Here is a 56,691-nt window from a genome sequence, read left to right on the forward strand (position 1 = left end):
AGATTCAATTATTTACTTCATTAAAAAAAACCAACCTGAACTCATCCAGCGCAGGTCGGCAAACTGGTTAAACTAGAGTAAGACCACACCAAATACAGCCCCAGCAATCAAGACATGTAAAGGATGAACCTTTTTAATTAAAGATAATAAAGTCGCAATGACTACCATAATAATGAGTAACGTATTTATTGCCGCTGCCTCAGAAATAATCCAAGCACTAGCAAGTACAGTTCCCACAGTGACAGGTTGTAAAGCAAGCTGTAAAACACGTCTCCATTTTTTATCTTTAAATTTTGACCAGCCTCTCATCACGAATACAGTAATAAGAGATGAAGGTAAAAATTTAGCGGTAGACGTTACAAGTAGACCTGACAACCCTGCTACATGCCATCCCACCAACGGTACAATCATCATGTTCGGACCGGGTGCAGCTTGGGCCATGGCGAACAATGCACTGAATTCTTGTGCCGTCATCCAGTGATGAATATCAACTACTTGGCGTTGCATCTCAGGCAAAATCGTATTTCCACCACCAAATGCAATAAGAGACAATTGAGTAAAAATGATCGCTAAAGTAAGTAGAACTGCACCCATTACACACGTCTCCAAATGATTGCCGAGTAAAATGCCAACAAAATCAGCATAGTCACTAGTAAAGAGATTTTTAGAAAAGCAATACTGATAATTGCAGCAACCACTACGCAAATCGCTAATGGATTACGTAACAATGGCTTAAGCATTTTTAAACCTGTTGCAACTAGTAGCCCAGCCGCAGCAGCAGCTAAACCTTCAAAAAGATGCTTAACCATTAAATTATCTTGGAACTGCTCATAAACATAATGTAAAAGTACAACAATTATCGTAGGTGCAAGGATCAGACCAATGAGTGAGCTCACTGCCCCACGAACACCGCGAAACTCCATGCCAATCGCAACCGATAAATTAATAATATTGCCGCCTGGTAAAAATTGACACAGACCAAGTAACTCAGTGAATTTTTCAGGGCTTAACCACTGTCTCTGCTCTACAATAACTTTACGGGCTAAAGGCAGCACGCCACCGAACCCAATTAAACCTAATGTTAAAAAACCTAAAAATAACTCTGTGCTGGTCGGGACACTCTCCTTCTGCACAGCAATCTCAACATGGTTCATTTTCGTTACTTTTCACTTTATCTGACCAAGATAGAATGATACTTTTGTGATATATCTACAAATGCTTTTATTTTCATTAACCATACCATAAAGGTATTCCTATGCTCGATTTACATAAGCTCCATGCCTTTGTTGTGGTAGTTGAAGAAAGGAATATTACACATGCTGCAAACCGATTGTTTATTCAACAGCCGCCTCTAACGCGTTTACTTAAAAAACTCGAAGAAGAACTTGGTACACAATTACTTATTCGCCAGCCTCGAGGAATTGAACCAACTGAGGCTGGTTTAGCCTTATTTAAAGAAGCACAACTTTTATTAGAACATGCCAGACATATTCCGAAATTAGTCCAAGATGTTAGCCAAGGTAAAACTGGTCAACTCAATATTGGTTTTACAAGTTCTGCGGGCTTGCATCCGCTCATTTCATTAGTATTGCGCTCATATCGAGAAATATATCCCAAGGTACAAACCAAACTTGAAGAAGCAGGCAGTCAAAAACAATTAGATCGTTTAATCTCTGAGAAACTTGATATTGCTTTTTTAAGAGCACCGATCAGCCGTGACATCGGGTTAAAACATCTTCATATATTAGATGAGCCAATGATGGTGGCATTGCCTATAGGCCATCCACTTACACAAAAAGAAAAAATTAGCTCAAATGACTTATCAAATGAAAATTTTGTTTTATACCGTCGTTCTTCAGGACAAGGTTTATATGACAATATTTTATATAGTTGCTACCAAGCAGGTTTTAGTCCACGCATTATTCAGGAAGCACCTCGGCCAACTGCAACATTAAATTTAGTTGCTGCTGGAATTGGTATAACGATTGTGCCAGCCTCAATGCATAACTTTTGGGAACATGAAATTGTGTATCGTGATTTTGATGATTCAATAAAAATGAATGCGCCTATTTACTTGATTACACGAGAAAATGAGAGCTCTGCCAAAGTTTCAAATTTTATTGAACTATTACAAAAACTTTTGCCCACAATGGCCTGAGTGTAAAAGCTAAGCAATAAAAAGTGCCCCGAGTGGAGCACTTTTTTATGAAACTGTTTATTTTTGATTTACTCGTTTTGATAGCTCTTCTGCCGACTCTTTGCGCTCAGAGTAGCGATCTGTCAGGTACTGTTTTTGCCCACGTGTTAATAAGGTGAACTTATACAATTCTTCCATAACATCAACGATTCGGTCATAGTAAGAGGATGGTTTCATACTGCCATCTTCTTCAAACTCTAAAAAAGCTTTAGCAACCGAAGACTGATTTGGGATGGTAATCATGCGCATCCAACGCCCTAAAATACGCATTTGATTGACCGCATTAAAAGACTGCGAACCACCACTAACTTGCATGACTGCTAAGGTTTTACCTTGAGTTGCACGGATTGCTCCGGCTGCCAAAGGAATCCAGTCAATCTGGGCTTTTAAAATTGAACTCATTGCACCATGACGTTCAGGTGAGCACCAGACCATACCTTCTGCCCAAGCCAAAAGCGCATGTAATTCTTGAACTTTCGGATGATCAGTTCCTGCATCCTCAGGTAAAGGTAAACCTTTAGGATGAAAGATTTTGACTTCAGCACCTAGGTATTCAAGGATTCGACCAGCAGTCAGCACAGCAAAACGACTATAAGAACGTTCACGATTAGAACCATATAGCAATAAAATGCGAGGTGGATGCTCAAGCTGCTGTGCTTGCACTTGCTCAAATGTAGGCTTATCAAGAAGATCTAATACTACATTTGATAAATCATTATTAAGACTGTTCATCTGAGAAATACTTTTTCTTTAACCAAAGAGAAACGGTAACGAGTGAAATTAAAACGGGAACTTCAACCAATGGTCCAATCACTGTGGTAAATGCCACAGGTGATGCCAAACCAAATGTTGCAATGGCAACCGCTAAAGCTAACTCAAAATTGTTACCAGCCGCAGTAAACGAAATAGCAGTGGTACGTGGATAGTTATTCCCCATACGTTTACTCATAAAGAAGCTAATGAAGAACATCACCACAAAGTAAATCGTCAATGGAATTGCAATACGTAATACATCTAAAGGTAAGCTCACTACATCACCACCTTTTAGGCTAAACATCGCCACGATGGTAAAAAGTAAAGCAATTAAACTAATCGGACTAATTTTTGGTAAAAATTTAGTTTGATACCATTCCAAACCTTTCGACTTGACTAAAATCAAACGCGTCAAGAATCCCATCAAAAATGGAATACCCAAGTACACTAAAACCGCATGTGTAATAGTCCAGAAATTCACATCAATGACTTGCCCTGCCACTCCAAAATAAGGCGGCAAAAAGGTTAAGAATAACCATGCATAGGTACTGAAAAATAAGATTTGGAAAATACTGTTAAATGCAACCAACGCTGCAACATATTGGTTATCACCACAAGCAAGACCATTCCAAACCAAAACCATTGCAATACAACGTGCCAAACCAATTAAAATAAGACCAGTCATATACTCTGGATAACTATGCAGAAAAACAATCGCAAGTGCGAACATTAAAACTGGAGCTATCAACCAGTTTTGAACCAATGACAAAGTTAAAGTTTTCTTATCTTTAAATACTTCTGGTAACGTAGCGTAGTCAACCTTTGCTAAAGGTGGATACATCATCAAAATTAAGCCGATTGCGATTGGGATATTAACGTTATCCACACTCATCTGGTTCAAAGAAACCGAGGCCTGAGGAAAGAAAACTCCAATAGCCAAGCCTAAGGCCATGGCTATAAAAATCCATAGCGTCAGATTTCGGTCTAAAAAGGAAAGCTTTTGCTTAGTCATGTCTGCTCTCTTACTCAATATGAGAGATTTCATTAATCTCAGCAATTAAATGTGAACGGTTTAGATTCGCAACATCAAGTGCAAACAATGCATCTAAACGACGATTAATATGAGCTACGGTCTCTTGGAATGCTTTAAGCTTTTCTTCTTTCGGCAAATCTAAGTGAGATGGGTCACTTAACCCCCAGTGTGCTTTGATCGCACCACCTAAATATAATGGGCATGCTTCTTGTGCAGCGGAGTCACAGACTGTAATAACAACATCCGGTTGATATTGTTCACAGTCATCAATAGTTTTACTCCATAATCCATCTGTGGAAAGGCCTAAATTTTCAAGTGTTTCAATCGTTAATGGATGTACTTGTCCTGATGGTTTACTACCAGCGCTATAAGCTTTCCAACCTGCTGGTGCACGGCTGTTAAATAAAACTTCTGACAAAATGCTACGGCAACTGTTTCCAGTGCATAAAAATAAAAATTTCATGGCCTCACTCACAATAGGTAGAAATAGAAGAAAACTGTGAAGATTGGTGTTTCATCGAATCTTCATCTTGCACGCCTATAATTTTTAAAACGTCGACAGCCCACTCAGGTAAATTGGGATTCAAACTGTAATAAACCCATTGTCCCTGTCGTGCATCAAGTAAGATGCCATGTGTGCGCAGCAATGCTAAATGTCTTGAAATTTTCGGCTGGCTTAAATCAAGCTGTTCGGTCAAATCACAAACACAAATTTTTTGTTGATTTAACACAAGTTTTAGAATGTTTAGTCGTGTTGAATCGGATAGACACTTAAAAAAATCAACTTGGTTGACCATGTCAGCTCCTCATTTAATATCTGTTATTGCAAATATACGCATATCCATATATAAATGCAATATCTCAACTTATTGTGAATTCGTCATGACAAATCCTGTGAAGATTTACCATAACCCTGCTTGCGGAACCTCACGTAATACATTAGCGCTTATCCATCATGCAGGCCTTGAACCTATCGTTATTGAATATTTACAAACGCCTCCAACGAAAGCTGAACTGGTACAACTCATTCAGGATTCAAACTTAACTGTACGTGAAGCAATTCGTAAAAATTTTGATCCATACAAAGATTTAGAGTTGGAACAAGGTCACTGGACTGATGAACAGTTAATTGATTTTATGGTGGAGTATCCAATTTTAATTAATCGTCCTTTCGTGGTTACACCAAAAGGAACACGACTTTGCCGCCCTTCTGAAATTGTTCTTGATATTTTAGATGTAGAAAACTTAGGCTATTTCGCAAAAGAAGATGGCGAAGTGATCATTGATGAGCAAGGTCATCGTATAAAGTAATTAAAGATACTTATTAATATAAAAAGCTAAATGGCATAACACCATTTAGCTTTTTTTGAATTAAACAGGTAAAAAATAAGACTTAATGAAAGGAAGAAGTTGCTCTCCTATCACCATGCCCAATAAACCGACTAATGCAACAAGAGGTGGAGCTGGTGACTTAACATTTAGAACATAATATAAGACACCAACAAGCAACCCTACAGCCAAAGATAACAAGTACATTTTCATCGTACATACCTTAGAGAATTAAGCCATTTAATGAAGCAGGTTCCCATACTGTTTTATTTAAAATGCAAAACACGAGCACCCAAGTGCGCCCCAGAAAGATTTTTTGTCCTTATCATTTACAGGAACATCAAGCATCCATGCATGGCTATGCCCATGCATACCACAGCTGCTAGCACATGCACACAAAGCACTTTGTGACTGTAATGATTGATTAGAAGGTGCATTACGATTTTCAGATAACCGCCACTGACCTCCGAAGCGCTTTACTGGTGACCATGTTGGTGAAGCTGGTGGTAACGGCGGATCGTCGTGCTTAAACTCTGCCCCTGCATAGACCACTTTGCCACCTAAGACAGTAAGTACAGACTCAATCCACTGAATATCTTCCGCTTCCACTTTAAAGTAGTCATCAGACAATACCACCAGATCAGCAAGTTCCCCTGCTGTTAATGAGCCTTTGACATCTTTTTCACCAGAGAACCAAGCCGAACCTTTAGTCCAGAGTTTGAGTGCTGTCTGACGGTCTAATAGATTTTTTTCATCATAGAGTGGTAAACCACCGACTGTTTTACCAGTACTTAGCCAATACAAACACACCCAAGGATTGTAAGAGGCAACACGAGTCGCATCTGTCCCAGCACCCACAGGAACACCAAGTTCTAACATTTTCTTAACTGGTGGCGTTGCCTGAGCAGCCTCGGCACCATAGCGTTTTACGAAAATCTCACCTTGGTATGCCATACGGTGTTGAATGGCGATACCACCACCCAACGCACCTATACGTTCAATATTACGCTCAGATACAGTTTCGGCATGGTCAATAATAAATCGAGTTGCAAAAGGCTGTTTTGAATTTACTTTCTCAAATACATTGAGCAAACGATTAATACTTTCATCATAGGTTGCATGAATACGGAATGGCCATTTCTTTTCAGCCAAGTGCTCTACAATAGCTTCTAGTTCACCTTCCATTTTTTCTGGTAAATCTGGACGTGGTTCATAGAAATCTTCAAAGTCACCCGCTGACCAAGTCAGGTTCTCACCTGCTCCATTCATTCTAAACAGCTCATCACCATCACCCGGAAATGTCATTTCAGTCCAACGGCGATAGTCATCAAGCTCTTGGCCTGCCTTTTGAGCAAATAGGTTGTAAGCGATTCGCACCGTCATTTGATTTTGATCGTGCAATTGCTTAATCACATCATAATCTTCAGGATAGTTTTGACCGCCACCGCCCGCATCAATTGCTGAAGTAATACCCAACCGATTCAATTCACGCATGAAATGTCGAGTTGAATTGACTTGATCTTCAACTGGCAATTTCGGTGCTTTCCCTAAGGTCGAATACAAAATCATAGCCGATGGCGTAGCGAGCAAAAGACCTGTTGGCTCACCTTTTTCATTTCGTACAATCTTGCCGCCAGGTGGGTCAGGTGTATCTTTGTTAAAGCCTAATACATCAAGTGCAGCTCGGTTCAACAAAGCACTGGCATATAGATGTAAGACGAATACAGGAGTATCTGGTGCAGCTTTATTAATTTCTTCTAAAGTCGGTAAACGCTTTTCGGCAAACTGGAATTCCGTCCAACCGCCTACTACGCGAACCCATTGTGGGGCTGGAGTATTATCGGCTTGTTCTTTGAGTAAGCGTAATGCATCGGCAACGGATGGCACACCCTCCCAGCGCAACTCCATATTGTAATTTAGGCCACCCCGAATAATATGCAGATGACTGTCATTTAGACCCGGTATAACGCGACGGCCATTTAAGTCTACAACTTTGCTCGTCGCTGTTGCCAGCTTCATGATCTCTTCATTTGTACCCGTGCGTACGACTTTACCCTCTGCAATCGCAATTGCTTGTACTTCTGGATTTTTTGGATCTAAAGTTGTGATTTTACCGTTTTTGAGTATGAGATTTATTTCGGTCATTCTGAACTCCATTCTTGTGAATTATCGTTCTAAAAATAAAGGCATATCTGTATTAATATCACTTAAATATTGAATACTAGACATGCCTTTACCTAAATCAGTAGTGTTTTATTTTGCAGGAACTGGTGCAAGTACTTCGTGTTTTGATGTTGTACGTTCAGGTGCCTTATGTACCATCGTATAAGCATAATCAACACCCATACCATAAGCACCAGAGTGTTCGCGTACAATCGCCATAACTGCATCATACGTATCACGGTGTGCCCAATCACGCTGCCATTCAAGTAATACTTGTTGCCAAGTTACTGGAACAACACCCGCTTGAATCATACGTTGCATGGCATAGTCATGTGCCTCTTTCGATGTACCACCTGAAGCATCTGCAACCATATAAATTTCATAATCCCCGTCAAGCATCGCACCAAAAGCAAAGGTGTTATTACACACTTCAGTCCACAAACCTGAAACAATCACTTTTTTACGATTATTTTTTGCAAGCGAATCACGTACTTTTTGGTCATCCCATGAATTCATTGAAGTACGTTCTAGTAATGGAGTATCTGGAAATACGTCTAAAAGTTCTGGATAGGTATGACCAGAGAAGCTTTCAGTCTCAACCGTCGTAATGGTGACAGGAATATTGAATGTTTTAGCTGCTTTTGCTAATCCTACAGTATTATTCTTTAATACTTGGCGATCTATTGATTGTACCCCAAAAGCCATTTGCGGCTGATGATCAATAAAAATAACCTGACAATTGGTTGGTGATAGTTGTTCTAAAAGTGATTTATTCATGGGTAAACTCCATTATTCCTTATGAGTAATGCATTAAAATTGCTTACTGGTTATTATGAAAACAGATAAAAATGTAAAAGCATAGACAGTAAATCAGCACGAATCTGTATTGTGTACGAATACAATCAAAACAATGATTGCTTTTTAATTTTTATAGTTTAATCATTGATATATATTTTTTTACCTTTCGCTTATCCATGGATCGATTAGACTGTATTTCCACTTTTGTAAGTGTCGTAGAACACGGGAATTTTAGTAGCGCAGCTAGAGCACTTGATATCTCTCGTGACTTGGTTGCAAAACGTGTTTGCTACCTCGAAAATGACCTCAAAACCACACTGTTAACCCGAACTACAAGACAGATGAACCTCACCTCTTGTGGGGAAAAGTTTTATCAACATAGCAAAGTCATTTTAAGTGAGTTCGAATGGGCTGCCTATGAAATTAGCTACAATCAGCAGTACCCAGAAGGCGAACTCAAGCTCAATACACCAATGTCTTTTAGCAACATTTTTCTTCAACATATTATTTCAGATTTTATTGAGAAATATCCCAGCATAAAAATTGATTTATTCATGACTGATCAGCTGTTAGATATGAATAATAATAAATTTGATTTAACAATCCGTGTAGATGGCTCTCCTCCAAATTTGGCAAATAGTAAAATATTAAATACCTATCAACGATATTTATATGCAACCCCTGAGTATTTTAATCAGCATGGATTACCAAATTCATTAGAAGAACTTAAAGAACACAAGTTTCTAATTTACTATCAAGATAGCCGACATAAAAAATTGATTTTCCAAAAAGATCAGAAGGAAGTGTCTTTCAATTGCTTCCCTGTAATGACCTGCAATAATGGTGAATTATTATTAGATATGTGTCTAAAAGATCATGGTATTGTCTTTCTTCCGGAGTTTATTGCAGAGCCTTACTACAAAGAAGGTAAATTACAGAAATGTTTGGAAGACTACACTAGTCAGCCGCTTCACTTATATGTCACATGGCCAAACCGTAAGATTTTATCGAAGAAAGTAAAACTATTTATTGATTTTCTAACACGTCAAATCGTTCCTATAAAATAAGTGGTCTGGGCCTTTTCCATTGGAATTGGCCCATGGTTTTCAGTTAGTTTGAATGGTTTCGATCTTCTTATTTTTAAATAAATTTAATAAATTTTGTTCTGGTGACGCTGTGTTGTCTTCTTGAATAAATGTGGTCGCGTAGTTTTCTAAATGCTCTTCCATCAATTGAGTTGCTCGTTTTTCATCACCCTGCTCAATTGCATCTAAAATTGCACGGTGTTCATCTGCAGAACAATTATTATGTTTTGGAATTTCATATAACCCAATTAATAACGAAGTTCTCGCAATAAGTGTCTGCAAATAATTAGTCATGATCGTATTCTGATTTGCTTCAATCAATTTCAAATGAAATTGTCCTGATAGCTTAATCCACTCAGCCCAATTACCAGCTAATCGCTCTTGCGACTCTTGATCGACTAAGGCTCGAAGCTCACTAAAATCTAAGTAATGAGACTTTTGAGCTAACTTTTTTACAGTGACAATTTCAAGCATGCTGCGTGCTTCAAAGACTTCTTTTGTTTCATGAGCACTATGTTTTGCGATGAGTGCCCCACGATTGGGCTGAATTTCGATGACCTTATCATGGGCAAGTTTTACGAAAACACGTCTTAACACTCCCCTCGTTACACCGAATGCCTCACATAGGGGTGCTTCAACCAAACGCGCCCCAGGTGTAAGTTGCCTATTTAAAATGGCATCAACAATAGCGTTATATATATGGTCATCAATTTCATCATTGCTCATTTCTACGGCTTTTTTTAGTGCATTCGATGGCATTGATTTCTCCATTTTTATTAACGCCTCCTCTTTTTAAAACTTTATCTAATAACTGTAGTGTAAGTTTAACTTAACCTTTTGGGAATATTACTCTCATTTCCGCAGCATCTATGTGCTACTGAACAATTCAAAAATAAACCTTAAAATATCAGCTTATATAACTAAATTTATGTACTTTTTATAAAAATTAATCTCTTCTCATTTTATAAAGCTGCCTCTTTATATCCAAATTCCGTACCAGTTTAAACAATCTCATCAATGCTACCCCCCGAATTTGGCACAACTTTTGCTCAATAGAATTGTGCACAATACAAATATCATATTGTGCACAATTTTAATTTCATTCTTTTAGCCAGAATTTCAAGCTGCTGAAGAACGTGCCAGCCCAACATAAGGGAAGTGAGTGTTCAAGATGAATAATACCGAAGCAATAATTAAACCTTCTTATGATGCAAAACTGACAAATCAAGACTTAGCTCCTTTAAAAAAACAAACATGGGGCGCTTATAATATTTTTGCCTTTTGGATGTCTGATGTTCATAGTGTCGGCGGCTATGTCATGGCTGGGAGCCTTTTTGCACTTGGGCTAAATAGCTGGCAGGTACTTTTATCTTTACTCATCGGCATTGCCATAGTTCAGTTTTTTACAAATCTGATCGCCAAGTCTAGCCAACAAACAGGCACGCCCTATCCTGTTATTTGCCGCGCAACCTTCGGTGTGCTTGGTGCAAACATACCTGCCGTTATTCGTGGTCTTATCGCTGTTGCATGGTATGGCATTCAAACCTATTTGGCCTCAAGTGCTTTCTTATTAGTCATTTTAAAGTTCTTTCCAGAATGGTCTGTCTATGCCGATGTTTCAAATTACGGCTTTCTTGGACTTTCCTATTTAGGATGGGTTGGCTTCATGCTGCTTTGGTTACTGCAAGCGATAGTTTTCTGGTCTGGGATGGACAGTATTCGTAAGTTTATTGACTGGGCGGGTCCGGCTGTCTACGTTGTAATGTTTGCGATGGCAGTCTGGCTCATCTGGAAAGCTGGATGGCAGAATATTGATTTAAACCTAAGTGGTGTTCAATACGATGGTTTTGCTGTTGTACCAGTCATGATTGGTGCTATTGCTATCGTTGTCTCATATTTTTCAGGTCCAATGCTGAATTTTGGCGACTTCTCTCGTTATGGTAAAAGCTTTAACGCGATTAAAATGGGCAACTTTCTTGGACTACCAATTAATTTCTTAGGCTTTTCTTTACTTACTGTAGTTTGTATTGCAGCAACGCTTCCAGTGTATGGCAAGCTCATTACAGACCCTGTCGAGATGGTTGGAAAACTTGATAATACATTTGTGGTGATTTTAGGCAGCTTGACCTTAATGATTGCCACCATCGGGATTAATATTGTCGCTAACTTTGTTTCACCTGCCTTTGATTTTTCTAATGTTTCACCGAGCAAAATTAGTTGGCGCATGGGTGGAATGATTGCAGCAGTAGGTTCAATTTTCATTACCCCATGGAATTTATTTAATAACCCTCAAGTGATCCATTACACCATTGATATTTTAGGCGCATTTATCGGTCCACTTTTTGGTGTATTGCTCGCCGATTTTTACCTCGTTAAAAAACAAAAAATCGAAGTGGATGATCTATATACCTTAGATACTAAAGGTTTGTATTGGTACAAAAATGGTTATAACCACTCTGCCTTTTATGCCTTAATTCCTGCTTCATTAATTCCTATTCTCTGCGTACTTTTACCACAACTGTCGGGGCTTGCTAATTTCACATGGTTTATTGGGATGGGATTCGGTTTTGTCATTTACCGATTTCTTAACCAACCACTTGCCCATGCTAAATCGGCAATGACTAAGGCAAAAGCACAATGAAAATTAAAATTATTAATCCCAATACTACTCAAAGCATGACTGAAAAAATTGCTGCATCAGCAAATATAGTTGCGAGTTCTGGTACTCAAATTATTGCTGTGAGTCCTCAAATGGGCCCTGCAACAATTGAAAGTTATTATGATGAAGTATTAAGTGCTGTAGGTGTGCTGGAGGAAATTCGCCAAGGTGAACAGCAAAATGTAGATGCCTATATCATTGCCTGTTTTGGTGATCCTGCGCTTTATGCCGCCCGTGAAATCACTTCGGCACCTGTGATTGGGATTGCCGAAGCAGCTATGCGAACTGCAAGTTATGTCAGTACCGGTTTTAGTGTGGTGACAACCTTACAACGCACAGTGAATATGAGCTGGCATCTGGCTCATCGCTATGGGGCTACGCCATTTTGCAAAAATGTTCGAGCTTGTGACATTGCAGTTGAAGAGTTGGAGCTTCCTGACTCAGATGCTTATCGAACCATACGAGATGAATGCAAAAAAGCACTCGCTGAAGATAAAAGCGATGCGATTGTTTTAGGATGTGCAGGTATGAGTGATTTGTGTCTAAAGCTACAAAACGAGTTAGGCGTAATCGTTATTGACGGCGTTGCTGCAGCCGTTAAACAAGCTGAAATGCTAGTTCAATTAAATTTAAAAACCAGCAAAGTCGGTGATTGGGCCTCACCTCCTGTAAAGAACTACACAGGTATATTGTCGGGTTTTGGAACACAATAGAGATAACTTACTGTTTCAATTCCAACTCAAAATGCTACGTTGGAATTGAAACAAAGAATAATTAAAGGAATTAAGCCTCTGCTAACTCTGGCTGTTGTTCTTCTTTATAAAATGGCACATCGCCATTAATAGTTGCACGGTGCATGATGCGATGGGCATCGCCATAATCAAATAATGCTTTATGTTGTGTGCAACGGTTATCCCAAATCGCGACGTCACCGTCTTGCCATTTCCAGCGTAAATGAAACTGCTCTTGGGTCGCATGTTCAAACAAGAAATTAAGTAATTGCTCACTTTCTTGTTCAGGTAACTCATTAATTTGTGTGGTAAATCCCTCACTTACAAACAACAAAGGCTCGCCTGTGACCGGATGGGTACGCACCACTGGATGAACCACTGGAGGATTACGCTTAAAGGTTTGCAACAGCTTTTCGCGCTCTTCTTCGTTATGGGCAAAACGTTCAAGTGGAAAAGACTTACGAATATCGTGGGTTGTAGTTAAGCCACGTAGTTTTTGCTGTAACTCAAGCGGAAGCCCTTTAAAAGCTGCTGTGTTGCTCGACCATAATGTATCGCCGCCTACAGGTGGAATTTTAATGGCTTGCAATACACAGCCCAATGGTGGAGTTTTACTAAAAGTCACGTCTGTGTGCCAAAGTTCATTGTCACGTAAGTCTTGTTTCCAACTATCAAGCACCATGACTTCCGGCACATCCTCAATAGAAGGATAAATCGGATGCACGTGTAAGGTGCCAAAACTACGGGCCAAGTCTGCTTGTGCTTGCGGTGCTAATTGTTGCTTTCGAAAAAAAATGACCTGATGATCAAGCAAAGCCTGCTGGATTTGTTGCGTTGTCTGTTCATTTAACGCATTCAAATCGATATCGTGAATAATTGCGCCAATGGTAGGCTTGATCACTTCAATATTTAAGTTTGCTACTACTTTATTCATCTTCTTTACTACAACTGCTGACCATACCAAGGAGAAAACTGTTTTTGTAACCAACGTAAAAACAGCTCAAAACTAACTGCGACAATCGCAATCACAATAATGCCCAGAATCACCGTATCGGTAATTAAGAACTGTGCTGCCGATTGCACCATAAAACCAATACCGCGGTCCGCTGCAACCAACTCTGCTGCAACTAATGTGGACCAACCAACCCCAAGACCAATACGAATACCGGTAATAATATGAGGTAAAGCTGTTGGCAAAATGACATGCCAAAAGACTTGTGACTGACTTGCCCCTAGCGACAATGCAGCACGTTCACGATTCAACTGATGGCTTAACACGCCATGCGCACTACTAATAATGACAGGCGCCAAAATCGAGAAGAAAATCAAAAGTACTTTTGTGGTTTCGCCAATACCGAACCAAATTACGAGTAAGGGTAAATAAGCTAACGGCGGAATTGGACGTAATAATTCAACTAAAGGATCTAGAACAGCACGAACCCATTTGTTCAGACCCATCCATAAGCCTAGCGGAACGCCAATCACCACGGCAGCAATCAAAGCTAAAAACACACGCGAGATACTAGCGGCCAAGTGTTGCCACAAAGTCGCCTTCATAAAGCCTTCTTGGCTGACCGATATAAATTTTTGCCAGACTGCCTGTGGGCTAGGTAAAAACAGTTCAGGTACGACATGCAACGCAGTAATGAGGAACCAGAGTGCAACCACACTTCCCACACTAATTATGCTAACTGCCAAAGTGCGATGCTTTTCAAAAAATGACGATAGAAATGAAGCATTTTCTGTTTGTACATCTGGCTTAAGTTTTAGCTCTGCTTTGTCATATTCATAGACGTTATCTTTAGTATTCATGTAGGTAACGCCTCCTTACCGTTTTGTTTTTGTGTCCTTAAACTTTCAAACAGCTGTTCTCTGAGCTGAATAAATTGAGGGTCCGACTTAATCGAACGAATAGACTCGCCCTGACGATATCGTTTAGCAAAATCGAGATGTAGAGTTTCTACAATTTTGCCCGGATGCGCTGTCATCAGTACTAACTGATTGCTGAGCAATAATGCTTCTTCAATGTCATGAGTAATCAAAAAGAAGCTTTTATTTTGTTGAATCCATAAATCGAGCACTAACTGCTGCATGTTTTCACGCGTAAAAGCATCTAATGCGGCAAAAGGTTCATCTAATAAAATAAACGGCGCGTGACTGATCAAAGCTCTGGCAATACCAACACGTTGTTTCATACCACCGGAAAGTTCCCAGATATTGGCTTTTTCAACGTGACTTAAACCCACAATTTTTAAAATTGCACTCACTTGTTTCTCAATCTCTGCACGCTTTAAAACTTTTAACTGCAAAGCGAAGCCAACATTATCTGCAACATTCAACCAAGGAAGGAGTGCATGATCCTGAAACACGACAGCGCGGGTTACATCTGGACCAGTTACGACCTCATGATTTACAAGCACATCACCAGAACTTGGCTTTTGAAATCCTGCCAAGATATTGAGCAAAGTTGTTTTGCCGCAACCTGACTCACCTAAAATCACGGTTAAAGAACCTTCTTCAATGGTTAGGTTAATGTCTTGTAAAACTGGCTTTTGCTGTTTAGGAAAAGTCAGATGAATATGTTTGGCTTCTAATACACTCATGACAACTCCTTAAGGCTGCAAAAATGAAGAATTCACATTGCCTTTATAATCGGCTTTAAGTTGATCGACCTTGCCCTGACCTTTTAAGAACTTCGCTGTATCAAAAATATTTTGCGCAAATTCACCTTCTAACGTTTGTTTTTGCTGAGCATGGTCAAGGTAAATATTTCCACTTAATAAAAGCGGGATATCTTTTGAATCAGAACCTGTGAGCTGCGCAATTTTTTGCACGTTATCGGCATCTTTAACGTAAGCGGCTGGGTCTTGGTTATATTTTTCGAGTTGCTCAAGTGTGGTTTGGACAAAAGCTTTTAGAAAGTCAGGATTTTTCTCTGCAAAATCTTTACGTACAACCCATAAGTCATAAGTTGGGGCACCCCACTCACCGACTTGTTTCGAGTCAGTTAAAACCGTACCAGATGCTTTGGCTTTACTTAAAGCAGGTTCCCAAACATAGGCAGCATCAATATCACCACGTTCCCATGCAGCTGAAATTTCAGGTGGACGCAAGTTAATAATTTTTACTTTGTCTTCTGGAATGTTCCAATGTTTAAGTGCAGACAAAAGGCTGTAATGGGTTGTTGAAACAAACGGTACAGCAATGGTTTTGCCAATTAAATCTTGAGGGCTTTTTATGCCTGATTTATTACTTACCACTAATGCTTCAGACCCACCAAGTTTTGAAGTAATTAAGAATACTTCAATCGGTAAATCACGGCTTGCGGCAGCAGCAAGTGGACTTGATCCAATATTGCCAAGTACCACATCACCTGAAGCAAGTGCATTTACAACATCTGAACCCGCATCAAATTTTTTCCATTGAATGGTACGTTGACTATGTTTTTCATAGTCTCCATTCGCCTGTGCAACTTTGCTTGGGTCAACTCCGGTTTGATAAGCAATCACGACAGGTTTGTTGTCACGAACTGAAGCACCCGTATTATTATCTTTCTTATTTTGCCATACGATAAATGCAACAATTGCTACAACCACAATTGCCGTGATAATCAACGGTTTGGTTTTTGTGCTCATAATTTCATGATCTTTCAATAATATAAGCCCATGGTATGCAGCCGGCTTTATAATGAAAAATAAAAAAATATGAGTTGCTTATCTAATTTTTATAAATAACTTTTCCTTATAAGTTTTTATCTTTTGGTAAAAAGCAAATTCCAAGTAAACTTACAGATTAAAATAAAAATTAAAATACTTATATATCAATAATTAAAAACCATATTCACAAATCATATGATTAGGCAAGCCTGACAGACGGCCTCTAAGTATTTTATCCTCTCATATTTGATCATTTTTATTTTTGCTTATTGCATCCAGAGTTTTGCATCTAATTAATTTTCTTTCTTTTATATAAGGTTTAGATTTTATTATCTTTTTATCTTAAAACCTCTGCAAATATTGAGATTTGGGCAAATCTTTTTCTGGTTTATACATGACGCAAATTTAATTTTTATTTTTAAGAGGAGAAAAATTCTTTTGTTTAAACATTCTCAAATTTTGAAAAAAACATTAATTACAACGTCTTTGATTACATTCAGCCTTTCAAGTCATGCAGCACTTACCTTTGGCAATGCTGAAGAAGGTGAACTTAAAGTAAGTGGTACTGTTCGGGCTAAATATGTTTATGATTTTGACTCTGAACCCACTACCAGTAAGTTTTCCTTTAATGACGCCGTATTATGGCTGGACTATAACTCTCCAAAATGGATTGGTCGTTTAGATTATCGGGTTTATGAATATTATGGGCGTTTAGGCGATGCCAATTGGCTTACCGATGCATGGATGGGTTATAAAATTAATGACAACAGTAAAATTATTGCTGGCTTAAACCCCGTTCCTTTTGGCTTGGGTCGCTTTTGGGGAAATACTTATTATTTAGGCATTGCCAATAGTGCCGGTTGGGAAGATGTACACAACCTTGGGGTGAAATATGATTTCAATGATGGAATCAATGAAGCACAACTCGCCTTTTATCCTACCGATGGTGGCACCTATAGAGGTAAAAGCAAAGACTCGAGTCGATTTAGTATCAACCCAGTCAATGCGGATGACTCTGTACCACAAGGCACCAATACTAAAGAAAAGAACTCCATTGTTGTTCGCGGTGCTCATACCTTTAAAAATGTCTTAGGCCAAGAAAATTTCTCTACTCAACTGGGTGCCTCTGCATGGTATTCCACTATTGAAAATAAACGTTCAGGGCAAGATGGCGATCGCCAAGTCTATTCAGTTTTTAGCAATACCAATTATAACCAATGGAATTTACAGCTTTTGGCTGGTTATCAGGACATTGATAATGCCGACACCCAATATAAAGATCATCTGACTTTGGGTGGTTTCGATTATTCATTTAACTCTGCAACCAAAGGTCAGATTTACTCAGCAGAACTCAGCTATTTATTTCCTCAGCAGTTTGGCCCAATTACCTCTGTTCGCCCGTATTTAAACTACAGCTCTTATCGAAAAGAACAAGATGGCTTTAAAGATTCAACCCGTTTTATTCCCGGCATTGCCTTTAACTATCAAAAATTGACAGTACAAGCCGAGTTACTAATGGGTAAACACGATCCATACCTAGGAGACAGTGAAGGACTTGCGGCTGGTGGAACCAATAATAAATGGAATAAAAAAGCATTTGTGATTTTTGCTTATTACTTCTAACTCCAAAAATAAAGGCCAACAGATGTTGGCCTTTATTTTATTTAGAGATTTATTTTTACTCTAGTCGATTACAGGTGAATTATTGTGAGGAAGTTCTGTTTTATCTTCATCGATAACATTGACATCTTCGTATGCTGCTCACGGATTAAAGCCCCTTTTTTAATACTGGCAAAAGTCGGTCTGAAATTTTTTGCCAATTCATCATAACGTTCTGAAGGCCCTTCACCCCACATGCGAGAAATAATTGAGGCCTGACTAAGTGCTGCATGCGTTAGGAACCGAGATGATGCTCAAAATTTAAATTTGTCATGTAAGTAAAACCAATATTGCTTGGCTTTTACCATAAAATATTTATTTCATATGAAAACGATTATTTTTTTATAACTGTATTCATTCTTTATATAACGCGAAACAAAAGCCTGAAAGCGCTAAGCAATCTCTTTCTTGTTAAGACTATGCTGACTTTGCAATAAGGTTTGCATATATTCTGAATAGACAGATAACTTTTCAAAAATATGTTCTGAATAAAACATGTCGTCAATTAAATGCGTCATTTGAGGCTTCGTGAAAGTGTCACAGAGTGCTACCAATTCAGCATTCATTTGAGCAAATTTCGCGCATAATTTGACATAAGTTTCATCTTTATTTTTGAATAATAATTTCCGCATTTCTAAGCTATTTAAATTTTTCAAGTCATCATCTTTTGTCGTTTTAATCCAATAAATTTTGACCTTTAAAAATTGCTCCAGTGCTTCTAAATGCTCTATATCTATGTCTAAACTCGTAATTAAAAACACTGTAGAGAGATCACTTCGGCATAGTGCCTTGATGAGGCTTAAATAGATAAATTCAACTTCATTAAGCTCCGCCAGCTCCAAATCGATATAAATTTTTAAGCTGTCTAAAACATCATCTACTTTGAATAAGGCTTTTTTTTCAGCTTGGTAATATTTATTCAGAATAGAAAGCACAGGCTCAGTTGCAGGCGTTGTATAAATAGCAGCCTTGTTTAGGCTAGCAAAAATAAATGGTGAAAATAGATAAGCCAGACTACTTTGCTGTGGCTCAATATGAGATTGGATTAAATATACAGTTTCAGATTTAGAAAAGTCCCTGAGTACTTTCGCTCTTAATAAAGTAGCTTCAAAATTAACGTAAGTCTGCTCTAACTGAGCCAATATAGATACAGGAATAGGCTGATTTTTAATAATTTTATGCAGGACATTGAGTTGAGAAGTAATAAACATTTTTTAACATCCAAGCTATTTTAGAAGAGCTACACTTAAATCAGGTCTTTAATAACCTACGTAACAACCAGACCTCACGCAAAACAACAAAGGAATAAAAGAGAAGAAACTATTCTGCGCTTATTACCCAAAGTCGCATTCAGTTTGTTTTGGAGAGTGATTTTGGCCATTCGTAAATCTTGTTCATTTATTTTGGACTTTTGAAGAATGGATACATAGCTACAGATAATTGAAAAAAAACTATAGCACACCTCATGACTGCTCCAGACTGTTATAGTTTTATAAAAAATTTCTGTATCTACATATACAAAAAGATTAAGTGCATGATTAAGGAAACTTCTTAAGGTAGGTAGTTTTCATGAGACGATCTATTGCATATCGCCAGATATTTCATCAATGTTTCAATGCAACATGCATTTTTACAAATGCAACATCAAGCATAAACTTTGTTAACAGATTGAGAACAATCAATCAGTCTATTCTCTTGGAATATCAAGCAATTATATTGCTTAACCCTGTTGGCATTTTACTTGCTAAGAACATTTATCACAGAAGTAAGTTTAATCGCCAAAATACTTTGTTGCCTGAAAATAAGTATTTAACTCATTTAACCATCATCAGCTAGTTCACAGGGGGAAAGTTTATGAGCCTCGGTCTAACCGCTCTAGAATTAGCGCGAATACAATTTGCTTTTACAGTATCCTTCCATATTATTTTTCCGGCCACTTCCATCGGTCTTGCCTGCTTTTTAGCAGTGTTAGAGTGGAAATGGTTAAGAACCCAAGACCCGATTTATAAAGATCTATTTAAATACTGGATTAAGATCTTTGCCGTTGCCTTTGGTATGGGTGTGGTCTCGGGCGTAGTCATGAGTTACCAGTTCGGTACGAACTGGAGTGAATTTTCACGTGTCGCCGGAAGTATTACTGGTCCTTTACTTACCTATGAAGTCTTGAGTGCCTTCTTCTTAGAAGCAGGTTTCTTAGGCATTATGCTGTTTGGTTGGGGACGTGTTGGTCCTCGAGCCCATTTCTTTGCAACACTTATGGTTGCCATCGGAACATGTATTTCCATGTTCTGGATTTTATCTTCGAATAGCTGGATGCAGACTCCTCAAGGCTTTGCTATCGAAAATGACATTATTGTGCCAAAAGACTGGTTTGCAATTGTCTTTAACCCATCCTTCCCTTACCGCTTTGCCCACATGGGTGCAGCAGCTTTCTTAGTTTCATCATTATTGGTCGTCGGAACATCTGCATGGCATTTAGTAAAAGGCCGTCGCGATGAGTTGGTGAAAAAATCGTTCTCGATGGGTCTCTGGATGGTACTTGTGACTTCATGTTTACAAGTGGTAATTGGCGATAACCACGGTTTAAACACCCGTGAACATCAACCTGCCAAACTTGCAGCAATGGAAGGACACTGGGAAACCAATCACAATGAGCCAATGCCATTATTGCTATTTGCAATTCCCGATATGAAAGAAGAACGTAACCACTTCGAAGTGGGTGTTCCTTATTTGGGTAGTTTAATTTTAACGCATAGCTTAGATGGCCAAGTGACAGGCTTAAAAGATTTCGCACCTGAAGACCGTCCAAATTCAACCATCGTTTTCTGGAGCTTCCGTGTGATGGTGGGTCTTGGTGTACTCATGGTCACTCTGTCTTTAATTGCGCTTTGGTTACGTAAGCGTGGAAAACTCTATGAAACTTCGTGGTTCCATAAATTTGCATTGGTGATGGGACCATCTGGTTATGTCGCTATGCTTGCAGGTTGGGTAACTACCGAAGTAGGCCGTCAACCGTGGGTTGTATACGGCATTATGCGCACAAAAGACGGGCTTTCACATACCGTTTCCGCAGATCAAGTTGGACTTAGTCTCATTATTTTTGTGGTGGTCTATACCATCGTTTTTGGTAGCGGTATCTACTACACCTTAAAACTGATTAATAAAGGCCCTGTATTTATCGATACACCAAATGTTGAAACTGGTGGCGTTGGACACTTTAAAACACCAATGCGTCCACTCAGTGCGGTCGATGAAAACATTGACGATAATCAAAAATCTGGGGAGAAACATCATGATTGATCTTTCTTTAATATGGGTCGGTATTATTGGTTTAGGTGTTTTAATTTACGTGGTCATGGACGGTTTTGACTTAGGAATCGGAATTATGTTCCCTTTCATTAAGAACAGCCAAGAACGTGATGTCATGATGAATACCGTCGCTCCTGTTTGGGATGGTAACGAAACTTGGATGGTTCTCGGTGGTGCTGGTCTATACGCAGCATTCCCACTGGTCTATTCAACAGTTTTATCCGCACTATATTTACCGATCATTTTTATGGTGATCGCCCTGATTTTCCGTGGCGTGGCGTTTGAATTCCGCTTTAAAGCTCATCGCACCAAACACCTTTGGGACTTAGCTTTTATTTGGGGTTCAGTTTTAACGAGCTTCCTTCAAGGGATTATTTTAGGTGCCTATATCCAAGGGATTAAAACCGAAAATGGTATTTATGCTGGTGGTCCATTTGACTGGTTATCTCCATTTACGATCTTTACAGGTATTGGTGTAGTTGCGATGTATGCAACTTTGGGCTGTGGCTGGCTTATCTTAAAAACTGAAAAAGGTTTGCAGCAACGTATGTATGAGCTTATGCCAAAGCTAATTATTGCACTGCTCATTATTTTTGGTGGCGTGAGTTTATATACGCCGTTGACTCATCCTGAAATTGCAGATCGCTGGTTCTCGTTACCAAATCTGTTCTATTTTAGTCCTGTACCGATTTTGGTCTTGTTATTTGTTGGCCTGATTTTATCGGCATGTAAAAAGCAAGATCACGACCTTAAACCATTTGCATATACATTGGCCCTCGTTTTCCTTGCATTTACTGGTTTTGTAATTAGTTTATGGCCTTATATTATTCCGCCATCAGTCACCATCTGGCAGGCTGCAGCACCTCATTCAAGCCAAATGTTTGCTCTGGTTGGCGCACTTATCTTGATTCCAATCATTATTGCTTACACCATTGTCTCTTACTGGGTATTTAGAGACAAAGTCCGTGTAGGTGATGAAGGCTATCATTAAGTATGGAGGGTTTTATGAAAAAGTCATCCGTTAAACTCAATCAAACCCAATGGTTTATTTTGCTATGGCTCGGTGGTTTTTTAGCCTTAGCTGTGATTGCGGGATTGTTTAAAGTTATCTTGATTTATGCAGCCCCTTACTTAAAGTAAATCTATTGTTCTAAACAAATGCCGTTTGTAGATTCTGCAAACGGCATTTATTATTGATTAAGTGCTTCTTTCATTTTGTTATTTCGTGCAGCTCATACATGTATAAATCAGAACAACTCGCTCATAGCATTCGCCAACTCATTGAGAGCGGCACTTTAAATGCACATGAAAAATTACCGTCATTGAGAGATCAGGTACAACGTTCTGGTTTTAGTTTAATGACCGTCATGAATGCTTATCAGGAGCTTGAATCACAAGGTCTGATCTATTCAAAAGAAAAATCTGGCTACTTTGTTGCCGAGCAAATTGCACTAAAGCCACTCGAACAATATTCAATTGTTTCACTAAACTCTAAAATTGAAATTAATTCCTTAGTTTTTAAATATCTTAAGTCAATTCAACATGAGTCTGTCGTACCTTTTGGCTCAGCTTTTCCAGACAGTCAGCTTTTAACAGCACCTAAACTTATTCAAATTATGGGGCAACTTGCGCGCAAAAGACAAAGCTATGACCAGACCACAAGCTTGCCTCCTGGTAATTTAGCGTTAAGAAAACTGATTGCTCAGCGTTACTGTATGCAAGGTATACAGACCGATCGAGATGACATTGTCATTACATCTGGAGGTTTAGATGCACTAAACCTTTCGCTACAAGCGGTTGCTCAACCCGGCGATTATATTTTATTACAGCAAACCGTGTTTTATGGGGCATGGCAAGCCGCTGAGCGTTTAGGACTTAAAGTGATTACCATTCCTGAACATCCTCAACATGGTTTTGACCTAGAGGCTTTCGAACAGGTTATTCAAACATATCCAATCAGGGTGTGTTGGCTGATGCTGAATGCCCATAACCCGATTGGCTTTACAGTCAGTGATGACATTAAATATAAAATTGCCAAATTGCTTCACGAACACCAAATTTATTTGATTGAAGATGATGTGTATGAAGAGCTTTATTATGGTGGTCAAAAACCACTTTCAATGAAGTATTTTGATCAACAAAATCTGGTACTGCACTGTTCGTCTTTTTCTAAAACATTAGGTGCAGGTTTTCGGGTCGGTTGGGTCTATGCGGGTAAATTTTCAGACCATATTCAACACTTACAGCTCATGAGTACTATTTCAGTGAATGCACTCATTCAAAATGCATTGGTTGAGTTTTTGTCTCATCATCATTATGAAAAGCACTTGCGTACCCTTAGACTTTCCCTCGAGCGTTATAAAAAGCAGTTTTATCATTATTTGAAGCAACATTTACCTAACTCTTGTGAAGTGTATTACTACCCAAGTGGTTATTTTCTATGGGTCAAACTACCCAGTACCCTAGACAGTATGCAAGTTTATGAAGCGTTGATTCAGCAAGACATTGGCGTTGCACCAAGTCCTCTGTTTAGTGTTTTACCCGCACAGCAGCATTATTTGAGAATTAACTGTTCTTTTGAATGGAACACTAAAATTCAAAGCGCATTAGATCAGGTTATCAAAACCATTCAACAAAGAGTTGAAGCAAGTCTCTAAAGAAATACTTCGACCTAAGCACAATTTTATAGACTTTATTTTGTGGTAACTTTATAGCTCAAATCTATTGGTTTTAGGGAAGCAGGTTCAAAGGATTAATATGGAAATTGATGAAGAACTCACCCTTAAAAAAATACAGATTTTTTTAGCTTTTATGCGCTGTGGGAATTTGTCTAAAACAGCCACAGAAATGCAGTTGAGCAATGTCAGTGTTCATAAAGCCTTACATTCTTTAGAAAGTGCTTTACGTTGCCCTCTTTTTAAAAATGAAGGCCGTAACCTCATTCCTTTAAAAAGTGCTTATGTCTTTGAAGAACGGGCACAGAAAATCGTACAAGACATTTTTATTACCGTAAATAAAACCAGAGAAGCAGCAGGTTTTGCAGCCAAGGTTTTACATCTAGGTTCTCTTTATTCTTTGACTGTAAATACAATTCCAAATGTGATTAGCGGTCTTAAGCTCCGACGTAGTGAGCTTGATATTCAACTATTGCTGAGTTCAAATCAGGATTTGGTGAAAAAGCTGAAAGCCACGGAGCTTGATGCCATTATCGTGGCTTTAAATGAAACCACTCAAGATGATGACTTTGAAATTTTGCCAATGTTTTCAGATGACATTTTTTTGGCCGTTAATAAAGATTCAAAATATGCCGATTTTAAAGACATTGATTTAAGCCTTTTAAAAGAAGAAACTTTTTTAACTTTAACTAAGGGTTTTGCCACTCATAACGACAGCGACATCATTTTTAAAAAAGCTGGTTTTTCACCTAAAGTTGCTTTACAGGTCAATGATATTTTTACCCTCATTAGTATGGTCAGCTCAGGTGTCGGTTTCGCACTATTACCCGGTCGTATTTCTGCAGTTTATGAAAGTTCAGTAAAACTTATTCCACTAAAACAGCAATATCATATGCAACAAGAAATTGGTTTGGTCTTTCTAAAAAGTAAAGAACGCGACCCAAACTTACTTGCTCTGATTGCTGAATGTCGTATGTTTGCGACTAATTTCAAAAGATAAATATCGGCAACTTATTAAAGAATAATGAGTTGCCGTTGTGCGATTTTCAAAAATTTATCCAAAAATTGCATTAACCGTTAGGAAAAAGACAGAAGGGCCAAGTAAACAGCCAAGTCCTGTGTAGAAGGTTGCAACCAACGCGCCATAAGGTACAAGTCGTACATCAGTGCCAGCTAGGCCTGCTGCTGTGCCACTGGTTGTTCCAGCCAAACCACCAAAGACCATTGCAGAGCGCGGACTTTTTAAATACATAAATTTCGCAAGCAATGGCGTCCCTACCATAAAGAAAACTGACTTGATTAAACCAATTGCAATAGAAAGAGCGATTACATCAGAGCTCGCGCCAATTGCGGTTCCTGTAATCGGACCTACAATATAAGTCATTGCGCCTGCACCGATCGTTGTCATCGAAATTGGATCTCGATACCCCATGCTCCATGCGACCAGAACCCCAATTGCAAAAGGCACAACACAACCAAGCATTAATGCAATTAGACCAATTTTGCCTGCTTTCTTCACTTCTTTCACATCAACTTCAAATGCAGTTGAAGCAATAGCTAAATCACGAATCATGGCTCCGCCCAACAGCGCAAAACCAGAAAAAATAGCGATGTCAGAAACGCCTTTGGTTCCTTGCGTATAAACCCCTGCAAAGTAAGCAACAACCAAACCTAAAGTAATCGCGATTGCAGAGCTTTGTAGTTTTCCCTTCGTCAAATATTTTGAGAGTAAATGGGAAACAAACATCATTAAACCCGTTACGGCAAGAGCAGTGACTAATGCATTTTTTGATAACACAGCAATTATAGCGTCCATCATTTAAATCCTTTTTGATTGAACTTTTTGTAGTTTATGTTGCTTAGGCTATTTTTTCCTTAGATTCTATTGTCCATTCATAGGTTTCATAGTCACCACTAATTCTATTTAAATAACGGATGACTAAAACCGTGCCAATTAACGATGCAATAGAGACAATCAGCCCTAACATGCCACCCGATAAAGCTGCAACGACATTTTGACCTGCCGACATCGCAACAACGATCGGAATATACATACCTGACCAATACAAGACGCCAAATTGTGTGACTTGAGGTAAATAACCTTTTTTTGCCAATAGTTCTTTAGATAAGATCAACAGAATCATTGAAATAGCAACGCCACCGACATTCGCTTTAACACCTAATACCATGCCTAAGGTGTTGCCAAGATAGTCGCCTAATAAATGGCAGATCGCTAATATTGCTGTTCCATATATAATCATTGTAAATCCCTCATATCCTTGGGTTATTACTGAATTTTTAATTTATATTGTAATTACAAAGAAGCGTTATTTTCATTTTGCATTGCTAATTGAATGCTGTCTAAACGTGTTCCCTGAAATGACAATACAGTTCCTTCTTTAAATATTCGACGTGCAAGTGTAGTAAGCACCGTTCCCGGTAAAGCTTCAATCTGCAACCTCACACCTCGCTCCCATGCAGCTTGGATGGTACTTTCCCAATCTACAGTTCGGCTCATATTAAAAGCCAAGTCATCACCAATCTGTTCTGGCCTGCTAAGCGTACGAGCCGTTGTACCACTTAAATAACGTATTTTAGGCTGCTTTAAAGTCACTCCCTCCATAGACGCTGCAAGTTGCTTTGCTTGCTGACTTAATAATTCACAGTGCGATGGCACCGATACATCTAATTTTTTTGCCACGACTCCTTGTTGCTTTGCCAAAAAAGCAACTTGGTTCATGGTTTCAAAATTTCCTGAAATAACAATTTGATTATGTGCATTAATATTTGCGACAAACACCTCTGGCGTTATTTCATAAATCTGTTTGACCCATGTTTCAACAGCTGCACGGTCTGTACCAATCAGAGCTGTCATGCCATATCCAGTGGGGTAAGCGTTTTGCATGAGTTCACCTCGATAGGCAACTAAACGAACGGCATCCTCAAAGGCTAAAACTCCTGCTACAACCGCAGCCGACCATGCACCAATTGATAAACCTGCTACATAATCTGGTGTTAAGTTTTCCGCTGTTAATAAGGCTGAACTCATCACACCTGAAACCAGCAAACAAAGCTGTACTGCACGTGTCGACTGCAATGCAGCCGGACTATCTAGCATCAAGACATCTTCTTTGAGTGCATCCGATGCACGCTCAAGGTATTCTTTAACTAGAGCGGTTTGAGGTAAGTCGTGCAACATATTGCTTCGTTGCACACCTTGCCCCGGATATACCCAAATTGAAGCCATGATATCTATTCCCTAATTCCATGGGTTTTCTAATAAAACAGCACCATCAGGACGTTTCAATAGAACTTTTCCACTGTTCCCAGCCCATTCTTTTAATGCCAAACCACCTTGTGGTAGTTGCAGTTGTATATCCACATTAAGCGCTGCTTGCTGAAAATTTTCGAGTAATTCAATTGCCAGCTTTTTGGCAAAAGGTTGTTCAGCTCGAATCAATAAATCTATGTCACTTTGTTGGGTTACTGTTTTAATGCCAGTTGCTAGCTCAAACCCGAAACTTCCTGTATATCCCCAACATCCTGAAAAATTTTTCATAATGCTAGAAATGCTCTGTAAACGTTCTGCCAAGTGTTTAAAGTGACTTGGATTAACTTCAGCCAATGCTTCGGGTTTAAGCTGTCTGCTAATTAAAGATCTTGGTATTTGCGCTGCATATCGTTGATAGCGAAATTGTCCTCTTATACCCACAGCCACCTGATCTTCAGGAGTAGTTTCCCGTCGAACCACAACAGGATCACCTCGTTGCAACACCTCTTTCACCCAATGCGGAGCATCAGCGGCTAAGCAATCGACCGTCATGCCCCACAGTAAATCATGGGCTTCGAGCTTAAGTTTCATGACCATTGCTCGCGCAATAACTCACGGACCTTTTTAGACATTTGACGGTTTTGGCCATGCAGTCTTTGTTCCAATCCCCTAGATTGATCGGCATTAATTTCTTTAAACGCTTGTGCAATTGCCTGTTTTGCTAATGAAAGATCATCAATTGTCGGTTGTTCAGGGTTTTCGACAGATAACAGTTCAGATAACAGACCAAGCGTGGCATAACTTTCAATGTCATAGGCCATTGGAGGAATGCTTGAGGCCAATTGCTCTAACTCATCAACCGAGCGCAAGGTAACGCGTGCGGCAGATTCTTTACCCATTGCATGCACCATAACACCTGAGTCTTTTAAAGCAATAATACGATTGGCTTGATATCCATGCGCCAAGAAAGCACCCGACATCGACTTACCAACCAACAAGCTAATAATAGGATGGCCTGCTAATCTGGCTCTAGCATAGCTATCTACTGCACCCGCTAAAGCTTGATGAATGCCTAATAATTCTTCACGTCGTCCATAGGCCTGACTTGGAACATCAACCAGACATAAAATACCGCGTTTAGTTTCAGCCTGTGCATCGACTTGGATCACATCATCGACTGCTTTTGCCAAACTCCAGCCTTCTAATAATCCAACTTCTCCTTGTTTTGCCCGCGGGAACAGATTATTACTGTCTTGCACAACTGCAATCACACGCACCGCTTGCTGCTCAAGCTGACCATCAGCCACCCAAATCGAAGCTGGAAAACCTTCAACTGTCTTAAAGCCTTGCGTTAGTGCTTTAAACCAATGTGCACCACGAGTAGATGCTTTTAATGTATCAACGGCGATATTCATGCTTGCTCTCCTTGATACAAAGCTTGAACTTGTGCTGGGGTAATCTGCTCAGCAGTATCAACTTGTTGCAGCTTTTCTAAATAGAATGTGTAATTTGAACTACGATGCTGATGAGGTACGCCTTGAGTTAAATAATCGATAACTTGCTGGCGAATTTTCTGACGATCATCGTCTACAAAAGCATCTGCCAAACCACTAGTGAAGCGCTGATTACCACCCGTAATACTCCATATAAATGGACGATCTTTGGCGTTATATTCTTGTACACCAGCTTCTTGTTCTATCACTTGTGGGCCATTTAGACCTAAACGTCCTTCTTGTGTCATTACAATATAGCTACATAAACCAGCCGCAATTGACATACCGCCGAAGCACCCTACACTGCCTGCAACCACTGCAATCACGGGTTGATACTGGCGTAAGTTCACAATTGCAGCCTGAATTTCAGCAATGGCTGCCAAACCCAGATTTGCTTCTTGTAAGCGAACGCCACCAGTTTCTAGTAATAAGATTGCAGCCGTTGGAATACCTTTCAGATTGTCTTCAACTGCAAGTTCTAAGGCACCCGCAATTTTAGCTCCGCCTACCTCGCCTAAACTTCCGCCTTGAAATAAGCCTTCAATAGAAATTAGAACCACTGGATCTTCTTGAATAGATCCTTTTGCAACCACTACACCATCATCGGCTTGCGGGACAATATTTTGCTGAACCAACCAAGGCGACATAACACGGGCAAATGGGTCGAGTAACTCTCGAAAAGTCCCCTCATCTAACAATGCTTTGGCACGTTCTCTTGCGCTGAGTTCAATAAAATCTTGTTTATTTAACAAACTCTGAATATCAGTCATGAGCAATTTCCTCCAATGCTTGTTCTAGACGTAAGCGAACGACACCGGGAGTTGCACCAAAGTCATGAATATCAATATTGACCGCTGGCGGTATTTGCGCAGTAAAAATCCGTTCAAAAAGATTGTGCCAACGCGCCGCACTGCCGTCTACCGAAGTCACCACTTGAATAGAAGCTTTGCCTGTTTCACCGGGTTCCATCAAAATTTCTAAATCGCCCGAGCCAACACATCCTACTAATGCTTTTTTTACAGGTGGCTTTGTGGCCACAAATTCAAAATGAAGTGTTTCCATCATCAAAATCCCTCTTTATTTTTTCCAGATGACTGTTCAGCACGATCTATAAACAAGGTTGCTGCCAACAAATCTGCGGCACCACCAGCTGAAGCTTTCATCCGAAGCAGATCAATCTCTAAAAGATGCAAAGCACGTCGACCTTCCAAGCTTGAGCTACCGCCCAAATCAAGTACTTGCTGAGCACCTTGTTGCATACGCTTTAAACCCGATTTTCCCGAGCGATAAAGCACACAGGTATCGGTCAGGTCAGTCATCATGGCAAGTAAGGCATCTAAACGCGCGAACTCTTCCTTCATGGGTTTACTACGGCTTTGATAAAGTTGCTTTAAACCAAAATTCACAATAGTTGGGAAGCCTTGTTGAGCCTGTTCTTTGGCACCTAAGATGCCTAATTTTTTCTGTACTTGCTGACCATGACTTAAGGCCTGCTCTGGAATAAAACGATCTTCAAGCTGAGCAATCTGGCCTGCTAACTGGCATAGCCCAACAGCCGATAAGTACTGTTGATTCGTGCGTGCCAATGCTGCTGCAGTAACCATTAAACCCAAGGCCCAAATTGCACCGCGGTGTGTGTTGACGCCATCTGTCGCCAACATCATGGTGTTTTCACCTTGGCGACCAATTTCACCAATGTCTTCGCGTAAGGCCAAACAAACCTCACCATGATGTATGGCTGCTTGAGCCATTTCTTCAAACATAGGCCCTAAACTTTTCGCAGAGCGCTCCATTAATTCCAAAGTCAGGTCATCGTGTGCACCACTGCCACGGCGATCTACCAAGGCTGGTTTAGGCGTCAAATTCACTTCATCAATTAACGCTTCGACCGCTAAACTTGCCAAAAGCTGACTATCGCTGAGCGTTTGATATTGAACTTGTGCCATCATTACCAACTCCTGAATTTTGCAGGGGGTTGATATAAACCATCTGACCATGTCACCAAGTCGGCAATATTTTTTGCAGCTAAAAGCTCACGTGTTGCATCGGTGCGGCGAATACCTAAATCTTCAGGGAATACCACCAAGCCTTCGCTTCTTAAACGTGCTGTTGTTTTAGGGTCCTGAGTTAAACCAATACTGGTTACGCCTGCCACCGCAGCAATCATGGCTTGACGTTCTTCTTGGCTGCTTGCTTTATATAGATAAGCAATGCCTTCTTCAGTCAGTAGATGAGTGACATCATCGCCATAAATCATGATTGGTGCTAAAGGTAAACCAGCCGTTTTAGCAACATCAATCGCATCAAGGCGATCTACAAAAGTTGGCTTGCCACCCTCTTGGAAGGTTTCCACCATTTGCACCACCAGCTTTTTACCACGTGCCAAATAGGTTTCTGTTTCATTGGCACCTTGCAAGCGCATATCTAGCCATGCTGGCGTATCGTGACGACGGCCACGCGGATCATGCCCCATGTTTGGTGCACCACCGAAACCAGCCAAACGACCTTTGGTAACAGTCGAAGAATGCCCCATGCCATCAACTTGCAAAGTTGCACCAATAAATAGATCAACAGCGTATTGACCTGCAAGCTGACACATCATGCGGTTGGAACGTAAAGCGCCATCACGACCTGTAAAGAAAACGTCGGGACGAGCAGCAACATATTTTTCCATACCTAGTTCGGTACCAAAACAATGGACGCTTTCAACCCAACCTGTTTCAATCGCTGGAATTAAGGTTGGATGCGGATTCAGAGTCCAATTTCGGCAGATTTTTCCTTTTAAACCTAAAGACTCTCCATAGGTCGGTAAAATCAGTTCAATTGCCGCAGTGTTAAAACCAATACCATGGTTTAACGATTGCACATTATGCTTTTCATAAATTCCGCGAATTGCCATCATGGCCATAAGCACATGCACTGGCTTGATGTGTTTCGGGTCACGAGTAAATAACGGTTCGATATAAAATGGCTGATCTGCCACCACCACATAATCAACCCAAGAAGCAGGAATATCGACACGTGGTAAATCTGAAACGTCATCGACCAGTTCATTGACCTGAACAATCACAATACCGTCACTAAAAGCCGCCGGTTCAATAAGTGCTGGAGAATCTTCGGTGCTAGGGCCTGTATAGATATTGCCTTGGCGGTCCGCCATAAAACCCGCCGAGAGCACCACATTTGGAATGAGGTCGACCACCAAACGTGAATACAACTCGATATAGGTATGAATGGCACCAATCTCTAGTAAACCATCTTCAATTAACTGACTAATACGTAAACTTTGTGGGCCAGCAAAAGAAAAATCGAGCTTACGCGCAATCCCTTTTTCAAACAGATCAAGATGTTCCGAACGCCCGACACTTGGCATAATCATATGCAAATCGTGCAAAATATCTGGATTGGTTTGAGCCAAAGAGCGCGATAAGAAATCTGCTTGTTTTTGGTTATTCCCTTCGAGTACAACCTTGTCACCCGGTGTAATTAAGGTTTCTAAAACTTTAATAATGTCCTGAGTTGGAATGACCACACCATCGGTATATTGGTTTGCCATCTCTAGTTTTAGTTGTTTGGCATGACGCCGCTTTGTCCATAACCGTTCTTTATTCTGAACTGATCCTTCCATGTGCTTACCTATAGATCGCAGTTTTGTTCTGAATCTATAAAAACGCTTTATGGACTTTTGATCAATCAACCTAGATCAGCAGTTATTAACTTCAGGTTAATGATTATCACAGCTTCTCTCTTCTGGCTAAGCCAAAAAAGAGAAAAACAGCTTGCTTAAAATTCCTTTTAACGTGGTTTATTCAACATCCATTCCAGATTTTGGCGAACCGCAGGCCACTCATGTTTTAAAATGCTATAAACATGGGTATCCCTCAAAATATCGTCTTTCACAATTTGATGGCTTCTCAGCACGCCATCGAGCTTTGCACCCAAACGTACGATCGCGGCTTGACTTTGAACATTTAAAGAAGATGTGCGTAACTCAACAGCAATACAGTTTAAAGTCTCAAATGCATGAGCCAACAATAGCTTTTTAGACTCAGTATTTACAGGTGTACGCTGTGCAGACTTTCGGTACCACGTCGAACCAATTTCTACACGGCGATGTGCTTCTTCAATATGCATTAAAGTTGTCATACCCAACGCCCGACCTGTTTTTCGATCTTCAATATAAAATGGCAACATAGAACTAGAACTTTGTAAACCGAGACGTCTTTCAATTTCAGCAGCCATTTGTTCAGGTCTTGGCACACGGGTATACCAAAGATTATAGAGTTCCCCATCACAAACAGCCTCTGCCAGTGATTCAGCTTGAGTTAAGTCTAAGGGCTTTAAAATAACGTGCTCACCTACCAACTCAACAGGTGTAGTAAAAGACATCTTTGTCTCCTCAATTGATATTAAAGTTTTATATTTTCAAAATTATTTATTTAACTCAGCCACACTATACATAGCGTCCGCTATAGTTTGATGACCAGATTTTGATAGGCCATCTGCCGCGCCTAAAATGTCTCGGCGTTCTTTGTTTTGCCCAAGTTTTGATTTTCCTTGCAGCTTGGTAATTTCAATTTCTATTCCCACAATCGCCTTTAACATCGGTTCAAGATAGTCTTTTGGTGCATCAGACATTTTCCATGGTTCAGGTTGAGATGCCTCATGAGTACGGGTTAAACGAGCCACCACGCCACGGACAAATCGCTCATCATCTCGAATCGTCACTTTGCCATATGCATGCACAACCCTATAATTCCATGTCGGTACTTGTCTGTGCTGTTCATGTTTGGATGGGTACCAGTTTGGTGAAATATAAGCATCGCCTGCTTGGAACACGACCAACACCTCATCTCCATTTTTAATGTCCTGCCAGACAGGATTAACTCTAGACACATGCGCATGTAGCACACCCAAGTTCTCTTCATTTACCAGCAATTCAAATGGAAGATGATTTGCATCTAAGCCATTACTTCCATGAGTAAAAAGCACACCAAATGGATATTCGGTAATAAGAGAATGTAATACATCCAAACGGTTTTCTGCATAATCATCGGGGATATACATGGCTCAAAACCTCACTGTAAATATCAGGGTTATTTATATTTTGTGTTGTAAATTTTCTGGTTTCTGTGGTTTATTAAAAAGAACCACTTTGTATTTTTTTAAGTAGACCAGAATTATGGCCAGAATGGCAAAAGTTGTTGAACTTCCGTCTATTGCAAAGATTGATAAAAGCCAAGGAAAGATAAGTGCTCAACTGACTCAAGCTTTACGCGAAGCTGTACAAAGTGGTGATTTACAACCCGGCGATCCGTTGCCTTCTTCACGCGAACTGGCTCAAACACTTGGGGTCGCACGAGGAACTATTATTGAAGCTTATGATCAGCTTTTAGCTGAAGGTGTGTTTGACTCTCAACCACGAACTGGCACTTATGTGTCTCATGCTTTGGTTAAAACATCTGTAATACAACATTCTTCAAAAGAAAATAAACCTAACTCGATCTCTTTGACCAAATCGGCACGTTCTTATGCCAAAGTGCTTGATGAATTTAAGCCACTTCCCCATGTTCCTTTTGCGGTATCTGTCCCCGTTGGACGTACTCAACCAAGTGATATTTGGCGTAAATTTGGTAATAAATATAGATCACGGGGAGCAGGTGTTCCTTCAGGATATGGTGAACCTCAAGGGGTATTATCACTAAGAATTGCTATAGCCGACTATGTACGACGGTCACGTTCTGTCCACTGCGAACCTGAACAAATTGTAATTACTCCCGGTATTCAGCAATCACTTTATATTTGCAGCCAGATTTTATTTGAAGCAAAAGATGAAGTTTGGATTGAAGATCCAGCTTATCGGGGGACAACGGCCATTTTTGAGCATACTGTACAAAACATTCGTATGGTACGTGTTCCTGTTGATGAAGAAGGCATTCAGGTTGAAACCGGAATTAGACTTTCGAAAAATGCACGTGCTGCTTTTGTGACACCGTCTCACCAATATCCACTTGGCATGCCGATGAGTCTTGCAAGACGTACAGCTTTATTATCTTGGGCAAAACAGCAAAATGCTTGGATCATTGAAGATGACTATGACAGTGAACTTCGCTATAACGGACAGCCCTTCCCATCTTTGCAAGGCATGGCACCCGACCAAGTCATTTATCTTGGCACTTTCAGTAAAGTCCTATTTCCATCACTTAGACTTGGTTATGCAGTATTGCCTAAAGAGTTGGTAGCATCTTTTTGTGGACTCAGAGTATTAATTGATCGACACCCACCTGCTGCCGACCAGCACGTTTTGGCAGCTTTTATTCAAGAGGGTTATTTGGAACGACATATTCGACGCACTCGAAATGTCTATGCAGAAGTCCGAGAATACATTATTGGCTTGATTGAAAAATACATACCTCAAGAACTGGCTTGGTTACAGCCGGGCGATCAAGGCATGCATATGGTGTTATGGCTTGCTCAGCATATTAATGATATTGACGTTGCAAGCTCGGCAGTCGATGCAGGCATTGCCATTAAAGCAATTTCACCGACATTTTCACAAGAACAACAACGTCCGGGTTTAATTGTTGGCTTAGGTGATTTTGAACCGGAGCTGATGAGACAAGCCATCAAAAAACTATCAAGAATTATTCAACAACATGACAAGCCGAATTAGAAAAAGCCTACAATAACAACCATAAATGAATCGCAAATGGCCCAATCAGTACCATTAAAATACCTGCAATGACCATGGTTAAACTGGCAATTACACCTTCTTCGCTATTGCGTTGCTGTGCTCTAACTGTACCAAAACCGTGGGCTGCATTTCCGAAGGCTGCCCCATTGGCCACATTAGAACGAATTTTAGTAATCGCTAAAATTGCATCACCACAAATCATACCGACCAAACCCGTAATGACAGTAAATAAAGAAACCAATGCTGCCGAACCGTGAATATCTTCCGCTAAAATCATGGCAAATGGTGTGGAAATAGAACGTGCCATCAAACTATTGGTCACTTCAGGGCTAAAGTGGAACCACTGCGCCATCTCATAGGCTGACATCACACCTACGCTCATGCCCACAATAATTGCAATCGAAAGGACGCCAAGGTTTTTACGAATCGTTTCCCGATAACGATAAATCGGTACAGCGAAAGCAACTGTTGCAGGCCCTAATAAATTAACAATCCACTGCGTATCTTCTGCATAAGTTTGATAGGAAATTCCAAAAATCGTCATCAAAATAATGGTGAGTACAGGTACACTAATCGCGGGTGATAACCAAAGTTTTGGATTTTTCTGATAGATTCGCTTTGCCACAACATAGGCTACCAAAGTCCAGATCAGACAAAGAATTGACCAGATATTCATGTCATTTTCTCTTAGATATGCTTATGTTGAAGACGTTTTCGAGCCTGTAAATAAGCCTTTAAACGATTGTAGTAGTGAATCGTCAGGCACGTACTGAGCATGACCGAAATAGTCCCAACCGCAATGCTCAACACAATTTGCCAGCCTTCGGTCATAAACAAGGTTTTATACTGAACTACAGCAACGACTACGGGTACGAAAAACAGTAACAGCTCACCTAAAACAACGGTTGCTCCCATTGCTACCTGTTCCATTTTGATAATTTTAAAGAATAGGCATAAAAGCAATAAAAACATACCTAAAATACCTGCTGAGACAGGTACGCCGAGTTTTTGATGTAACAGATATCCGAACCACCAAAATCCAGCTAATATCAAAATTTGTTTAAATAAAATTAAAAGTGAAGGTAGTGTGGGTGTGCCAGAAGCAGATTCAGTACTCATTTTGTGAAATTAAATGGTTAACTACACTATTATACTATCTTGGTTAAATCTGCTAAATATGAATTATTCATGCTAATATTATTCTAAAATGGAATAATTTATTCTTTATTATGCTTTCACTAAAATCACTACAGTGCTTCGTTACGCTGGTCAAAACTAAAAGCTTTACCCGTACTGCTGAAGAGTTGTATCTGACTCAACCGACTATTAGTAAAATATTACAGCAGCTTGAAGAACAGCTTCAGGTACAGCTGTTGGTTAAACCTGATCATGGACGAAAAAGACAAATTGAACTAACTGAAATTGGAGAACGCATTTATCAACATGCGATCGAGCTTCTTCAGGCAGAACAGAACATCTTTCTTGAAATTGAAAACTACCAACAATTAAAAACAGGAACTTTAAAACTTGGCGTTCCGCCTTTAGGTTCGCAGCTTCTAACAACTGCCCTGTTTGATTATCATCAGCAATTACCAGATATTGAATTGGCTTTTATGGAAGTGGGTTCACGTGGTATTGAACAAGCCTTACTCAATAACGAGTTAGACGTTGGCGTTTTATTGCAGCCATTTGATACGCAAATTTTCAATAGTATTGAGCTATGTAACTACCCTTTAATGGTTCTTTTACGTCGGGATGCGACTTGGGCAACACGCAAAAAAATAAATCTAGAAGAGCTACAACACCAATCGTTTTTAATGTTTCCTGAAAATTTCTCTTTAAACAGTATTATTCTCGATGCCTGTAAGCAGCATGGTTTTTACCCAACCATTGCTTGCCGTACCAGCCAATGGCACCTTTTGGCAGATATGGTGTTACAACGCATGGGAATTGCTCTCTTGCCACAATATTATACCGACATGCTTGACCCTAGTTTATTTGCAGCGGTACCGCTTGAAAAACCAAATATTCAGTGGCACTTAGTCATGGCTTGGAAAAAGAATCTTCCTGTCTCACCAGCGGTACAGGCATGGCTTAGCATTGTTCGTCAACATTTTCAGCACATTAAGCCCTAACGTTGAACACTGAAATGGCTTAATTCAAAAACTGATAAAGCTTTTCCACAAAAAAGCTACCCAATCTTGGATCAGCTCACTTAGACTAAATCCGATTGTTTTATGACATGGACAATAACAATGAATAATGAACATTTTATGCTGTACACAGATTCACAATTTCTAAGCCCCTATGCATTTACTGTTTTTGTCGGGCTACATGAAAAACAAATTCCATTTGAAATAGCGACCATCAACTTAGGCCAGCAAGGCCAGTTTGAAAAATCTTATGTAGCAAAGTCATTAACTGCCAAAGTGCCTGTACTTGAGTATAATGATTTTGCCTTATCAGAATCCTCCGCCATTTTGGAATATCTTGAAGAGCTTTATCCAGACACATCTATTTATCCAAAAGATATTCAAGCACGCGCAAGAGCAAGACAAATTCAGGCATGGCTCCGATCCGACTTAGTGGAACTAAGAACTGAGCGTCCAACCGATATTATTTTTATTCAGCCCAAGTCCACTCCACTTTCAGAAGAAGGCAAAAAAGCAGCCGAGAAACTTTTCTTTGTTGCAGAAAAACTTCTTGCGTCTGATGCCGAATTTCTTTTTGGTTCATGGAGCATTGTGGATGCTGAACTTGCCCTGATGTTGCAACGCCTTATCCAAAATGGTGATGCTGTACCAGAACGTTTAAAAAACTATGCATTAAAGCAATGGCAACGTCCGACTGTACAAAAATGGCTCGCCTTGCGACATAAATAAATCCTTTTATTTACACCAAACACGAGATAAAAAATGAGTGATTCAACCTATATTCCTCCACAAGTTTGGCAATGGACTGGAGAAAAAACCGATTTAAACCAACCTACTTCGGGTGCGCGTTACGAACATGAGCTTCCAGTTGGCAAACATCCGCTCCAGCTCTATTCTTTAGCAACGCCTAATGGTCAAAAAGTCACTATTTTGCTAGAAGAGCTTTTAGCATTAGGACATCAAAATGCTGAATATGATGCTTGGTTGATTAAAATTGGTGAAGCACAGCAATTTGGCAGTGGCTTTGTGGAAATTAATCCAAACTCTAAAATTCCAGCGTTAGTTGATCATAGCCAAAACCCGCCATTAAGAGTGTTTGAGTCTGGCTCAATTTTGCTTTACTTGGCTGAAAAGTTTAAAGCATTCATTCCAACTGATATTGCTGCACGTATCGAATGTCTTAATTGGTTATTCTGGCAAATGGGCAGCGCGCCTTACTTAGGTGGCGGTTTTGGGCATTTTTATGCTTATGCACCCGTTAAAGTTGAATATGCAATTAATCGCTTTGCCTTGGAAACGAAACGTTTACTTGATGTGTTAGATCAGCATCTAGCAAAAAATGAATATTTAGCAGGTTCTGAATATAGCATCGCTGATATTGCAGCATTCCCTTGGTATGGTGGTCTGGTTAAAAACTGGGTGTATAACGGCGCGGAGTTTTTAGGTGTCGAACAATATAAAAATGTTCAGCGCTGGGCAGATGCGATTTTAGCACGCCCTGCGGTTCAACGTGGTCGTATGGTCAACCGTACTTTTGGTGATTTAGCTACACAGTTGCATGAACGCCATGATGCAAGTGATTTTGAGACCAAGACTCAAGATAAATTGCAGAATCAGTCTTAAAAATATCATTCAGTTTTTGACTTACCCGCAAGATATTTCATTTTTGCGGGTATTCAAAGTTGGCAAAATAACTCGTATATAACTCACTCAGCCAAGCGACAAAAACGCGTACGCGTGGCGAGAGCTGCCGATGCTGCGGATATAAAGCAGAAACTGACATCTTCGGGATTTCCCATTCAGATAAAACCTCAACCAGTTGCCCGTCTTTTAATTCATTCGCCACATGATAGCGCGGAACCTGAATTAAACCTGCCCCACGTAAAGCAGATAATACATAGTTTTCAGCATCATTTACCGCGATCCAGCTTTTTAAAAAATAATCTTGTTTTTTACCGTTCACCATCAATTCAAATGGATAATTCCGTCCACCTGATGTCGAAAAGAAATTAACACAATAATGTGATAACAAATCCTCTGGTTGCTGTGGCATTCCATGTTTATTTAAATAGTCAGGACTTGCACAAATCACTTGTGGCATATCCACCAAATGTCTAGCAATTAAAGTGGAATCATCCAAACGCCCCGCTCTCACCACACAGTCTATCCCTTCCCTAATCAGATCAACCAAGCGATCCCCCGTACTGATTACTAGTTCAATGTCGGGGTACAACTCGTGAAATTGATCGATATTGGGTAAAACAATTTTAGTCGCATGTGCGCCTGATAAATCGACTCGTAATAAACCACGGGGCTGAGCAATTACATTGCGTAAAGATGATTCTGCATCATCAAGTTCCGATAATATTTGTGTGCAGCGTTCATAAAATGCCTGTCCATCTAGTGATGGTCTTACATGCCGAGTCGTCCGTTCTAGCAAACGGCACTGTAAATTACTCTCTAACTCCTTAATGGCATTACTTGCAGTAGCACGTGGGATATTTAGCTGATCGGCTGCCTGACTAAAGCTACCTAGCTCTACGATGCGGGTAAAAAGTTGCAAGGTATCAAATTTATCCATAGTGCTCGCTTTTAACTCTGCCAATTATTAATTTATATGGAATTATCTTATCCAATTCTGATGATTTATCCCATATTTCTATATTATTAAAATAAGCCATACCTACTCAAACAGGCAATCTAAAAATGAATATTTCAAGAAAAACAGCTCTAGTTACTGGTGCATCACGTGGTATTGGCCGTGCTATTGCAGAACACTTAGCTCAAGATGGTTTTTATGTAATTGTTAACTATGCTGGCAATAAAGTGCATGCTCAAGCCACTGTAGAACATATTATTGAGCAAGGTGGTCAAGCCTCAGCTATTCAAGCGGACGTCGCAAATGAACATGAGGTGAGCCGTTTGTTTCAAGAAGCTAAAGCGATTAACGGTCAGTTAGATGTGGTAGTTCATAGTGCCGGTATTATGCCTATGGCAAAAATTACACCTGAAAGCCTGCCAGATTTCGATAAAGTGATTCATACCAATTTACGTGGCTCGTTTTTAATATTGGCACATGCGGCCGAAACAGTGCCAGATGGTGGTCGGATTATTGCGCTTTCAACCAGTGTAATTGCCAAATTTTTTCCGGCATATGGTCCTTATATTGCTTCAAAAGCAGGTGTCGAAGGTTTGGTACATGTGTTAGCAAATGAGTTACGTGGACGAAATATCACTGTAAATGCAGTTGCGCCCGGCCCGACAGGCACTGACCTTTTTTACAATGGAAAAACTGAAGAGCAAGTGGCAGCTATTGCAAAACTTGCTCCATTGGAACGAATCGGAACACCTGACGAAATTGCTGACGTAGTTGCCATGCTAGCTGGTCCAGATGGACGTTGGGTAAATTCTCAAGTCATTCGAGTAAATGGTGGATTTGCTTAATTTCTATATTTTAGAAAGTCTAAGTTTGGAATATATAAAATATATTTCAAACTTATCAAATGAATGTGATGACAACGTATCAAGTTAAATTAAACAAACAATCCCCAAATCAATCTCAATGCAATCCCAATCAACAACAATCCCATTACCCGCTCAAAATAAACTCCGAACTCTAAAAACCGTTTACGTACAATAGGCTGAGCAAACAATACACTCACTATCATAAACCAGATGGCATTGACCATACACATCCACACCCCATAAAAGACCTGAACTTTCATCGCTGTCGTTGTACTTACAATCGTCGTAAAAATTGCCAGAAAAAAGATAGTGGCTTTGGGGTTTAACGCATTAGTCAGAAAACCCATCGTAAAGGCTTTAAATAAACTCGGCGTGTCACTGTCTGCTTGACTATTAATCTCAATATTGTTGGTATTCGGCTGGCTGTGTAAACACTGCCATCCTAAATACAGCAAGTAGGATGCTCCCGCTGTTCTAATCAGTGACATGAGCCATTCACTTTGTTGAATCAAAAAACCAATGCCAACAAGCGTATAAAACACATGCACTGAAATCCCGACGCCAATACCAATTGCGGTCATACACCCTATTAAGTAGCCATAACGCACACTTTGTCTTACCGTAATCACAAAATCTGGTCCCGGTAAAATCACCGCCATAAAGTGAATGAGAGCTAGCGTTAAAAACTCATGCCCATACAACTGCCACATAACAATTTAGTTTCCTGAAAATCACCTAAAAGATTGTATTGTGATTTTTTAGACGCGATAATCCAATTAAAATCCAAATAACTTTTGCCTCATGAGCACAAATCAAAGTCTGGTTCTGTTAAATGAAATGGCGACTTTCGTTAAGGTGGTCGAGTCGGAAAGTTTTTCTGAAACTGCCCGCCAGCTTGGTACAACACCTTCTGCTGTTAGTCGTGCGATTGCTCGTTTAGAACGTGCTTTAGGCACCCGCTTACTCTATCGGACCACCCGGAAACTTCGTTTAAGTGAAAGTGGACAACAGGTCTATCAACGCTGTTTAGATATGGTCAATGCGGCACAAGCAGTCATGGAAAGTTCTGGGCAATTTCATGTCGAGCCAGAAGGTATTATTCGTATGAGTGTTCCGAAAGCTGTGGGACATTTTATGATTCACCCGCATTTACCCGAGTTTTTAGAGCGCTACCCGAAAATTGATATACAAATGCTTTTAGAAGATCGTTATATAGACCTGATTGATGATGGCGTTGATCTAGCACTTCGAATTACAGAGCAACCACCGGGTGGGCTGATGGGGCGAAAGCTCATTGATATTGATCACTTGGTTTGTGCCACACCTGAATATTTAGCAAAGCATGGCACTCCGAACCATCCTCATGATTTAAAACAGCATGACTGTATTTACTTAGGTGAACAAGCCAGTGACTCAAAATGGAAATTTCAACAAGGAAATAAATCGATAAGTGTGACTGTGCGTGGACGTTATGCGGCAAACCATACGGGTGTGCGTTTGAGTGCAGCATTACAGCATTTAGGTATTGCGAGCTTGCCGTACTTCGTGGCACGCCATGCTCTACAACAAGGTACCTTAGTTCAGGTTTTACCAGACTGGTATTTTAAAACCTATTATAGCGGTGGGCTGTGGTTACTTTACCCACCGACACGGCATGTCCCGCCTAAATTAAGTGTGTTGATTCAATATTTAGCAGATAAACTAGCAGCAGAACCAACGTTATTAAAAGCATTTGTGTAGTTAACTTAGTTAAAATTATCTGCAAATTCTAAAGTTATCTTATAAATCACAATTTCATAACATCCAATAAAAATCGGACACCAACGCCCGATTTTTCTTAAATAATTTTCAATCTACTGCTTATTTTCTAAGTACATCGCCAATGCTTGGGTCTTTATCAAAAACCGATTTAGCATATGGGCAAAGCGGAATCACCTTTACGTCTTTTTCACGAACAAAAGCCACCAAAGCATCCAGTAATTGGCGACCTACGCCTTGTCCCCGATAATTTTCATTTACATCTGTAGCATCAATAATCAGCATGCCTTCGCCTGCCCATGTATAAGTCATTTCGCCTGCAACAGTTTCACCATCAAGTAAGCTAAAGCTGCCGTGTTTTGCATCATCTTTTTGTTGAATATTCACAATGAATTCCTCATATTATGGCTTAAATTTATTTAAAAATGACTTTATATATCTTTATCTATAAGAACAAATTTAAGTGTAAAAAAATAGACTATTTTTAGCAGTGAGTCTGTATGCTTTTTAAATACAATCGTCAATTAAATTAGTGAAACTCTTGCACCAAACTATTAATGTGCGCCACGGCAGCAGTTCGATTTTCAACGCAAAGTTTTTCAAAAATATGTTCTAAATGCTTGTTCACGGTCCGTGGACTAAGCTCCAATATTTCTGCAATATCTTTATTGGTTTTCCCTAACAATAACCAGTGCATGACTTCTGCCTCACGTTGAGTCAACTGTGGGCAATATTTCAAAATATCAGCCATTTCCAAAGCCGGCGTAGAAGTCTTAATCTGTATCAGATAATTTTTTGCCACACTTTGCTCACTTTCCCACGGTGTAAGCAATAACAGCTGTAATTGCTGGGATGGCGTTGAATAAGAACAGCTGGTTAATTTTTTAGGGTCTTTTTCATTTTCTAAGTCTGAAAACCAAGCTTTTAAGCCTGCTTCAAAGCCCTCTAATTCAGGTAAATATTGATTCAGTAAATCACTGGCTTTTTGGGTTTTCCAAACAATTTTACCTTGAACATCTAGCGCAAGAATGGCTGTTTCCGTCGCATCAATCACCTGTTTCTGTTGCTGCAATAGTTTGGCATGTGCCAAATGTGTTTTTACCCTTGCTAATACTTCTTCTATATTCAGAGGCTTGGTTACATAGTCCACCCCGCCGACCTGAAAACCACGCACAATATGTTCTGTCTCAGACAAACCTGTCATAAAAATAACGGGAATAAACTGCGTAATCGGACTCGCTTTAAGCTGTATACAACTTTCAAAACCGTCCATATGTGGCATATTGCCATCAAGCAAAATCATATCTGGTAAGCATCGGTGTGCTATTTCAATAGCACTTAACCCATCGGTTGTGACAAGTACGCGATAACCTGCCTGATCTAGACTTTCATGTAGCAAGCCTAAATTTTCTGGCACATCATCCACAATCAGAATAACAGCCTGCTCGTTTGGCGAAGCTTGCTGAAAAGAAACATGTTGCGTACTCATTGCTTATCCTGAATTAATCGTTGCGCGTGTTTTAAATCAAACTTTTGAATAGCCTGTTCCAACTGTTCCCATAACTCATCATGCTCCGGAAAATTTTGACGGCATTGCATTAAAGTCTGTTGAATTCCTCGAATATAACCCTGTCCAATTAAATCATTTAAATGCTGCAAGCTTTGCGGTAAATCGAGCAGATCATTATTTTCTGGTTGTGTAATTGATGTATGAACAGTGGCTTGCTCTTGCTTAAACACTTTTACATCCAATGCTTGAACTTCATTATTTTCAAGGTGTGCATCTGATTTGGAATCAATCCATACTAAACCTAACTTATCTCCAATTTTACTGAGCAACAAATTCAGGTCGATTGGTTTTAACATAAAGTCTTCACTTAAGACGGCATCTTGTGGATTGACTTCGCGCTCGCCTGCATTGGCCGAAATAATTAAGATCGGTACATTGGTAATATTATTCTGACGTAACAATCGTGCTGTTTCCCACCCGCCCATCAAAGGCATATTTAAATCCATCAAAATCAGGTTCGGCTGAAAAATAGGTACACGTCTTAAACAATCAATGCCCGACTCGGCTTCTTCAATCATAAATCCTAAAGGTTTGAGAAAATTAGCAACTAATCCTCGGTCCACCGCTTCATTATCGACAACCAAAATTCGTTTTCGTTCGCCTTGATAGCCTGTAATTTGGTTGGAGTAAACATTAGAAATTGGATGAACTACTTCTTTTGAAGGTAAATAAAACTTAATCTTAAAGTGTGAACCCTGATTGAGCTGACTAGTCACAGATAACTGTCCACCGAGTAAATCGACTAATAATTTTACAATGGGTAGTCCGAGTCCTGTTCCGGTAAATCCGCCTTGAACCACATTACTGCCCCGTTCAAACGGATTAAAGATTCGCTCTAAATCTGCCTCGGCAATACCACAGCCCGTATCTCTAATTTCAAAGTAAGCTGTTTGAAAACGGTACTCGACCTTCAAAGTAATTGTGCCGCTCGTCGTAAACTTTAAGGCATTGCCCAGCAAATTGATGAGCACTTGCTCTAAGCGTTTTTTGTCGGTACGAACATAGTGCGGCAGGTTATCTCCAATTTCATAAACAAACTGTAAATTCTTCTGTTCAAACTGTGGCTGAAACATTTGAATAATTTGTTCAATAAAATTTGGGAAATGAACGTCCACTACATTTAAAGAAATCTTGCCTGTTTCAATTCGCGCTAAATCTAGTAAACCGTCAATCAGTGAAGTTAAATGCTGCCCACTACGGCTAATCACACCGAGCGCCATTTTGCCTTGTTCTGAAAGCTGCTCTTGTTTTTGAAGTAATTGGCTATAGCCTAAAATACTATTTAGAGGCGTTCTTAGTTCGTGACTAATGCCAATGACATAACGGCTTTTTGCATCATTTGCCCGTTCTGCTGAAATTCTGGCATCTTGCAGGTCTTTTGAAGTGACTTCATGGGCAGCAATTTCATCAATCAATAATGCAGTTTGCTGATGCGTTTCGATTTCGGCATTACGACGACTTTCATCGTTTAACACTAACCACCATGCAGCAACACTCATTAATAAAAATAAAATGGTGTAAATTTTGACAAACAGTGTAAATAACTGAGGAACGGCTGCGGCATTAATGGTTTCTAAATAGGTTTTTTCTTGGATATAAACCAGACTTAAACTCACTGCCAAAACAATAGACAGCCCTAAAGTCAATAATAAATACAAACTGACCCTACTATTTAAACGGCTAGCCCAACGTTCTGGTAAATAGTGCCAGATGGCTTTTTTGAGCTGTACTGACCAACGTGCATCGGGTTTACATAAATCGTGACAGCGTGCTTCAAGTGAACAGCATAGAGAGCAAATCGTACCGTTATAGGCTGGACAGCCAGCCATATCGGCAAGTTCATAGTCCCTTTCACATACCACACAGTTAGCAACCGACGTCGCTTGAATTTTTTCAGGTTGGCGTGCAATGTAATATTTGCCTTTGGTTAAGTAAGCAATGACAGGCACGCATAACACCGCACTCCCTAGAGCAATGAAACTCGCCAAGCCTTTTGCCATGAGACCAAAAAAGCCCAAATAACTCAGCATAGATAACACTGAGGCAATCAGTAATGCGCCCACACCTACGGGGTTAATGTCATATAAATAAGCACGGCGAAATTCAATTCCTTTCGGGCTTAGACCTAAAGGCTTACAGATAATTAAATCGGCAACAACGGCACCAATCCATGCCAAAGCGATATTGCTATATAGCCCCAAAATGCGTTCAACTGCATGGCTAATCCCCATTTCCATCAAAACAATGGCAATAAAAACGTTAAAAAGAAGCCAGACAATTCGCCCCGGATGGCTATGAGTTAAGCGCGCAAAAAAGTTTGACCATGCCAGTGAGCCAGCGTAGGCATTAGTCATATTAATTTTAATTTGCGCCAAGCAAACCAGTGCTAAAGTCAATATTAACGCTAGCTGAGGGTTTGGAATAAATTGTTGATAGGCAACCCAATACAAATAAGTCGGATTATCTAGTTCAGAGACAGGAATAAACAACTGAAAAGCCAACACCATCAGCAGCATGCCCATCAAAACTTTTAGAAATCCAAAAATAATCCAAGATGGCCCCCCTAAAAAAACAGCAAAACGCCATGCAGTTCTGTTCTTTTCTTGTTGGGGTAAAAAACGTAAATAGTCGGCTTGCTCACCAATTTGGATCACAAATGAAAAAATAAGAGTGCACGCCGCACCAAAGTAATACAGATTGAAATCAGTCGAGTTTGAAACCGCACCAACAAAATGCAGGCTGCTACTTAAAATTTGTGGCTGTTTCCAAAGTACAAAAAACCACGGTAATAACAGCAATAAGAGCCAGATGGGTTGTGTGATTGCCTGAACTTTATTAATAAAACCAATGCCTTTAACTACTAAAGGCAAAATCACTAAGGCAGAAATTAAGTAACCAATAACTTGCGGAATACCTAAAGCAAGCTCAAGTGCCATCGCCATAATTGCGGCTTCAAACGCAAGCAAAATAAAGGTAAAGCTGGCATAAATCAGAGATGTAATGGTTGAGCCAATGTAGCCAAAACCTGCACCACGAGTAAGCAAATCGACGTCTACATTATATTTTGCAGCGTAATAACTGATCGGCCAACTGGTTAAAAATATAATGGTACATACGACAATTGCTGCCCATACTGCATTGCTAAAGCCATACTGCCAAAGCATGGTTGCCCCAATGGCTTCCATCGCCAAAAAGCTAACGGTCGAAATTGCGGTGTTGGTCACAGTCCAAGGTGACCATTTTCGTACTGAGGTCGGTGCATAGCGGAGCGCATAATCTTCGATACTTTCATCTGCCACCCAAATATTATATTCACGGCGTGTTTTGATCACACGTTGTGGGGCTTGTTGGGGGCGTGAAGAATCTGGCATAACACTCATGTTTTGGATAGGGCTGTATTAAACCCAGCAAACCTTATGCCAAAAGTCATTTATCATGGCGATTTTCTCGAATACGCACATATACGCAAAATAACGTATTTTCAATTTTTCCCAAAAATCACACACTCAAATCCATCAAAAAACAATGATCAATATTTGTGTTGATTGACCGAAAATGATTGGGAGATTGATGTTATGAGTGTATCTGAACATCCAAATCTGGACACTGTGCAAGGTACAGATTCACAAAAAGCAGTGAATGAAACCTTAGAAGATTATACTTTACGTTATGCTCCACACAGCTTTCGGCGCTGGAGTCCCAAAGTTGTCGCTATTACTGCACTTGGTGGTATTGCCTATCTTGCTGACTTTTCTATTGGCGCCAGTATTGGTATGTCTTACGGAACAACCAATGCTGTTTTCTCCATTTTATTTGCAGCGATTATTATCTTCTTAACAGGCATTCCTTTAGCCTACTACGCAGCGCGCTATAACATCGATCTTGACTTGATTACCCGCGGTGCAGGTTTCGGTTATATCGGTTCAGTCCTGACCAGTATCATTTTCGCCAGTTTCACCTTTATTTTCTTTGCCCTTGAAGGTTCAATCATGGCGCAAGGTTTATTGCTCGGTTTAGGCATTCCGCTTTGGGCAGGTTACCTCATCTCAACAGTTATGGTCATACCGCTGGTAATTTACGGTATGAAAGCCTTAAGCAAATTACAAGTCTGGACTACCCCGCTTTGGCTCGTTCTGATGATTGGTCCTGTGGCCTACCTGATTTATCAAGAACCAACCTTAGTCAGCCAGTTTGCCACTTTTACAGGTAACGAAGGTTTTGCAACCGTAGACATGGCTGCAATCATGCTGGGTGCTGGTATTTGTTTATCGCTCATCATGCAAATTGGTGAGCAAATTGATTACTTACGTTTCATGCCTGCTAAAACAAAAGAAAATAGCAAAGCATGGTGGGCAGCCGTTATTTCAGCGGGTCCGGGTTGGGTGATTTTAGGGGCAATCAAACAAATTATTGGGGCGTTTTTAGGGTTCTATTTACTCACTAAAATACCGGGCGTAAACAGCACTGAACCTGTTCAACAGTTTAATGCGGCGTTTCATGACATGCTTCCGGGCTGGGCAGCTTTAACACTTGCAGTGATTTTGGTAGTTATTTCTCAAATTAAAATTAATGTGACCAATGCTTATTCTGGTTCCCTTGCATGGACAAGTGCCTACACTCGTATTAGCAAACATTATCCTGGTCGTATTGTCTTTGTGATGGTGAACTTAGCAATTGCGCTTGCTTTAATGGAAGGCAACATGTTTGCGGTACTGGGTAAAATCTTAGGATTCTATTCAAACTTTGCAATTGCATGGGTTGTAGTTGTTGCAACAGACATTTCAATCAACAAATATGTTTTAAAACTTTCACCTAAAGAGCCGGAATACCGCCGTGACATGCTATACAACGTAAACCCTGTCGGTATGGTTGCATTCCTTGTTTCAGCAGGTTTATCGATTGCAGCATTCTTCGGCTTACTCGGTAGTTTCTTGGCGCCTTACTCACCGCTTATCGCACTTGTGCTTGCCTTTGTATTAACACCAATCATGGGCCTATTAACCAAAGGAAAATACTACATCAAGTCACACGATGACGGTATTAAAGAACCACGTTACGATGCTGAAGGGACTCCTGTTGCTACCGTCTATCACTGCCGTGTATGTGAGCAAGGCTATGAGCGTCCAGATATTATGTTCTCTCACAAACATAACGGTACGATCTGTTCTTTGTGTAAAACACTTGACGCTTAAATATTCTTAAAACTAAAAAAGAAGCTTTAAAGCTTCTTTTTTTTATATCTGATGATTCTTAGCCAATCGGGAATAAACGTTCAGGCACTACATCTTTCATCACAATGGTTGAGATGAGTCGTTGCACACTTGGAATAGCAGATAATTTTTCATCGTACAAACGCTGAAAAGCAGGTAAATCTTTAGCCACCACATGTAGTAAATAATCTGGCTCACCAAACAAACGCTGTGCCTGAATAATTTGCGGTATGTCTATCACGGCATTTTCAAACTTCTCGACTGCCTGTTTATCGCCCTCTTTAAGCGTAATAAAAACAATCGCTGAAAATTCAAATCCCACTAAGTTTGGGTCGAGTTCTGCCCGATATCCTTTAATAGCTCCTGACTCTTCTAAAGCCTTCACTCGTCTATGACAAGGTGAAATGCTCAAACCGACTTTTTCTGCCAACTCGGTAATAGATAATCGGCCATTTAATTGCAATTCAGCAAGAATCTTTTTATCTGTGCGATCCATTTAGAAAAATTTACCCCAAATGAGTGTGATATGAGCAAACATTTAAAAGCACATTCTAAATACATGAGCATATTATTTTCAACAAGCTCGAATAAATAGGGATTTTTTCTAAACCACGGGCGAAACCTTTGGAAAATAGTTTGCCGAGATAAGTATATGGCTTTTAATATTTTTATTGCATTTTGGAGTGTCTCCATTCTTTTTATTATTACGCCAGGAGCAGACTGGGCCTACGCCATTTCGGCAGGGATTAAAGGCAAAGTCGTCGTCCCCGCTGTTGCAGGTATGCTATTTGGGCACTTTATTACGATTTTATTGGTAGCGGCTGGTGTTGGTCTGCTTGTAGCAAATAACCCAACTGCTCTGATGATCCTTACTGTTGCGGGTTCTGCTTATTTATTATGGATGGGAATAAACTTATTACTTACCCCTCCTACTCCGAACGAGTCAGATTCTGAAAAAGCTCAGTCATGGTTGAGCTGGGCAACCAAAGGCGTTTACGTGAGTGGATTAAACCCGAAAGTTTTTTTACTCTTTTTAGCCCTGCTTCCTCAGTTTATTGATACTACTGCTTCATGGTCAGTGACAACACAAATTCTTGCCTTTGGTGTTGTTCACATGATTAGCTGCGCGATAATTTACTTAATGGTAGGTTATGGTTCAGAGGCTATTTTAAAAACCAGACCACAAGCAGCACAGTTAGTTGGTCGTTTTTCAGGTGGTTTGATGGTTGTTATCGCTACATGTTTATTGATTGGGCAAATTTAAAAAGTCATTCAGCAAAAGTTACTGGCCTCCATTTCAGGTCAGTAACTTGAATAATAAAATATGAGAAAAAATTATCTCATTCGTTTGAGGTTATAAGTCACCACTCCCCAAATAACCAGTTCTTGCCCCTCTTCAATATAAATATTTTGATAATCAGGATTTTCAGCTTTCAGCCAAATTTTAGGTGGCTGAAATTGACTATCAATCATTAGGCGCTTCACAGTGAAATCATTGTCGATGAGTGCAATCACAATATCACCCGATTTAGCGGGAATGCTACGGTCCACAATAAGCGGATCATTAATATCAATTCCAGCATCTAACATGGATAAAGAGTTGGCTTTAACAATAAACGTGGCATTTTCATTTCTAATTAAATATTCATTTAAATCGAGTGCTTGCTCAATATCATCTTGCGCAGGTGAAGGAAAACCTGCCGCAACACGTTCAGTTGCCAAAGGAATGTGGTAAATTTTATCGTTATTCGGGTGGACCTGTTGGACATTAAGTTTTGAGTTAAAGTCGGTCAAGTTATTAGTTTTGACATTATTCAGTAACCAATTTTTGATAAAGTTAACTTGAGACTCGGGAACACGAATGACTTTGGTGGGTTCATTGAACTGTGCTTTACGTCCGGCATTTTCTCGTGCACCGCCATGCTCGAACTCTTTTTTCTTTGGCATATTGCCTCCATTCCACTGTTCAAATCCTACACAAACAATGTAACTTGAAAAAGTTACATTTTCAAGTTGACGAAATATTTTTTTTGCATAACAATAAATCTCATGATCAGATTTTAATCCATTTTGCTTTTAACAGGGATGTTTTAACCAAAATGGCAATTTGAAGAAAATCAAAACCTATTTCGGAATAGTCGTTATCGCTGACTGTTTTTTGATTTTTATCAAATGAGATTCTGAACACTTAACATTCTGGTTAAATTCAGTTTTTTGGTATGGAGACATGCGAAATGAAAAATCAACGTGATGCGGTTTTAGGTTATGCAAATGAGCAACATGCTTACTATATCCGCCTAATTGAAAATGATGCGGTTTTAGGTGAAAGCTACGGATTATTTTGTGAAAATCCAGATAGCGAAGCAGCCGAAAGTATTATGACGACACTTTTTTTGAAAAAATCTTTTTGGTTAAACGGCTCTGAATACCTTGATATTGTAAAAGGCTTACAACCTCTCCCTCAGTAAATACAGTAAGTAAGCTAAAAAACAAAGGAGGCAAAAGCCTCCTTTGTTTTTAAAACATTCTGCTTAGGACGTAAAACGTCCGTAGGCATCACGTTTTTGATTACGAGAGTTTTGACCACGGCCATCATAATCATCGTCGTCATCACGGCTACGGCGACGACCTCGGCCACCTGAACGGCCTCCGCGATCGTCATCATCATCGTCGTCATCACGACTGCGACCTCGGCCACCTGAACGACCACCGCGATCGTCATCATCATCGTCGTCATCACGGCTGCGACCACGACCTCGGCCACCTGAACGGCCACCGCGATCGTCATCATCATCGTCATCACGACTGCGGCCACGACCTCGTCCGCCAGAACGGCCTCCGCGATCATCGTCATCATCATCGTCGTAACGGCTGCGACCTCGACCACCTGAGCGGCCACCGCGATCGTCATCATCGTCGTCATCACGGCTACGACCTCGGCCTCGACCACCTGAACGGCCTCCGCGATCGTCATCATCATCGTCGTCATCACGACTGCGACCTCGCCCTCGGCCACCTGAACGACCACCGCGATCGTCATCATCATCGTCGTCATCACGGCTGCGACCACGACCTCGTCCGCCAGAACGGCCTCCGCGATCATCGTCATCATCATCGTCGTAACGGCTGCGACCTCGACCACCTGAGCGGCCACCGCGATCGTCATCATCATCGTCATCACGGCTGCGACCTCGGCCTCGATCACCTGAACGGCCTCCGCGATCATCGTCATCATCATAACGGCTGCGACCACGACCACTTGAGCGGCTACCGCGATCGTCATCATCATCGTGATCATCACGACCGCGGCCACGACCATTACGGCCATCATTTTTATGGCTTAATGCACCCGCTTCACGCGCTTCTTCAGACGTAAATTCATGAGCGTTACCACTTGCATGGGCTGCTCGGCCAGCTTCACGAGCTTCTTCAGAGGTAAACTCATGTGCATTACCACTCGCGTGAGCAGCTCGCCCACCTTTGCTAGCTATTTCTCGTACTCTTTCAGGATCCATACTTGCAAATCCACGATTTGAAGTACCTGTTCTATTGTTATCATCATCTTCATATCTAGTATTAGCCATAGTTATATCTTCCTATATTTAATTATAGTCACTACCGCTTTTGGTTAACGGATTTAATAACAATAGAATATCTATAATATTTTCCCACCCTAGTGATGTATCAATCCTTTTAAATGTATATCAATCTAAAAATGAAATTTCCTATAAGGTTATTATTTTTAAAATATTTTAAAAATTTTAATTATTAATAATTTTACTCTTTAAATATTGGATATACTCATTATTACCTAAGGGCACACTACAATATATTTTTACAAACATAGTTAAAATAATTTAACTGATAACAAAAAATTTCAAAATGTACAAAACAGTAGAATAACACAACATCAGGCCTATTGAGAAAATAACAAGCAAACAATTATTTTAATTAAAAAACAATAACATATATCATTACATTTTCAGAATTAATTTACTTGAGAGATTTATATGAATATTTAAAAATAATTTTAATAAGATGGTTTGAGTAACTTAACTATGCAATTAAAAAATCAACAGTCAGCTCTACAATATATCCATATTTCTATTCCTGAAATTTTACTAGGACATATTAAGTCCAAAAACTCATGGCAGGACTATGACAAAGAATGGAGCTATAGATTAGACCCACCTCATGCAAGTCATCCTTTCCAAAGGGATTTATACATTATTAAGTCAAAAAATATAGAACATGAAAATATAAAACTGTTGCTAGATAATATAGCTATTAAAAATAATAAAAATTCAGAAAATATAGATGAAGCAAAAGAAATTATTAAAAAAATATTAGAATTATCTAATAATATACCGATAGAAAACTGGTTAGAGGATACAGGAAATAGATCTATTATTGAAAGCATGATTGATAAAAACAAAATCAAGTTAATCGATATTATTTAACCCTCAAATATAAAATATTTTTTTACATCCTTATAAATAAAATAACAAAGACAACTTATTAAAAAATTCATTTTACTCACATTTACGCGGTAACAGCTCACTATATGAAAATTAGATATTACAACCGAGGTATTTAAAAATGGAAAACTCAACAAACCAGTATCCAACATCTGCCCCCGCACAAGTTCAATCTCATCAACCAGGCGATCAGGAAAAAATGCACCCTGAACCTGAGATTATAAAAAGTTCACATAAAGGTAGCGATAAGCTAAAAGGTAAAGTTGCCGTTATTAGTGGTGGCGATAGCGGTATCGGGCGTTCTGTCGCAGTATTGTTTGCCCGTGAAGGTGCCGATATTGCAATACTTTATCTTGAAGAAGATCAAGATGCTGAAATCACTAAACAACTCGTTGAAAGAGAAGGACAACATTGTCTTTTATTAAAAGGTGATATTTCTGATCTAGATGTTGCAAAACTCGATATTGATAAAGTTCTACAACATTACGGTAAAATTAACATTTTAGTGAATAACGCTGGTGTGCAATATCAACAAAAAGAAATTGAAAGCATTAGTAATGCGCAATTAGAAAAAACTTTTAAAACTAATATTTTCCCAATGTTTTATCTTACTAAAGAAGCCATTCCTTATATGGAAGAAGGCGACAGTATTATTAATACAACCAGTATTACCAGCTACCAAGGCCATGATGAGCTCATTGATTATGCAAGTACCAAAGGTGCGATTACTACTTTTACGCGTAGTTTATCGAACAATTTAATGAAGCAGAAAAAAGGAATTCGCGTGAATGGTGTTGCGCCGGGACCCATCTGGACCCCCTTAATTCCAAGCAGTTTCGATGCAGAAACCGTTAAGGAGTTTGGTAAAGATACCCCAATGGGAAGAATGGGACAACCAAGTGAAGTTGCACCTGCTTATCTTTTCCTTGCCTCAGATGATGCAAGTTACATTACAGGTCAAGTCATTCATGTAAATGGTGGTCAAATCGTAAATGGTTAATCCCTAAGATATAAAAAAAGCCCTGAAAGTTAAAACTTTCAGGGCTTTTTTGTTTGTTAAGCCGGTATCTGAGCAGCTATTTGTTCTCGTGACCAAACACGATGAGCCATAATCAGGTTTTTGAAATTTTCAGCAATCGGCTGGAATTCATCTCCAACTAGAGTGCCTTCATCGGGAACTAAACCTAGTGGTTCAAGTAAATCAGATTTATTACCTAAAAACGCAATTGGTTTTAAATGCTTGTAAGCCTCTAATAGATAATGGCGAGTTACTCCGTCTTGCATGACAGCGTTTAAGTTATCGCCATCAGGAATAATCACTGCATCATACGCAATTGACGGTTCAGCCATCTGCATGCCATCAGCCGTAATAATACTGTCTTGATGATCTTTTACAGGAGCTAAGCTTGGCGCTAATAAATGAAGAGTCACCCCTTCTTTAATTGCCCAGTTTTTCATAGCTTCTAATGCATCAGATTTGACTAAATTATGGATGAGTACTGCAACTTTTCGACCTTGAATATCTTGGGGCGGGAAAGCCAAGAAAGATAGTTTAGCCGATTTTTCAACTGCAGTTTTTTTATAATCTAGCGTCAAATCAGGCACTTCAATTCCTAAATTAGCGCCTACTTGTCGTGCTAAGTCGAGATCAATATTTGCCAAAATTTGTTGAACTTGACGCTCACGAATATGTTTTCGTTGCACTTTACTTAATTCAAAAGTATAGGCATCGACCACATGCTTTTGCTCATGAGGGGCAAGGCTCTTGTAGTAAAGGCGCGGTTGAGAAAAATGATCAGAAAAAGTTTCGCTTCTTTGACGAAGTTTGTGTCCGCTAATCTGTTCAGGATAGCTTTCAAAACCGCCGTTTGAAGCAGCAGGTGGGGTTTCTGCTGGCCAATCATTATCAATTGAGTTTGGTTGATATGAAGCCTGCCCTTTATGAATCGTATGCTGGTGAATACCATCACGTTGATTATTGTGGAATGGGCACACAGGTTTATTGATCGGAATTTGATGGAAGTTTGGTCCACCTAAACGGCTTAACTGTGTATCGGTATATGAAAATAGACGTGCTTGTAGAAGCGGGTCGTTTGTAAAGTCAATTCCTGGCACAATATGTCCCGGACAGAAAGCCACCTGCTCTGTTTCTGCAAAGAAGTTATCTACATTTCTGTTTAAAACAAATCGGCCAATTGGTGTCACTGGAACCAACTCTTCAGGAATAATTTTTGTCGGGTCCAATAAGTCGAAGTCAAAGTTCATCTCGTCTTCTTCTTCAACAATTTGTACACCGAGTTCCCATTCAGGATAAACCCCATTTTCAATAGCTTCATAAAGATCGCGACGGTGGAAATCTGGATCTTTACCAGCAAGCTTTTGAGCTTCATCCCAAACTAAAGCACTTAAACCTTGTTTAGGTGTCCAGTGGAATTTCACAAAATGTGATTTTCCTTCGGCATTAATAAGACGGAATGTATGAACCCCAAACCCTTGGATTGAGCGTAAATTACGTGGAATTGCACGGTCTGACATTGCCCAAATCACCGCGT

Annotated in this window: 59 protein-coding genes and 1 pseudogene (1 of these 60 only partly in view); 22 read left to right on the forward strand and 38 right to left on the reverse strand. The window is 39.9% G+C overall.

Going from position 1 to position 56,691, the window contains the following annotated elements; all coding sequences use genetic code 11:
• Positions 1–72 precede the first annotated feature (72 nt).
• Positions 73–594 (reverse strand): chromate transporter, encoded by a 522-nt coding sequence (locus ACXM0J_RS11510; RefSeq protein WP_000501457.1) that lies wholly within the window; start codon positions 592–594, stop codon positions 73–75.
• The gene (locus tag ACXM0J_RS11515) at positions 594–1,154 is read right to left on the reverse strand and encodes a chromate transporter (protein ID WP_086266134.1); all 561 of its coding nucleotides are present in this window, start codon (positions 1,152–1,154) and stop codon (positions 594–596) included. Before ACXM0J_RS11515 ends, ACXM0J_RS11510 begins: the two co-directional genes overlap by 1 nt.
• A gap of 101 nt (positions 1,155–1,255) precedes the next feature.
• On the opposite strand from ACXM0J_RS11515, the gene ACXM0J_RS11520 reads away from it, so the two are divergent.
• Positions 1,256–2,158: a LysR family transcriptional regulator gene (locus tag ACXM0J_RS11520; RefSeq protein WP_068564295.1), complete on the forward strand. Its 903-nt coding sequence runs from the start codon at positions 1,256–1,258 to the stop codon at positions 2,156–2,158.
• A gap of 57 nt (positions 2,159–2,215) precedes the next feature.
• Here the strand turns inward: ACXM0J_RS11520 and arsH are convergent, their stop codons facing one another.
• From arsH to ACXM0J_RS11540, 4 genes are read right to left on the reverse strand one after another with little or no spacing between them, the layout of a single operon-like run.
• On the reverse strand, positions 2,216–2,929 hold the full coding sequence (gene arsH, locus ACXM0J_RS11525) for an arsenical resistance protein ArsH (protein ID WP_068564293.1): 714 nt from the start codon (positions 2,927–2,929) through the stop codon (positions 2,216–2,218).
• A complete protein-coding gene (gene arsB / locus ACXM0J_RS11530) occupies positions 2,916–3,962 on the reverse strand; it encodes an ACR3 family arsenite efflux transporter (protein WP_086266135.1) in 1,047 nt (348 codons plus the stop codon). Before arsB ends, arsH begins: the two co-directional genes overlap by 14 nt.
• 10 nt (positions 3,963–3,972) lie before the next feature.
• Complete coding sequence (locus ACXM0J_RS11535) at positions 3,973–4,446, reverse strand: arsenate reductase ArsC (RefSeq protein ID WP_086266136.1); 474 nt, start codon at positions 4,444–4,446, stop codon at positions 3,973–3,975.
• Positions 4,447–4,450: 4 nt separating this feature from the next.
• On the reverse strand, positions 4,451–4,780 hold the full coding sequence (locus tag ACXM0J_RS11540) for a metalloregulator ArsR/SmtB family transcription factor (protein WP_005069740.1): 330 nt from the start codon (positions 4,778–4,780) through the stop codon (positions 4,451–4,453).
• 85 nt (positions 4,781–4,865) lie between these two features.
• On the opposite strand from ACXM0J_RS11540, the gene arsC reads away from it, so the two are divergent.
• Positions 4,866–5,294 carry an arsenate reductase (glutaredoxin) gene (arsC, locus tag ACXM0J_RS11545; RefSeq protein WP_086266137.1) on the forward strand — a complete coding sequence of 143 codons (429 nt, stop codon included), beginning with the start codon at positions 4,866–4,868 and terminating at the stop codon, positions 5,292–5,294.
• A gap of 60 nt (positions 5,295–5,354) precedes the next feature.
• Here the strand turns inward: arsC and ACXM0J_RS11550 are convergent, their stop codons facing one another.
• The 3 genes from ACXM0J_RS11550 to ACXM0J_RS11560 all read right to left on the reverse strand — a co-directional run bounded on the left by ACXM0J_RS11550 (position 5,355) and on the right by ACXM0J_RS11560 (position 8,252).
• Positions 5,355–5,525, reverse strand: coding sequence for a DUF1427 family protein (locus ACXM0J_RS11550; RefSeq protein ID WP_086266138.1), 171 nt, complete (start codon positions 5,523–5,525; stop codon positions 5,355–5,357).
• Positions 5,526–5,582: 57 nt separating this feature from the next.
• Positions 5,583–7,457, reverse strand: coding sequence for an amidohydrolase (locus ACXM0J_RS11555; RefSeq protein ID WP_086266139.1), 1,875 nt, complete (start codon positions 7,455–7,457; stop codon positions 5,583–5,585).
• A gap of 108 nt (positions 7,458–7,565) precedes the next feature.
• Positions 7,566–8,252 (reverse strand): hydrolase, encoded by a 687-nt coding sequence (locus tag ACXM0J_RS11560; protein ID WP_086266140.1) that lies wholly within the window; start codon positions 8,250–8,252, stop codon positions 7,566–7,568.
• Between the two features lie 197 nt (positions 8,253–8,449).
• On the opposite strand from ACXM0J_RS11560, the gene ACXM0J_RS11565 reads away from it, so the two are divergent.
• On the forward strand, positions 8,450–9,340 hold the full coding sequence (locus tag ACXM0J_RS11565; protein WP_017481618.1) for a LysR family transcriptional regulator: 891 nt from the start codon (positions 8,450–8,452) through the stop codon (positions 9,338–9,340).
• 39 nt (positions 9,341–9,379) lie between these two features.
• On the opposite strand, the gene ACXM0J_RS11570 is transcribed toward ACXM0J_RS11565, so the two are convergent.
• Positions 9,380–10,129: a GntR family transcriptional regulator gene (locus ACXM0J_RS11570; protein WP_086266141.1), complete on the reverse strand. Its 750-nt coding sequence runs from the start codon at positions 10,127–10,129 to the stop codon at positions 9,380–9,382.
• A gap of 400 nt (positions 10,130–10,529) precedes the next feature.
• Between ACXM0J_RS11570 and ACXM0J_RS11575 the strand changes: the two genes are divergently transcribed.
• Positions 10,530–11,999, forward strand: a complete 1,470-nt coding sequence (locus ACXM0J_RS11575) for an NCS1 family nucleobase:cation symporter-1 (RefSeq protein WP_086266142.1) — start codon at positions 10,530–10,532, stop codon at positions 11,997–11,999.
• The gene (locus ACXM0J_RS11580; protein WP_086266143.1) at positions 11,996–12,730 is read left to right on the forward strand and encodes an aspartate/glutamate racemase family protein; all 735 of its coding nucleotides are present in this window, start codon (positions 11,996–11,998) and stop codon (positions 12,728–12,730) included. The genes ACXM0J_RS11575 and ACXM0J_RS11580 overlap by 4 nt, the downstream gene beginning before the upstream one ends.
• Positions 12,731–12,800: 70 nt before the next feature.
• On the opposite strand, the gene tauD is transcribed toward ACXM0J_RS11580, so the two are convergent.
• Genes tauD through tauA form a run of 4 tightly spaced genes read right to left on the reverse strand, consistent with a single transcriptional unit; the run spans position 12,801 to position 16,401 of the window.
• A complete protein-coding gene (gene tauD, locus ACXM0J_RS11585; protein WP_086266144.1) occupies positions 12,801–13,682 on the reverse strand; it encodes a taurine dioxygenase in 882 nt (293 codons plus the stop codon).
• An 8-nt stretch (positions 13,683–13,690) separates the two neighbouring features.
• Positions 13,691–14,560, reverse strand: a complete 870-nt coding sequence (gene tauC / locus ACXM0J_RS11590; RefSeq protein WP_019458900.1) for a taurine ABC transporter permease TauC — start codon at positions 14,558–14,560, stop codon at positions 13,691–13,693.
• Entirely contained in the window at positions 14,557–15,351 is a 795-nt protein-coding gene (locus ACXM0J_RS11595) for a taurine ABC transporter ATP-binding protein (RefSeq protein WP_086266145.1), read from the reverse strand. The genes tauC and ACXM0J_RS11595 overlap by 4 nt, the downstream gene beginning before the upstream one ends.
• A 9-nt stretch (positions 15,352–15,360) precedes the next feature.
• Positions 15,361–16,401, reverse strand: a complete 1,041-nt coding sequence (gene tauA / locus ACXM0J_RS11600; protein WP_086266146.1) for a taurine ABC transporter substrate-binding protein — start codon at positions 16,399–16,401, stop codon at positions 15,361–15,363.
• A 441-nt stretch (positions 16,402–16,842) separates the two neighbouring features.
• Here tauA and ACXM0J_RS11605 point away from each other — a divergent pair, with 441 nt between their 5' ends.
• Complete coding sequence (locus ACXM0J_RS11605; RefSeq protein ID WP_086266147.1) at positions 16,843–18,027, forward strand: hypothetical protein; 1,185 nt, start codon at positions 16,843–16,845, stop codon at positions 18,025–18,027.
• 134 nt (positions 18,028–18,161) lie between these two features.
• On the opposite strand, the pseudogene ACXM0J_RS11610 reads toward ACXM0J_RS11605, so the two are convergent.
• Positions 18,162–18,337, reverse strand: a pseudogene (locus ACXM0J_RS11610) (acyl-CoA dehydrogenase family protein); the annotation flags it as partial.
• Between the two features lie 118 nt (positions 18,338–18,455).
• Entirely contained in the window at positions 18,456–19,274 is an 819-nt protein-coding gene (locus ACXM0J_RS11615) for a hypothetical protein (RefSeq protein WP_086266148.1), read from the reverse strand.
• Positions 19,275–19,917: 643 nt separating this feature from the next.
• Here ACXM0J_RS11615 and ACXM0J_RS11620 point away from each other — a divergent pair.
• From ACXM0J_RS11620 to ACXM0J_RS11640, 5 genes are all read left to right on the forward strand, one after another.
• Positions 19,918–21,363, forward strand: coding sequence for a cytochrome ubiquinol oxidase subunit I (locus ACXM0J_RS11620; RefSeq protein ID WP_086266149.1), 1,446 nt, complete (start codon positions 19,918–19,920; stop codon positions 21,361–21,363).
• On the forward strand, positions 21,356–22,363 hold the full coding sequence (gene cydB / locus ACXM0J_RS11625; protein ID WP_032006713.1) for a cytochrome d ubiquinol oxidase subunit II: 1,008 nt from the start codon (positions 21,356–21,358) through the stop codon (positions 22,361–22,363). The genes ACXM0J_RS11620 and cydB overlap by 8 nt, the downstream gene beginning before the upstream one ends.
• Before the next feature lie 14 nt (positions 22,364–22,377).
• A complete protein-coding gene (locus ACXM0J_RS11630) occupies positions 22,378–22,512 on the forward strand; it encodes a hypothetical protein (RefSeq protein WP_000749813.1) in 135 nt (44 codons plus the stop codon).
• 98 nt (positions 22,513–22,610) lie between these two features.
• Entirely contained in the window at positions 22,611–24,029 is a 1,419-nt protein-coding gene (locus ACXM0J_RS11635) for an aminotransferase-like domain-containing protein (RefSeq protein ID WP_086266150.1), read from the forward strand.
• A 100-nt stretch (positions 24,030–24,129) separates the two neighbouring features.
• A complete protein-coding gene (locus ACXM0J_RS11640; RefSeq protein WP_019458888.1) occupies positions 24,130–25,047 on the forward strand; it encodes a LysR family transcriptional regulator in 918 nt (305 codons plus the stop codon).
• Positions 25,048–25,101: 54 nt separating this feature from the next.
• Here the strand turns inward: ACXM0J_RS11640 and madM are convergent, their stop codons facing one another.
• The 11 genes from madM to ACXM0J_RS11695 all read right to left on the reverse strand — a co-directional run bounded on the left by madM (position 25,102) and on the right by ACXM0J_RS11695 (position 33,878).
• On the reverse strand, positions 25,102–25,863 hold the full coding sequence (gene madM / locus ACXM0J_RS11645) for a malonate transporter subunit MadM (protein WP_000338775.1): 762 nt from the start codon (positions 25,861–25,863) through the stop codon (positions 25,102–25,104).
• A gap of 43 nt (positions 25,864–25,906) precedes the next feature.
• Positions 25,907–26,308: a malonate transporter subunit MadL gene (gene madL / locus ACXM0J_RS11650; RefSeq protein WP_002114391.1), complete on the reverse strand. Its 402-nt coding sequence runs from the start codon at positions 26,306–26,308 to the stop codon at positions 25,907–25,909.
• 53 nt (positions 26,309–26,361) lie between these two features.
• The gene (mdcH, locus tag ACXM0J_RS11655) at positions 26,362–27,294 is read right to left on the reverse strand and encodes a malonate decarboxylase subunit epsilon (protein WP_086266151.1); all 933 of its coding nucleotides are present in this window, start codon (positions 27,292–27,294) and stop codon (positions 26,362–26,364) included.
• A gap of 12 nt (positions 27,295–27,306) precedes the next feature.
• The gene (locus ACXM0J_RS11660; protein ID WP_086266152.1) at positions 27,307–27,915 is read right to left on the reverse strand and encodes a malonate decarboxylase holo-ACP synthase; all 609 of its coding nucleotides are present in this window, start codon (positions 27,913–27,915) and stop codon (positions 27,307–27,309) included.
• Complete coding sequence (gene mdcE / locus ACXM0J_RS11665; protein WP_086266153.1) at positions 27,906–28,733, reverse strand: biotin-independent malonate decarboxylase subunit gamma; 828 nt, start codon at positions 28,731–28,733, stop codon at positions 27,906–27,908. Before mdcE ends, ACXM0J_RS11660 begins: the two co-directional genes overlap by 10 nt.
• Complete coding sequence (locus tag ACXM0J_RS11670; protein WP_086266154.1) at positions 28,730–29,581, reverse strand: biotin-independent malonate decarboxylase subunit beta; 852 nt, start codon at positions 29,579–29,581, stop codon at positions 28,730–28,732. The genes mdcE and ACXM0J_RS11670 overlap by 4 nt, the downstream gene beginning before the upstream one ends.
• Positions 29,574–29,873 carry a malonate decarboxylase subunit delta gene (locus tag ACXM0J_RS11675; protein WP_032011867.1) on the reverse strand — a complete coding sequence of 100 codons (300 nt, stop codon included), beginning with the start codon at positions 29,871–29,873 and terminating at the stop codon, positions 29,574–29,576. The genes ACXM0J_RS11670 and ACXM0J_RS11675 overlap by 8 nt, the downstream gene beginning before the upstream one ends.
• Before the next feature lie 2 nt (positions 29,874–29,875).
• Positions 29,876–30,760, reverse strand: a complete 885-nt coding sequence (locus ACXM0J_RS11680; protein ID WP_086266155.1) for a triphosphoribosyl-dephospho-CoA synthase — start codon at positions 30,758–30,760, stop codon at positions 29,876–29,878.
• The gene (gene mdcA / locus ACXM0J_RS11685; protein ID WP_000399241.1) at positions 30,760–32,439 is read right to left on the reverse strand and encodes a malonate decarboxylase subunit alpha; all 1,680 of its coding nucleotides are present in this window, start codon (positions 32,437–32,439) and stop codon (positions 30,760–30,762) included. The genes ACXM0J_RS11680 and mdcA overlap by 1 nt, the downstream gene beginning before the upstream one ends.
• Before the next feature lie 167 nt (positions 32,440–32,606).
• On the reverse strand, positions 32,607–33,200 hold the full coding sequence (locus ACXM0J_RS11690) for a GNAT family N-acetyltransferase (RefSeq protein WP_069036399.1): 594 nt from the start codon (positions 33,198–33,200) through the stop codon (positions 32,607–32,609).
• A gap of 42 nt (positions 33,201–33,242) precedes the next feature.
• Positions 33,243–33,878, reverse strand: coding sequence for an FMN-binding negative transcriptional regulator (locus tag ACXM0J_RS11695; RefSeq protein ID WP_086266156.1), 636 nt, complete (start codon positions 33,876–33,878; stop codon positions 33,243–33,245).
• 115 nt (positions 33,879–33,993) lie between these two features.
• Here ACXM0J_RS11695 and pdxR point away from each other — a divergent pair, with 115 nt between their 5' ends.
• The gene (pdxR, locus tag ACXM0J_RS11700; RefSeq protein WP_086266157.1) at positions 33,994–35,484 is read left to right on the forward strand and encodes a MocR-like pyridoxine biosynthesis transcription factor PdxR; all 1,491 of its coding nucleotides are present in this window, start codon (positions 33,994–33,996) and stop codon (positions 35,482–35,484) included.
• 7 nt (positions 35,485–35,491) lie between these two features.
• On the opposite strand, the gene ACXM0J_RS11705 is transcribed toward pdxR, so the two are convergent.
• On the reverse strand, positions 35,492–36,181 hold the full coding sequence (locus ACXM0J_RS11705) for an LrgB family protein (RefSeq protein ID WP_004792992.1): 690 nt from the start codon (positions 36,179–36,181) through the stop codon (positions 35,492–35,494).
• A gap of 11 nt (positions 36,182–36,192) precedes the next feature.
• Positions 36,193–36,624: a CidA/LrgA family protein gene (locus ACXM0J_RS11710; RefSeq protein ID WP_213034473.1), complete on the reverse strand. Its 432-nt coding sequence runs from the start codon at positions 36,622–36,624 to the stop codon at positions 36,193–36,195.
• Positions 36,625–36,734: 110 nt separating this feature from the next.
• Here ACXM0J_RS11710 and ACXM0J_RS11715 point away from each other — a divergent pair, with 110 nt between their 5' ends.
• The 3 genes from ACXM0J_RS11715 to yghU all read left to right on the forward strand — a co-directional run bounded on the left by ACXM0J_RS11715 (position 36,735) and on the right by yghU (position 39,281).
• Positions 36,735–37,640: a LysR family transcriptional regulator gene (locus tag ACXM0J_RS11715; protein WP_086266158.1), complete on the forward strand. Its 906-nt coding sequence runs from the start codon at positions 36,735–36,737 to the stop codon at positions 37,638–37,640.
• Positions 37,641–37,760: 120 nt separating this feature from the next.
• The gene (gene yfcF, locus ACXM0J_RS11720) at positions 37,761–38,387 is read left to right on the forward strand and encodes a glutathione transferase (RefSeq protein WP_086266159.1); all 627 of its coding nucleotides are present in this window, start codon (positions 37,761–37,763) and stop codon (positions 38,385–38,387) included.
• A 33-nt stretch (positions 38,388–38,420) separates the two neighbouring features.
• On the forward strand, positions 38,421–39,281 hold the full coding sequence (gene yghU, locus ACXM0J_RS11725; protein WP_086266160.1) for a glutathione-dependent disulfide-bond oxidoreductase: 861 nt from the start codon (positions 38,421–38,423) through the stop codon (positions 39,279–39,281).
• A gap of 37 nt (positions 39,282–39,318) precedes the next feature.
• Here the strand turns inward: yghU and ACXM0J_RS11730 are convergent, their stop codons facing one another.
• Positions 39,319–40,239, reverse strand: a complete 921-nt coding sequence (locus tag ACXM0J_RS11730; protein WP_086266161.1) for a LysR family transcriptional regulator — start codon at positions 40,237–40,239, stop codon at positions 39,319–39,321.
• A gap of 125 nt (positions 40,240–40,364) precedes the next feature.
• Between ACXM0J_RS11730 and ACXM0J_RS11735 the strand changes: the two genes are divergently transcribed.
• Complete coding sequence (locus ACXM0J_RS11735; RefSeq protein WP_086266162.1) at positions 40,365–41,102, forward strand: SDR family oxidoreductase; 738 nt, start codon at positions 40,365–40,367, stop codon at positions 41,100–41,102.
• Between the two features lie 89 nt (positions 41,103–41,191).
• Here the strand turns inward: ACXM0J_RS11735 and ACXM0J_RS11740 are convergent, their stop codons facing one another.
• The gene (locus ACXM0J_RS11740; protein ID WP_086266163.1) at positions 41,192–41,833 is read right to left on the reverse strand and encodes a LysE family translocator; all 642 of its coding nucleotides are present in this window, start codon (positions 41,831–41,833) and stop codon (positions 41,192–41,194) included.
• 91 nt (positions 41,834–41,924) lie between these two features.
• Between ACXM0J_RS11740 and ACXM0J_RS11745 the strand changes: the two genes are divergently transcribed.
• The gene (locus ACXM0J_RS11745) at positions 41,925–42,863 is read left to right on the forward strand and encodes a LysR family transcriptional regulator (RefSeq protein ID WP_086266164.1); all 939 of its coding nucleotides are present in this window, start codon (positions 41,925–41,927) and stop codon (positions 42,861–42,863) included.
• Between the two features lie 120 nt (positions 42,864–42,983).
• On the opposite strand, the gene ACXM0J_RS11750 is transcribed toward ACXM0J_RS11745, so the two are convergent.
• From ACXM0J_RS11750 to ACXM0J_RS11760, 3 genes are all read right to left on the reverse strand, one after another.
• Positions 42,984–43,268, reverse strand: coding sequence for a GNAT family N-acetyltransferase (locus tag ACXM0J_RS11750; RefSeq protein WP_005069864.1), 285 nt, complete (start codon positions 43,266–43,268; stop codon positions 42,984–42,986).
• A 142-nt stretch (positions 43,269–43,410) separates the two neighbouring features.
• Positions 43,411–44,370: a response regulator transcription factor gene (locus ACXM0J_RS11755; protein WP_086266165.1), complete on the reverse strand. Its 960-nt coding sequence runs from the start codon at positions 44,368–44,370 to the stop codon at positions 43,411–43,413.
• On the reverse strand, positions 44,367–47,831 hold the full coding sequence (locus tag ACXM0J_RS11760; RefSeq protein WP_086266166.1) for a hybrid sensor histidine kinase/response regulator: 3,465 nt from the start codon (positions 47,829–47,831) through the stop codon (positions 44,367–44,369). Before ACXM0J_RS11760 ends, ACXM0J_RS11755 begins: the two co-directional genes overlap by 4 nt.
• 195 nt (positions 47,832–48,026) lie before the next feature.
• Here ACXM0J_RS11760 and ACXM0J_RS11765 point away from each other — a divergent pair, with 195 nt between their 5' ends.
• A complete protein-coding gene (locus ACXM0J_RS11765; protein ID WP_002114289.1) occupies positions 48,027–49,643 on the forward strand; it encodes a purine-cytosine permease family protein in 1,617 nt (538 codons plus the stop codon).
• 58 nt (positions 49,644–49,701) lie between these two features.
• On the opposite strand, the gene ACXM0J_RS11770 is transcribed toward ACXM0J_RS11765, so the two are convergent.
• Positions 49,702–50,157 (reverse strand): Lrp/AsnC family transcriptional regulator, encoded by a 456-nt coding sequence (locus ACXM0J_RS11770; RefSeq protein WP_000376211.1) that lies wholly within the window; start codon positions 50,155–50,157, stop codon positions 49,702–49,704.
• A gap of 156 nt (positions 50,158–50,313) precedes the next feature.
• Between ACXM0J_RS11770 and ACXM0J_RS11775 the strand changes: the two genes are divergently transcribed.
• Positions 50,314–50,925 carry a LysE family translocator gene (locus ACXM0J_RS11775; RefSeq protein ID WP_086266167.1) on the forward strand — a complete coding sequence of 204 codons (612 nt, stop codon included), beginning with the start codon at positions 50,314–50,316 and terminating at the stop codon, positions 50,923–50,925.
• A gap of 71 nt (positions 50,926–50,996) precedes the next feature.
• Here ACXM0J_RS11775 and ACXM0J_RS11780 read toward each other — a convergent pair whose 3' ends face one another.
• A complete protein-coding gene (locus ACXM0J_RS11780) occupies positions 50,997–51,608 on the reverse strand; it encodes a LexA family protein (RefSeq protein ID WP_086266168.1) in 612 nt (203 codons plus the stop codon).
• Between the two features lie 287 nt (positions 51,609–51,895).
• Here ACXM0J_RS11780 and ACXM0J_RS11785 point away from each other — a divergent pair, with 287 nt between their 5' ends.
• Positions 51,896–52,129: a hypothetical protein gene (locus tag ACXM0J_RS11785; protein ID WP_002114518.1), complete on the forward strand. Its 234-nt coding sequence runs from the start codon at positions 51,896–51,898 to the stop codon at positions 52,127–52,129.
• Positions 52,130–52,192: 63 nt separating this feature from the next.
• On the opposite strand, the gene ACXM0J_RS11790 is transcribed toward ACXM0J_RS11785, so the two are convergent.
• On the reverse strand, positions 52,193–53,245 hold the full coding sequence (locus tag ACXM0J_RS11790) for a KGG domain-containing protein (RefSeq protein ID WP_262470371.1): 1,053 nt from the start codon (positions 53,243–53,245) through the stop codon (positions 52,193–52,195).
• 474 nt (positions 53,246–53,719) lie between these two features.
• Between ACXM0J_RS11790 and ACXM0J_RS11795 the strand changes: the two genes are divergently transcribed.
• Positions 53,720–54,121, forward strand: a complete 402-nt coding sequence (locus ACXM0J_RS11795) for a DUF6367 family protein (protein WP_086266170.1) — start codon at positions 53,720–53,722, stop codon at positions 54,119–54,121.
• Between the two features lie 139 nt (positions 54,122–54,260).
• Entirely contained in the window at positions 54,261–55,139 is an 879-nt protein-coding gene (locus ACXM0J_RS11800; RefSeq protein WP_086266171.1) for an SDR family oxidoreductase, read from the forward strand.
• Between the two features lie 56 nt (positions 55,140–55,195).
• Here ACXM0J_RS11800 and katE read toward each other — a convergent pair whose 3' ends face one another.
• Positions 55,196–56,691, reverse strand: the 3' portion of a protein-coding gene (gene katE, locus ACXM0J_RS11805) for a catalase HPII (protein WP_086266172.1). It continues 649 nt past the right edge of the window; 1,496 of the gene's 2,145 nt are visible here — the last part of the coding sequence; its start codon lies off the right edge, out of view; it ends in the stop codon at positions 55,196–55,198.

The organism is Acinetobacter sp. GRABPA_MV_2, assembly GCF_056725885.1.

What these genes read in the sequence shown, in the direction of transcription:
- ACXM0J_RS11510 (WP_000501457.1), bottom strand. Translation starts at nt 594, where the DNA reads ATGGGTGCAGTTCTACTTACTTTAGCGATCATTTTTACTCAATTGTCT.
- ACXM0J_RS11515 (WP_086266134.1), bottom strand. Translation starts at nt 1,154, where the DNA reads ATGAACCATGTTGAGATTGCTGTGCAGAAGGAGAGTGTCCCGACCAGC.
- ACXM0J_RS11520 (WP_068564295.1), top strand. Translation starts at nt 1,256, where the DNA reads ATGCTCGATTTACATAAGCTCCATGCCTTTGTTGTGGTAGTTGAAGAA.
- arsH (WP_068564293.1), bottom strand. Translation starts at nt 2,929, where the DNA reads ATGAACAGTCTTAATAATGATTTATCAAATGTAGTATTAGATCTTCTT.
- arsB (WP_086266135.1), bottom strand. Translation starts at nt 3,962, where the DNA reads ATGACTAAGCAAAAGCTTTCCTTTTTAGACCGAAATCTGACGCTATGG.
- ACXM0J_RS11535 (WP_086266136.1), bottom strand. Translation starts at nt 4,446, where the DNA reads ATGAAATTTTTATTTTTATGCACTGGAAACAGTTGCCGTAGCATTTTG.
- ACXM0J_RS11540 (WP_005069740.1), bottom strand. Translation starts at nt 4,780, where the DNA reads ATGGTCAACCAAGTTGATTTTTTTAAGTGTCTATCCGATTCAACACGA.
- arsC (WP_086266137.1), top strand. Translation starts at nt 4,866, where the DNA reads ATGACAAATCCTGTGAAGATTTACCATAACCCTGCTTGCGGAACCTCA.
- ACXM0J_RS11550 (WP_086266138.1), bottom strand. Translation starts at nt 5,525, where the DNA reads ATGAAAATGTACTTGTTATCTTTGGCTGTAGGGTTGCTTGTTGGTGTC.
- ACXM0J_RS11555 (WP_086266139.1), bottom strand. Translation starts at nt 7,457, where the DNA reads ATGACCGAAATAAATCTCATACTCAAAAACGGTAAAATCACAACTTTA.
- ACXM0J_RS11560 (WP_086266140.1), bottom strand. Translation starts at nt 8,252, where the DNA reads ATGAATAAATCACTTTTAGAACAACTATCACCAACCAATTGTCAGGTT.
- ACXM0J_RS11565 (WP_017481618.1), top strand. Translation starts at nt 8,450, where the DNA reads ATGGATCGATTAGACTGTATTTCCACTTTTGTAAGTGTCGTAGAACAC.
- ACXM0J_RS11570 (WP_086266141.1), bottom strand. Translation starts at nt 10,129, where the DNA reads ATGGAGAAATCAATGCCATCGAATGCACTAAAAAAAGCCGTAGAAATG.
- ACXM0J_RS11575 (WP_086266142.1), top strand. Translation starts at nt 10,530, where the DNA reads ATGAATAATACCGAAGCAATAATTAAACCTTCTTATGATGCAAAACTG.
- ACXM0J_RS11580 (WP_086266143.1), top strand. Translation starts at nt 11,996, where the DNA reads ATGAAAATTAAAATTATTAATCCCAATACTACTCAAAGCATGACTGAA.
- tauD (WP_086266144.1), bottom strand. Translation starts at nt 13,682, where the DNA reads ATGAATAAAGTAGTAGCAAACTTAAATATTGAAGTGATCAAGCCTACC.
- tauC (WP_019458900.1), bottom strand. Translation starts at nt 14,560, where the DNA reads ATGAATACTAAAGATAACGTCTATGAATATGACAAAGCAGAGCTAAAA.
- ACXM0J_RS11595 (WP_086266145.1), bottom strand. Translation starts at nt 15,351, where the DNA reads ATGAGTGTATTAGAAGCCAAACATATTCATCTGACTTTTCCTAAACAG.
- ACXM0J_RS11615 (WP_086266148.1), bottom strand. Translation starts at nt 19,274, where the DNA reads ATGTTTATTACTTCTCAACTCAATGTCCTGCATAAAATTATTAAAAAT.
- ACXM0J_RS11620 (WP_086266149.1), top strand. Translation starts at nt 19,918, where the DNA reads ATGAGCCTCGGTCTAACCGCTCTAGAATTAGCGCGAATACAATTTGCT.
- cydB (WP_032006713.1), top strand. Translation starts at nt 21,356, where the DNA reads ATGATTGATCTTTCTTTAATATGGGTCGGTATTATTGGTTTAGGTGTT.
- ACXM0J_RS11630 (WP_000749813.1), top strand. Translation starts at nt 22,378, where the DNA reads ATGAAAAAGTCATCCGTTAAACTCAATCAAACCCAATGGTTTATTTTG.
- ACXM0J_RS11635 (WP_086266150.1), top strand. Translation starts at nt 22,611, where the DNA reads ATGTATAAATCAGAACAACTCGCTCATAGCATTCGCCAACTCATTGAG.
- ACXM0J_RS11640 (WP_019458888.1), top strand. Translation starts at nt 24,130, where the DNA reads ATGGAAATTGATGAAGAACTCACCCTTAAAAAAATACAGATTTTTTTA.
- madM (WP_000338775.1), bottom strand. Translation starts at nt 25,863, where the DNA reads ATGGACGCTATAATTGCTGTGTTATCAAAAAATGCATTAGTCACTGCT.
- madL (WP_002114391.1), bottom strand. Translation starts at nt 26,308, where the DNA reads ATGATTATATATGGAACAGCAATATTAGCGATCTGCCATTTATTAGGC.
- mdcH (WP_086266151.1), bottom strand. Translation starts at nt 27,294, where the DNA reads ATGGCTTCAATTTGGGTATATCCGGGGCAAGGTGTGCAACGAAGCAAT.
- ACXM0J_RS11660 (WP_086266152.1), bottom strand. Translation starts at nt 27,915, where the DNA reads ATGGTCATGAAACTTAAGCTCGAAGCCCATGATTTACTGTGGGGCATG.
- mdcE (WP_086266153.1), bottom strand. Translation starts at nt 28,733, where the DNA reads ATGAATATCGCCGTTGATACATTAAAAGCATCTACTCGTGGTGCACAT.
- ACXM0J_RS11670 (WP_086266154.1), bottom strand. Translation starts at nt 29,581, where the DNA reads ATGACTGATATTCAGAGTTTGTTAAATAAACAAGATTTTATTGAACTC.
- ACXM0J_RS11675 (WP_032011867.1), bottom strand. Translation starts at nt 29,873, where the DNA reads ATGGAAACACTTCATTTTGAATTTGTGGCCACAAAGCCACCTGTAAAA.
- ACXM0J_RS11680 (WP_086266155.1), bottom strand. Translation starts at nt 30,760, where the DNA reads ATGATGGCACAAGTTCAATATCAAACGCTCAGCGATAGTCAGCTTTTG.
- mdcA (WP_000399241.1), bottom strand. Translation starts at nt 32,439, where the DNA reads ATGGAAGGATCAGTTCAGAATAAAGAACGGTTATGGACAAAGCGGCGT.
- ACXM0J_RS11690 (WP_069036399.1), bottom strand. Translation starts at nt 33,200, where the DNA reads ATGTCTTTTACTACACCTGTTGAGTTGGTAGGTGAGCACGTTATTTTA.
- ACXM0J_RS11695 (WP_086266156.1), bottom strand. Translation starts at nt 33,878, where the DNA reads ATGTATATCCCCGATGATTATGCAGAAAACCGTTTGGATGTATTACAT.
- pdxR (WP_086266157.1), top strand. Translation starts at nt 33,994, where the DNA reads ATGGCCAGAATGGCAAAAGTTGTTGAACTTCCGTCTATTGCAAAGATT.
- ACXM0J_RS11705 (WP_004792992.1), bottom strand. Translation starts at nt 36,181, where the DNA reads ATGAATATCTGGTCAATTCTTTGTCTGATCTGGACTTTGGTAGCCTAT.
- ACXM0J_RS11710 (WP_213034473.1), bottom strand. Translation starts at nt 36,624, where the DNA reads ATGAGTACTGAATCTGCTTCTGGCACACCCACACTACCTTCACTTTTA.
- ACXM0J_RS11715 (WP_086266158.1), top strand. Translation starts at nt 36,735, where the DNA reads ATGCTTTCACTAAAATCACTACAGTGCTTCGTTACGCTGGTCAAAACT.
- yfcF (WP_086266159.1), top strand. Translation starts at nt 37,761, where the DNA reads ATGAATAATGAACATTTTATGCTGTACACAGATTCACAATTTCTAAGC.
- yghU (WP_086266160.1), top strand. Translation starts at nt 38,421, where the DNA reads ATGAGTGATTCAACCTATATTCCTCCACAAGTTTGGCAATGGACTGGA.
- ACXM0J_RS11730 (WP_086266161.1), bottom strand. Translation starts at nt 40,239, where the DNA reads ATGGATAAATTTGATACCTTGCAACTTTTTACCCGCATCGTAGAGCTA.
- ACXM0J_RS11735 (WP_086266162.1), top strand. Translation starts at nt 40,365, where the DNA reads ATGAATATTTCAAGAAAAACAGCTCTAGTTACTGGTGCATCACGTGGT.
- ACXM0J_RS11740 (WP_086266163.1), bottom strand. Translation starts at nt 41,833, where the DNA reads ATGTGGCAGTTGTATGGGCATGAGTTTTTAACGCTAGCTCTCATTCAC.
- ACXM0J_RS11745 (WP_086266164.1), top strand. Translation starts at nt 41,925, where the DNA reads ATGAGCACAAATCAAAGTCTGGTTCTGTTAAATGAAATGGCGACTTTC.
- ACXM0J_RS11755 (WP_086266165.1), bottom strand. Translation starts at nt 44,370, where the DNA reads ATGAGTACGCAACATGTTTCTTTTCAGCAAGCTTCGCCAAACGAGCAG.
- ACXM0J_RS11760 (WP_086266166.1), bottom strand. Translation starts at nt 47,831, where the DNA reads ATGAGTGTTATGCCAGATTCTTCACGCCCCCAACAAGCCCCACAACGT.
- ACXM0J_RS11765 (WP_002114289.1), top strand. Translation starts at nt 48,027, where the DNA reads ATGAGTGTATCTGAACATCCAAATCTGGACACTGTGCAAGGTACAGAT.
- ACXM0J_RS11770 (WP_000376211.1), bottom strand. Translation starts at nt 50,157, where the DNA reads ATGGATCGCACAGATAAAAAGATTCTTGCTGAATTGCAATTAAATGGC.
- ACXM0J_RS11775 (WP_086266167.1), top strand. Translation starts at nt 50,314, where the DNA reads ATGGCTTTTAATATTTTTATTGCATTTTGGAGTGTCTCCATTCTTTTT.
- ACXM0J_RS11780 (WP_086266168.1), bottom strand. Translation starts at nt 51,608, where the DNA reads ATGCCAAAGAAAAAAGAGTTCGAGCATGGCGGTGCACGAGAAAATGCC.
- ACXM0J_RS11785 (WP_002114518.1), top strand. Translation starts at nt 51,896, where the DNA reads ATGAAAAATCAACGTGATGCGGTTTTAGGTTATGCAAATGAGCAACAT.
- ACXM0J_RS11790 (WP_262470371.1), bottom strand. Translation starts at nt 53,245, where the DNA reads ATGGCTAATACTAGATATGAAGATGATGATAACAATAGAACAGGTACT.
- ACXM0J_RS11795 (WP_086266170.1), top strand. Translation starts at nt 53,720, where the DNA reads ATGCAATTAAAAAATCAACAGTCAGCTCTACAATATATCCATATTTCT.
- ACXM0J_RS11800 (WP_086266171.1), top strand. Translation starts at nt 54,261, where the DNA reads ATGGAAAACTCAACAAACCAGTATCCAACATCTGCCCCCGCACAAGTT.